Origin of the sequence: Streptomyces marispadix (assembly GCF_022524345.1) — a bacterium.
Taxonomy (GTDB): Bacteria; Actinomycetota; Actinomycetes; order Streptomycetales; family Streptomycetaceae; genus Streptomyces; species Streptomyces marispadix.
In genome coordinates, this window is sequence record NZ_JAKWJU010000002.1 from 4,742,351 (window position 1) to 4,800,021 (window position 57,671).

The following is a 57,671-nucleotide window of genomic DNA, read 5'->3' on the forward strand; positions in this document are numbered from 1 at the left end:
GGAACGCGGCGCACCGCCCGAACCGGCCTGCCCCGTAGAGGAGTTGCTGTCCCACACGGGGCCCGGGGGCAAGCTGGTGCTCACCCGCGAGCAGGAACAGCGCATGCGGGAATCCGCCGCGGCGCTCTCCCGTATCGCCCAGGAGCGACCGGTCTACGGACTCACCCGCGGCTTCGGTCCCCTCGTCGAGTACAGCGCCGACGAGGACCCCCGCGAACAGGGAATCGGCCTGCTCGACCACCTCACCACGGGGCAGGGCGCGCCACTGCCGAGGGACGTCGTACGCACCATGGTCTGGCTGCGGCTGCGCGGCATGACCCTGGGGCACTCGGGCGTCGACGCAGAGGTGTGGCAGGCGCTCGCCGAGCAGTGGAACCACGGCTTCACGCCCGTGGTCCCGCAGGAGGGCAGCCTCAGCGCGAGCGGCGACCTGGTGCCGCTCGCCCACGCGGCGCAGGCGGCAGCGGGCCGGGGGGAGGTGTGGCTGGAACGCGGCGGCGAACAGCGCCGGGTGCCCGCCGACGAGGCGCTGGCCGAGGCGGGTCTGCCCGCTGTGCGCTGGGACGCACGCTCGGCGCTCGCCTTCGCCAACGGCTCCGGCACCTCGCTCGCCCGCGCCCTGCACAACCACGTCCGGCTGGCGGCCCTCGCACGGGCCCTCGCCTCGGCAACGGGCCGAGCCGCGGCACTGCTGGGCTGCAACACCGAGGCGTACTCGGACGCGCTGTCGGCCGTCCGGGGGCATCAAGGGCAGCGCACGGCGGCGGAGTTGATACGGGACGAGCTGCTGCGCGGGACCGCTACGGGCACCGGTACCGGCCGTCCTGGCACGCCGCCCCGAAGGCTCCAGGAGCCCTACTCGCTGCGCTGCGCACCCCAGGTCGTAGGAGCCGTACTCGACCAACTCGCAGCCCAGGGGCGGATACTGGCGGCCGAGGCGGAAGGCTGCACCGACAACCCGGTGCTCGTCGGCGACGAGGTGCTGCACGGCGGCAACTTCCACGCCGCGCCCGTGGGGCTCGCCAGCGAACAGCACGCCTTGTGCGTACATCAGCTCGCCTTCCTCGCCGAGCGGCAGCTCGCGCTCGTACTCGACCCGCAGCACAACGGCGGGCGCCCACCGCTCCTCGCCGAACAGCCCGGCAGGGACAGCGGGTTCGCGGGCGTGCAGATCGCGGCGACCGCGCATCTGGGCGCCCTGCGGCAGCGCGGCTACCCGGCGTCCTTCACTCCCGTACCGACGAACCTCGGCAATCAAGACCATGTGCCGCTCGCCCTCAACAGCGCCAACGCGGTGGCGGAGATGACGGAACGGGCCTGGTGGATCGTCTCCTCCCTGTTCCTCGCCGTCACCAGGCTCGGCCACCTCGCGGGGAGCGGCCAGTACGGAAGCGGCCCGTACGCCGACGGCACGAAGACGTGCACCGGCACGGAAGACGCCCCGGGCGGCAGCGCTCTATGGGCCCGACTCGACCGCGACTGGCCCCCGTTGACACGCGACCGCCCCCTGGCGGGCGAGGTCGCCGCGTGGGCCCGGCGCATCGAGGCCCACTACTCCGGCGCCGCGGAGGCACACGGCGCGAACGACGACGATCAGGAGCACACCCGGTGCCCAGCGTGACACTCGCAACCCAGCGCACCGCCGCGCAGCAGCCGCAGTGGGAGGACGAGGAGGAACTGGTCCTCGCCGCCAAGGAGTTGGCGTCCCGGCCCGCGCCGGTGAGCGCCGACGCCTGCCATGCGCTGCGCCACCGGCTTGCGGCGGCGGCCCGCGGCGAGGCGTTCGTGGTCCAGGGCGGCGACTGCGCCGAGCGTTTCGGCGCCTCGTCCGCCGAGCCCGTACGGACCAAGATCCGGCAGCTTCGGCAGCTCGGCACGCTCGTGGAGGAGCTCTCCGGCCTGGACGCCGTCCTGATCGGCAGGATCGCCGGGCAGTACGCCAAGCCGAGGTCGAATCCCACGGAGACCGTGGGCGGGCTGACCCTGCCCGTCTACCGGGGCGACGCGGTCAACTCGCCCGAGCCGCACCCCGATTCGCGCCGCCCCGACCCGCGAAGGCTCGTACGCGCCTACGACCACGCCACCGAGGTGCTGACGGCACTCGCCGCTCACGGCGGCAGGCCCGGCGCCGCCGAGCCCGGCACCACGCGGGTCGCCCCCGTCTTCACCAGCCACGAGGCGCTGCTGCTGGACTACGAGCGGCCCCTGATACGCCCCGACGAGGTGGCCGGAGGCTCCTACGGCTCGTCCGGACACATGCTGTGGATCGGCGAGCGCACCCGCCAACTGGACGGCGCACACGTGCACTTCGCCGAACAGGTCAACAACCCGGTGGGCGTCAAACTCGGCCCCTCCGCCGAGCCGGCCGACGTGCGCGCACTGTGCAAGCGCTTCGACCGCTACGGCCCGCCCGGCCGCCTGACCCTCATCAGCCGCATGGGCCGCGGAGCCGTCACCGAGCGGCTGCCCCGGCTCGTCGAGGCCGCGGCGCCCTTCGCGGGCCGCGTGGTGTGGCTGTGCGACCCGATGCACGGCAACACGCTGCCCCATGTCTCCGGCCGCAAGAGCCGCGTACTGACCGACGTCCGCGAGGAGGTCCGCGGCTTCTTCGCCGTACTGCGCGACTACGGGGCACACCCCTGCGGCCTGCATCTGGAGACGACCCCCGAGCCGGTCACCGAGTGCGTGCCCGAACGCGACGACCTCGAATGCCCCGGCGCCCTCACCCGGTACACATCCGCCTGCGACCCGAGGCTCAACGCCGAACAGGCCGCGGAACTGGTGGCGTTCGCCGCCCGGCTCCTGTGACCGCCGACCGCACGCCCCGCACCGCACCGACGGCCCCGAGGCCCCCCGCACCACACCGCCCGGCAGACGACGGAGAGAGAAGCACGTGACAGCTCCGAGCGCACCGAAGGACAGGCCCCACATCGTGGTGATCACCCGCTGGCGTGAGCACTACGCACAGTACGAGCGCTATCTCGACCACGACGCACACACGGTCACCTATGTGGCCGCGGGCATAGCGGTGGACTCGGTGCCGCCGCAGGCCACGGAGGTCGTCCCCGTACGCCGTACCGACGACCTCGAAGAGGTACGCGCGGCCGTGCACGCCCTCGTCGGCAGGCACGGGCGGCCCGCCGGGATCGTCGCCCTGAAGGAGGACGATCTGCTGGTGGCCGCGCAGTTGCGCGCCGACTGGGACTGCCGTGGGCAGGTCCCCGAGGATCTGCTGCGCTTCCGCGACAAGTACCTGATGGCCTCGGCCATCGCCGAAGCAGGGCTGCCCGTACCGGAGTTCGCGCCCGCCCCCGACGCGGACGCCGTCGCCGCCTTCGCCGAGCGCCACGGCTGGCCGGTGGTGCTCAAGCCCCGCACGGGCAGTTCCAGCGCCGGGGTGACGATGCTCGACGGACCGGAAGAACTCGCCTCCACGGTCGCGTCCACGGCCTGGTCGGAGCCGTCGCTGGTGCAGAAGTGCAACCCGCATCCGATCTACCACGTCGACGGCGTATTCACCGGCGACGCCCTCGCCACCTGGCGGGCGTCCCGCTACGTCAACTCCTGCCTCGGCTTCCGCGACGGCCTCTTCCTCGGCTCGGTCGAGGAGGACGATCCCGGACTGCTCGATGTCATAGGCACGTACACACGCCGCTTCCTCGCGGCGCTCACCGACGGGCCCACGCCGTTCCATCTGGAGATGTTCGTGGACAGGGCCGGGATGCGCTGCGAGTTCCTTGAGGTGGGGGCGCGCGTCGGCGGCGCCGAAATCCCGTTCATCTGGCGCGAGTTGCACGGCTACGACCTGATGGAGGCGGCCTTTCGCATCCAGCTCGGCGAACCGGCGCCGCGGGCCGTCGCGGACGCAGCAAAGCGGGCGCAGGACCCGGGGCCCGCGCGGCAGCCGGAGCGCGGCGGCTGGCTGCTGATCCCCGCACCCGCCGAGAAGCCCTGCCGCATCACCGAGGTCACGCCCATGACCGGCCGGGAGCCCGGCCCCTACAGCGAGTCCCTGCTGAGCGTGGGGGAGATCCTCCCCGCGGCCGACGCCTACTACGAGCACGTAGGCGGCCGGTTCCGGTTCCGGGGCCGCGACAGCGGAGAGGTGGAGAAGGCGCTCGTCGCCACGGCCGAGGCGTTCCGGGTGACGGCGGAGCCGGTGGCCGACCATACGTACGACGGCAACACGCCGGTGGCGAGCGGCACTTGAGCGAGAGCCGCCACTGGCAAGCGAGCGTGAGCGTGAACGAGAGCGTGAACGAGAGGAGCGGATGAGATGTCACGAGTGGTGATCGTCAGCGGTGGAGGCACGGGCATCGGACGTGCCGTGGCCCGCAGGTTCGCGCAGGACGGCGACCGGGTGCTGCTCGTCGGCCGCCGGGACGGAGTGCTGAGCGAGGCCGCGAAGGCGCTCGCCGCCGAGGAAGGGGCGACGGGTGAGATCCGTACCCTGGCCGCGGACCTCTCCGACCCCGCGGAGGCGCAGCGGGTACGCGACGAGGTCGACGCCCGCTACGGACGCGTCGACGTCCTGGTCAACAACGCCGGCGGCAACGTGGAGATCGGCGCGCCCGACGACGTGCCCTCCGGTCTCGCCGGCGTCGCATGGCACTGGACGGGCAACTTCAACTGCAACGTGCTCACTTGCGTACTGCTCACCGAGGCGCTGAGGGACCTGCTTCAGCAGCCGGACCGCAGGGTGGTGCTGATCAGCTCCATCGCCGCCTACCGGGGCTCCGGCTCCGGTTCCTACGCCGCGTCCAAGGCCGCCCTGCACCCCTACGCATACGACCTGGCAGGGCAGTTGGGCGGACACGGGGCCACCGTGAACGTCGTGGCGCCCGGCTACATCGAGGACACCGAGTTCTTCGGCGGGCGGATGCCGGACGAGCGCCGCAAGATGCTCGTCGCCCAGACCGACAACGGCCGCGCGGGCACGCCCGCGGACATCGCCGACACCGTGCACTGGCTCTCCTCGCCCGGCGCGGGCCATGTCACGGGACAGGTCGTACAGGTCAACGGCGGTGCGCAGCACGGCGCTTGACGCCCGGCAAACCCACCACCCAACCCACAAGGCAACTCCGCACCGCCCGGCACGGGCCGTACGGAACGGGCCCGTACGGAACCCCCCCGTACCGCGAACCCGCCACAGCACAGCGGCGCCCGCCGCACCCAGACAGGAGAGAAGCGTCATGCCAGAGAACGGCTACGTGGCCATCGTCGACGCCTACAGCTTCACCAGACGGCTCGCTCCGGAGTTCGTCAAGGCCGGATACGGGTGCGTGCGCGTGCAGAGCACCCCCGAGGTGCCGGAGGTCTACGGCTCCTCCTTCAGCCTCGACGACTACGCCGGGAACATCGTCCACCAGGGCGACCTCGACGAGACGGTGAAGGCGCTGGCCGAGTACGGGCCGGTGGCGGTCGTGCCCGGCGGCGAGTTCGGCGTCGAGTTCGCCGACAAGCTCAGCGAGGCCATGGGACTGGCCACCAACGGCACCGAGTTGAGCGCCGCACGCCGCGACAAGTACACGATGATCGAGACGATCAAGGCAGCCGGCGTGCCGGGCGCGCAGCAGTTGCGCATCACCGACGAGGACGAACTGCGCCGCTGGCACGAGAAGTTGAACGGCCGCGTCGTCGTCAAGCCCGTCCGCAGCACGGCGGGCGACGGCATCCACTTCTGCGATACGCCGCAGCAGTCCGTCGACGCCTACCGCACGCTGAAGTCCTCGGCGAACGTCTTCTCACAGCACAACGAGGGCGTCATCGCCCAGGAGTATCTGGTGGGCGGCGAGTTCGTCGTCAACACCGTCAGCCGCGAGGGCCGCCACCACGTGTGCGACATGTGGAAGACGACGCGCCTCACGGCCAACGGCGTGCTCGATCTGTGCGACGCCGTCTACCTCATCGCGAGCGGCAGCGACGACGGACGCACCCTCGCCGAGTACGCGGGCCAGGTGCTGGACGCCCTCGGTATCCGCAACGGCCCGGCACATCTGGAGGTGAAGCTGACCCCCGACGGGCCCCGTCTGGTCGAGGTCGGCGCACGTATCGCAGGCGGCGACATCCCGCACTACGCCCGCATGGGCATCGGCGAGTCCCAGATCGACTGGACCGTGGACGCCTATGTGCACCCGGAGCGCTTCGACGCCCGGGTACACGAGGAGTACGGCATCCGGCACCACTTCGCCTCCGTGGCGATGATCTCCCCGGTGCGCGGCACACTGCGCGGCTACCCGCATCTGGAGACGCTGAAGAAGCTGGAGAGCCTCCACGAGATCCGTACCCTCGTCAGCCCCGGCGCCCCCATCGAACCGACCGTCGACGATCTCACCTACCCGATGATCGTCAACCTGCGGCACGAGGTCGAAGAGGTCGTGATGCGCGACTTCGGCACCGTCCGCTACCTCGACGGCGAGGGCTTCTACGAACTCGACTGAACAGGGCGGAAGTTCGGCCGGTGCGCCGCCGAACCAGCCCGCCGCCCCCGGTGTCGCGGGGGCGGCACCGTACGACGGACCCGGCCGCACACGCAGCCCGTACCGGACCGCACCCGAGCCTCCCCGGGACGACGCGGAACGAAGACAGCACAGCCGAACACCATCGGCGCCGATACGCAGGAGCAACGATGCGAACGCCTGAAAGCGCAGTGGCGGACTTCCTCGGCCGCAACGAGCCCGGCGGCATGGGCGACGCAGGGACGCCGCCCATGCCGGACGTGCTCGCCCTGCCCCTCGCCGAACGGGACGCCCTGCTGCGCAAGGGCGAACTCTCACCGGCGGACTTGTACGCGGCGGCTGCGCATTGGGAGCCGGCAGCAGACCATCGGTACCGTGCCTGCGCCGAACTGCGCGCCCGCAGCAGCAAGTTCGCATACGTACGGAACGACGGCGGGCAGGACGGGCGCTCTTCGGACGCCCGCGCACTGACCGGCGGCGCGCTGCGCGTCGGCGTCAAGGACACCGTCGACGTACAGGGCTTCCCCACCCGCCTCGGACTGCGCCACTACCGCCACCACCCCCGGGAGTCGGCGACCGTGGTGGCCTCGCTGCGCGGAGCCGAGGTGAACGCGAAGGTGGTCACCACGGAGCTGAACATCGGCGTCGGCTCGGGCTGCGTCAACCCCTACTTCCCACGGTTCGATCCCGCCGGTTCCAGCACCGGCTCGGCGGTGGCCGTCGCGGCGAACATCTGTGACGTGGGCCTGGGCACCGACGTGCTCGGTTCGGTGCGCTGGCCCGCCGGGCGCTGCGGCGTCGTCGGCCTCCGTACGACACACGACCCCGCGAGGCTCGCCGGTATCTTCCCGCTCAGCCCCGGCATGGACGCGCCCGGCTGGGTCGCCCGTACCGCCGACGATCTCGCCTTCGCCTGGCGGCACTTGGGGCTGGGCGACGAGCCCCGGGTGGCGTCGCCGTCGCTGCGGGTGGGCGTGCCGGAGGAGCTGTACAGGCCGGGTGTCGTCGACCCGGAGATCGCCCAGGCTCTGGACACGGCGAGCACGGCGCTCACCTCACACGGACACCACATCGCCGCGCGTGCCCTGGGGGAGCTGTGGAACTGCCGTGCCTCGGCATGGGAGTTGTGCTCCCGCGACGCCTGGGACGGCCACCAGGTGTGGCGGGACCGGCTGACGGACGAGCTGATGCCCTCGACATGGCGGGCACTGGAGACGGGTGCCAAGGTCACCGACGAACGGCGCACCGAGATCCGCGCCGACATGGCGCGGCTGCGTGCGGGAGTGACGGAACTGTTCGCCGAGGCGTCCGTGGACGTATGGCTGATGCCGCTGGACCCGGGCGTGCCGAAGCCCAAGGGCACGGTGGTCGCGTCCTCCACGATCCCCGACGCCGACGACCCGGCCTTCGAACGGGAGGTGGGCTTCACGCCCGTCGCCAGCTTCGCCGGGCTGCCCGCGGTCACCATGCCCGTGGGCCGCGACCCGGAACACGGGGCGCCGCTGGCCGTACAGCTCGTCGGCCGCCCGGGGGACGACGCTTCCCTGATCCACCTCGCCCAGCAGCTCACCACGGGCCTGGAACCCCTCGAACTGAGCCCCGCGTGAGCGCGGGCGGCAGGGAGGGGATGACAGCCAGGGGTGGCGGGGGACAGGAGCCGGGCGGCGAGAGAACAACGCTGCGGGGCGACAACTGCCGGGCGACGACTGCTGGGCGACGACTGACAGATGACGGATGGCGGCTAACGGCTGACGGACGACGGCTAGCGGCTGACGGACGACGACTGACGGATGACCGATGCCAGATAGCAGATGCCAGATAACAGATGACGGACGACGACTGACGGATGACCGATGACGGCTATCAGATGACAGATAACAGATAACGGAAATTGACAGCGCATCAGACAGACCCCGGATAAGACTGACGACCGGCACCGGCCGAACCGGAATCGATGGGACGAACATGACCACTGCGGCGCCACACGCCACGCCGGCGGGCTCCAGCAGCCCGCCCAGGCGCAGCTTCCTGCTGATCTACCTGGCGGTCTTCGGGGGATACACGGGTCAGCAGATCCTCACCCCCGTGCTTCCGCCGCTGGCACGTGAACTCTCCCTCAGCGAGTTCCAGTTCGGCATCGTGATGAGCGCGTCCGCCGCCATGGTCGCGCTCGTCAGTCCCTGGTGGGGGCGGCGCAGCGACACCCACGGGCGCAAACCGCTGCTCGTCGTCTCGCTGTTCGGCGCCGCCGCGGGCCTCTTCGCGTTCGCCGTGTCCGCACACCTCGGGCTGCTGGGCACCATCGGCGCGCTCGTCACCTTCGCCCTGCTGCTGGCGACACGCGGCATCGTCTTCGGCGGCGCGCTCGCGGCGCTGCCGGTCGCGGCACAGTCCTACGTGGCCGACGTCACGCCGGACGAGCAGACCCGCGTCAAGGGCATGGCCCGAGTGGGCGCGGCCATCGGCCTCGCGCTGGTCCTCGGTCCCGGACTGGGCGGCGTACTGGCCGACTTCGGCCTGGTCGCCTCGCTCTATCTCGCTCCTGGGCTGATCCTGCTGCCCGCGTTCGCCGTATGGGCGGGGCTGCCCAAGGACGCGCGCTCGAAGGGCCCCAAGTCCAAGGCGCCGAAGCTCAGTCCGCTCGACGAGCGCGTGTGGCCGTTCCTGCTGGCGGGAGTCGGCGTCTATCTCTCGGTGAGCATGCTTCAGATGAGCGTGGGCTTCCTGCTTCAGGACCGGCTGGGCCTGACGACGCGGGAGACCGCCGAGTGGTCCGGTTACGTACTGCTGGCCGGCGGTCTGCCCATGCTGCTGGTGCAGGGGGTCGTCATCCCGTTCCTGAAGTGGCGGCCGCTGCGGCTGCTGAGGGTCGGGGTGCCGCTGACGTGCGCCGCCTTCGTGGTGATGGTCTTCGCGGACAGCCTGCCGGTCTTCTTCGCCGCCACCGTGCTCTCCGGCATGGGCCACAGCCTGGCCATCCCGGGCTACAACTCCGTACTGAGCCTGCGCGTCGGCGCCGACGAACAAGGGGGCGTGGCGGGCCTGATCTCCGCCACCAACGGCTTCACCCTCGTCCTCGGCCCGCTGGCCGCGACGGCGCTGTACCAGACGGGCGTCTCGCTGCCGTTCGTCTGCGGTGCGGCGGTGCTCGGCCTGCTCGCCGCGTTCCTCGTGGCGTCCCCGAAGGTGCGGGACGTGCCGTCGCCGCAGGCCGCCGGGGAGCCGGATGGGGCCGCACTGTCCCCGGAGGAGACCCAGGGGAGCACCGGCGGCGGGTCCGGCGGCGGGTCCGCCGAGGGGACCGGCAGCGAGGCCGGCGCCCGCGGCGCCGGTACGGCAGTGGCCTCAGACAGCGCCGGGGAGGAGCACACCGACGCGGGATGACGGGGCGCCGGGACGACCGCCCCGGCCCTGAAAGCCCTGAGCGGCCCCGGCCCCGGCCCTGACCCCGGCCCTGACCGTCCGACCCGAACCGTAGCCCCGGCCCGGACCGTGCTCGGCCCGAACTCGACCCGTGCACCCTGCCCGTTCGCCGACAGAAAGCCCGGAAGCCCGAAGCCAGAAGCCGCGAACGGCCGCCCGCCGAGCCGCAGTTCACGGCGAACCACAGCTCCGGCTTCAGCCACCACCGGTGGCCCGGTCGCCACCCGGCGACGCGAGGCCGCCCGTTCGCTCTGCCATCACTCACAGGGGGAGACCCATGTCCGCACCGCCCTTGGACCACCGCCCGCCCGCCGGCGTCCCACGTCAGACGGGAGAGACCGGCCTCCGCAAGGAGCTCGGCTTCTGGAGCCTCACCGGAGTCGCCTTCGGCGGGATGATCGGTTCCGGCTGGCTGTTCGGCGCGTACTACGCGGCCCAAGGAGCGGGCCCCGCCGCGCTGTTCTCCTGGCCGCTGGCAGGCGGTGCGCTGATCCTCGTCGGCATGGTGCTGGTGCAGCTCGGTGCCACGCGGCCGCAGGCGGGCGGCATGGTGCGCTGGCCCATGCAGGCGGGCGGTCCCGTCGTGGGAGCGGTCATCAGCTGGGGCGTGCTGCTGGCCGTCACCAGCGCGCTCGCCGCGGAGTCGTCGGCGATCGTCCAGTACGCCGAGCGCTACATACCCGGCGTCTACGACCACGGCGCCCTGACGGCGAAGGGCACCCTCGTCGCCGTCGTGCTGCTGGGCGCCCTGGTGCTGCTCAACTGGTTCGGAGTGGCGCTGTTCGCGAAGGTCAACCTCCTGCTGACGGTGGTCAAGACGGCGGTGCCGCTGCTGACCATCACCGCGCTGCTGCTGTCCGGCTTCCACACCGGCAACATCGAGGCGGGCGGCGGCTGGGCGCCGTACGGCTGGCCCGCCATGCTCAGCGTCGTCGCGACCGCGGGCATCATCTACTCCATGAACGGGTTCGGCGCTGCCGTCGAACTCTCCGGCGAGGCCCGCGATCCGCGCCGCGACCTGCCCCGCGCGGTCATCATGTCGATCACGCTCGTCGTCGTGCTCTACATGCTGCTGCAACTGGTCTTCCTGCTCGCCGTGCCCGAAGGCCGCCTCGGCGACGGCTGGCAGGGCGTCAACCTCTCCTCCCCCTACGGGCAGCTCGCGCTCGCCCTGGACCTGGGCTGGCTGGCGACCGTCATCTACGCCGACGCCGTGATCTCACCGGCGGGCGCCGTCTCGGTGTTCGTCGCCTCCGGCGCCCGCGAGACCTACGCCACGGCGCGCAACGGCGTGCTGCCCCGCTCCGTCGCCGTCATCCACGGCCCGTCCGGCGTGCCGAGGCGCGCGATGCTCGGCAACTTCGTGATCAGCGTGCTCTTCCTGGTGCCGTTCCGCGGCTGGCAGGACCTCATCACCGTCGTCGGCGTGCTGTCGCTGCTGGGTTATTCGGCGTGCGCCGTGGCCGCCGGGACCTTCCGCGCCAGTGACGGCGTCGTCCATGCGACGTGGACGCTGCCGGGGCTGCGCTGGATCGCACCGGCGAGCTTCGTGGTCTCCACCGGACTGATCCACTGGGCGGGCTGGGACCACCTGCGCATCGCCCTCCCGATGGCCGCCTCGGGCGTGCTGATCTTCGCCGTAAGGCACCGCCTGCGGCCCGGCCTGGGACGTGAACTGGCCCTGGGCGCCTGGCTGCTGGGCTATCTGGCCGCGCTCTATCTGGTCTCCTGGGCGGGCAGCTTCGGCGGTTCCGGCTGGCTGGCGGCCCCCTGGGACTCCGTCGCGGCCGCCGCCATGGGGCTCGCCGTCTACTACTGGGGTGTCCGCTCCGGCGGCGCCTACCAGGCAAGCCAGGCCGGGAGCGTGAAGCGTTCCCACGAGGCGGAGACGGACGCCGCGGGCGGCGGCGCGGAAGGCACGTCGCCGAAGGGCACGTCGCCCGGGGGCGAGTCGCCGGAGGCGCCGGGCACGTCACCGGAAGCGGCCGGATGACGCCCCTGCGGGACACCGCACCCGCGACACTTCCGTAGGCACGACCGAGGACGGACGAGGGAGAGCCGCGATGTCCGAACAGCCCCAGCAGCCGCAGCAGTTCGACCCGCCGCGCGACTCCGTGCGTACGGATCGGCCCGTGCGTGAGGACCGGCCCGCAGGCACGGAAGGAGAACGTACGGAAGGCGATCGCACGGAGGGCGAACGCGTGGAGCCCGGCGCAGGCACCGGTCCGCATCGGGGCTATGTGGCGATCGTCGACACGTACCACCCGACGCGGCGGCTCATCCCCGAGTTCGCCAAGGCCGGTTACGAGTGCGTGCGCGTACAGAGCGGCCCCGAGGTCCCGGAGGCCTTCCGCAGGGCGCTGAATCTGGACGACTACGCGGACAACATCGTCCACGACGGCGACCTGGAGGAGACCGTCCGTGCGCTGGCCGCCTACCGGCCGGTGGCAGTCGTGCCCGGAGGCGAACACGGCGTGGAGTTCGCCGACCGGCTCAGTGAACGGATGGGCCTCGCCTCCAACGGCACCCGGCACAGCGCGGCACGCCGCGACAAGTACACGATGATCGAGACGGTCAAGGCGGCCGGGGTCGCCGGCGCGGCTCAACTCCTCGTCCCCGACGAGGAGTCACTGCGCCGCTGGCACGAGCGGCTCGGCCGCCGCGTCGTCGTCAAACCGCTCAGCAGCGGCGGCGGCGACGGGGTGTTCTTCTGCGACACCCCGGACCAGTCCGCCGAGGCGTACCGCACGCTGCTGGGCGCCGAGCACATCTACGGAGGGCACAACGAGGGCGTCGTGGCCCAGGAGTATCTGCGCGGCGCCGAGTACATCGTCGACACCGTCAGCCGGGACGGCAGGCACCGCGTCTGCGACATCTGGCGCACGACGCGGCTCTCGGCCAACGGCGTGCTCGATCTGTGCGACGCCATCCACTCCGTGCCGCGCTCGTCCCGGGCGGGCCGAGTGCTGGCCGAGTACGCCGAGTCGGTACTCGACGCCCTCGGCATCCGCCACGGCCCCGGCCATCTGGAGGTCAAACTGACGCCGGAGGGCCCGCGTCTGGTCGAGATGGGCGCACGCATCGCGGGCGGAGAGATCCCGCACTACGCGGAACTGGCGCTCGGCGAGTCCCAACTCGGCTGGACGGCCCTCGCCTACGCCGACCCGGACCGCTTCCACGCCGAATACGGCCGTGAGTACCGAGTGCGGCATCACTTCGCCTCGGTCGCGATGATCTCTCCCGTGGAGGGCACCCTGCGGCGATACCGCCACCTCGATAAGCTCCAGCAGCTCGAAAGCCTCCACGACATCCGCACCCTGGTGGCCCCCGGCTCCCCGATCCGCCCCACCGTCAACGACCTGACGTATCCGCTTATCGTCAATCTGCGCCACGAGGTCAAGGAGACCGTCCTCCGCGACGCGGGCACGGTCCGCTATCTCGACGGGGAGAGCTTCTACGAGCTGGAGGACTGACGGGGGCGGGGGCGGAGGCGGGCCCGTCGCGCGGGTCAGAAGTTGAGATATCTCTGGAGCGTCAGGGGCTCCTCGCGGTCCTCGACGTGGACCCGGGCCCGGAGGTTGAACATGCCCCAGGCCGAGGTCCGCAGCTCGAAGTTGGTCGCCCGGTCCGTGACGGTGCGTACCGGATCGTAGAAGGTCGGATGAAGGTGGTAGACGACCTTGGTGACCCGGTCCAGGTCCCTGTCGTCTCCTTCGAGGAAGACGTGGACGCGGTGGTACCGGTAGTTCTCCCGGTCCAGCGACTTGTCGCGGCGCGCCGTATGAGCCACATAGATCTGGGGGCCGGGCTCGTCGGAGTCCGCGGCGTCCGCGGAGTCCGCGGAGGCTGTTTCGGACCCTGCGGGCACCAGCTCCGTGTTCAGCAACGGCTGTGCACCGGGCCGCGGTTCGGGCCCTGAGGGGTGCTGCGGCGACGATGGGGGCAGCCGGATGATTCCCCCGGGACCTTCGTACTCGAAGGGATCGCCTTGCTCGACGCGGGTGTTGACGGATTCGACGAACCGCCGCAGCGGCCTCCGCAGCCTGTACGCCGCCGCCGCGATGAACACCGGCCATATCAGGCTCTGTAAGAGCGGTATCCAGTCCTTCATCAAGTCCCCCCGAAAGCCCGGTCGTTCCATGTGCGCCCCGTCATCCGCCGCGCAGCGGCCGACTCACTACGCAGGAGATGACGTCATCCGCCGGACCCGGAGGTCTTGGACGTCTGCTGCTTCTTCCGCTGCCGGTAGTCGGCGGCCTTGCGCTTGTTGCCGCACTCGGCCATACCGCACCATCTGCGGGCGCCGGAGCGGGACAGGTCGACGAAGAGGCGCGTGCAGTCGGAGCCGGCGCACTCCTTGGTGCGCCGGATGTGCCGGGAGCTGAGCAGGTCGATGGCGTCGCGCGCCACGGCGCCCAGCACCTCGTCGACGCCGCCGAGCCGGGTCAGAGCGCCCTGGGCGTTCATCTGCAGCTTCGGCAGCGGAAGCCGTGCGGCGTCGTTGACCCGGGCGAGGTCCTCCTCGGTGCCCGTGGCCGCCTCCTGGCCCGGCAGCCAGGCCCATACGAGCCCGTAGACCGATTCGCGAAGGCGCCGCACCCGGTCGAGATCGTGACCGTCCAAGTGCCCCGGGTCGTCGACGAGTTCGGCTTCCGCGATCCACTGCCTGAGCGCGTCGGGCGAGTCCAGCAGCTCGGTGTGGGCGCTGCGGCGCCACAGCTTCGTTCCGGCTAGGTCGAGGCAGGACCGGCCGCTCACGAAGACGAAATCACTCACGTGACCATACTGACAGGTGACGGGCGCTGCTGTCGATGGCGTGCGGATGGCCGCGCGGTCCTGTGCAGGGCCCCGAGCGGACGTCCCGGGGAGGCCCGTGTGCGGGGGCTCACCGGCATGGCTATGGGTCCAGTCGACGTCACCGGTCAGACCCGTGATGTGTTCCGGGGTCCGTCCTTCCGCGGGAGAGGCCGCGTACGCCCGGGTGCCGCTGTGTCGACCGGCGACTACGTGCGTACATACCGCAGTTGGACGGTGGGCGGCGTCGAACGCCAGTGACGGCGCGCCGGGCAGACGGTTGCCGCAGACGGCGAACGAAGCCCAAATCGTCACCCCCTTGACCGGTGACTGGTGCCTGGCTAATCTGCCGCTGGCATCCCGGCGAGAGGGCTCCCCGGCTTCCTCCGCCCGCTGTCTCCGCTTCGCCCTCAGGGCCGCCCGGCTCTGAGCAGTGCCCCTCAGGAAGCAGGCCATGGACCAGAACGAGTACCTCTACTTCTTGCGCCGCGCGTTCGACGGCATGATCAATGCGCTGGAGGAGCTCGGCGACGAACTCGCCAACGTCGAGCCGTCCCCGGGCAGGACCAACAGCGCCTACGCGATCGCTTATCACTGCACGGCCGTGGCCGATTACTGGATCGGCCACATCGTCGCCGGCAGGCCCGTCGACCGGGACCGCGACTCGGAGTTCGCCGCCCGGGGGACCGTTGCGGAGCTGAAGCGCGGCCTCGATCCCCTCTTCGACCGGTTGCGCGACGATCTGCGCCGCGCCGGAGGGCGGACGCTGCCGCGCAATGCGCCGCCTCCTTCGTACGAGGGGCCGGACCGCAGGCTCACTTCCGTAGGTGTGCAACTGCATGTCCTGGAGGAACTGGCCCAGCATCACGGCCAGATAGAGATCACCAGGGACACCCTCCTGGACGGAGCGGGGCGATGAAACGCACGGCGCGTCCCGAGGGCGGCCCCGCCGCCGGTCATGGCGGCGTCCCTCTCCGCGTCCCGGGATTCGACGACCTCGACCGGAGCTGGCTGCGCAGCCGTCCCGGCGTCAAGTGGCGCCGCGTGGAAGGCGGCGACCTGCCCGCATGGGTCGCCGACATGGACTTCCCGATCCCCCCGGCGGTGGCCGGAGCACTCCAAGAGGCCGTCGCACACGGCGACTTGGGGTATCCCGACTGGACCGGCGGCAGCCCGCTGCGCGAGGCGTTCGCCCGCCGCATGGCGTCACGCTACGGCTGGGAGGCGTCCTCTTCCCGCGTACGCGAGCAGACGGATCTCATCCAGTGCCTCCAGCTCATCCTGCATCTGGCCACCTCGCCGGGGGACGCCGTGGCCGTGCAGACCCCCAACTACCCGCCGTTCCTGGCCACCCTCAGAACGATGCAGCGGCCCGCCGTGCCGGTGCCGATGACGGACGTGCCGATGACGGACGTGCCGACGGCAGGCGACGGCCGGGGAAGCCGCATCGACATGGCGGCGCTCGCCGACGGAGTCGCCCGTCACGGCTGCAAGGTCCTGCTGCTGGTCAACCCCCACAATCCGACGGGCACGGTGCTGACGAGGGACGAACTCCACGAGATCGCCGCCGTGGCACGCCGCCGTGATCTGCTGGTCGTCAGCGACGAGATCCACTCAGAACTCACCCATGAGCCGCACCGGTTCGTCCCCTTCGCATCGCTCTCTCCGGACGCCGCCGCCCGCACGGTCACGATCACCTCCGCGACCAAGGCGTTCAACCTCGCCGGACTGCGCTGCACCGTCACCCACTACGGACCTGACCGACTGCTGGCGGTACGGGACGCGCAGCCGCCGGATCTCTACGGCACCGTCTCCAATCTCGGCGTCACAGGCACCCGGGCGGCCTGGCTCCACGGAGACGCCTGGCAGAAGCAGCTCCTCACCGTCCTCGACCGGAACCGCCGCCGCGTACACGACGTGCTGCGCGAACGACTGCCCGCGCTGCGCCATCGACTCCCCGAAGCCACCTACTTCACCTGGATCGACGCCCGCGCACTGCGGCTCGCGGAGGACCCCGTGGGATTCGTGCGGCGCCACGGCGGCGTCCTCCTCGACGGCGGCGCGCCCTTCGGCACCGGGTCCGAGCAGTATCTGCGGCTCAACTTCGCTACGTCCGCGGACGTACTGGAAGGAATCCTCGACGGCGTGGTCAACGCCCTGGCCACGCCACCCGCGGGCTGAGCGTCCGCTCCCGGCGGCTGCCGCGTCTCAGTCTGTGGCTTCCGTGCGGTGAGCGGCCGTCGAGCCATCGCGGCAATGGGCCGCCGGGTCCTCGCGGCAGCCGCTCACCAGCACCGTCCACCCCGCTCTTCAGCCTCATCGACGACCGCGAAGCGGTCCCCGTCAGCGTCGCCGCATTCGCCATCGCTGCCGGCACCTGACTGACAGGTGACGGCCAGACCGCGGCCGCCCTCATCGCCATCACCACCTCGTCCGGTGATGCCCCCTGCCCGAGTGCGCCCCCTTCCGGGCCCCGAGCCCGCCACACCCCCTGAGGAATCCCATGTCGCACACCACACCCAGCTCCTCTCCCTCTCCCTCACCGAAGGACGGAGGGCCCAACTCACCAGCCTCGGAACCCTCGTTGACAGTGGCGCACACCGAACTTCTCGCCGCCCGCCTCGAACGCCTCCCCTGGACGAGCCACCAGCGCAAGCTGCTGCTCGTAGTCGCGACGGCCTGGCTGTTCGACTCGATCGACCTGGCGACTTTGACCTTCGTACTGTCGCCGATCAGTACCGAATTCCGCCTCGACCACGCTCAGACGGGCCTCATGGGAAGCATCGGCTTCCTCGGCATGCTCGTCGGAGCCGTCGTCGCCGGGACGATGGCGGACCGGCTCGGCCGCCGGCTGGTCTTCCAGTGCAGCATCGTCGTCTGGGGCGTGGCCAGCGTCGCCCTCGCCCTCTCCTGGGACTTCTCCAGCCTGCTGACGTTCCGCTTCCTGCTGGGACTCGGCATGGGCGCCGAATTCCCCGTCGCCGCCGCGCTGATGGCCGAGTTCCTGCCCGCCGACCGGCGCGGGCGCGGTGCGGCACTTCTGGAGGGCGCCTGGCCCGTCGGCTTCGTACTGGCAGGCGCGCTCGCATACGTCGTCACCGAGCCGCTCGGCTGGCGCGGCATGTTCGTCATCGAGGGCTGTCTCGCCGTGTGGGCCCTGGTGATCCGGCGCGTACTGCCCGAGTCGCCCCGCTGGCTCGCGACCCGCGGCCGCCGTGCGGAAGCCGAGAAGGTCCTGACCGGCTTCGAGCGCGCCGTCCAGCGCGCCGGCGGCAAGCCGCTGCCGGAGCCCGCCCCCGTCGCCGCCGCTGCCTCCGGCGCCGCGAGCGGCGGATTCCGGGACCTCTTCTCGTCGTCCTACCGCCGGCGCACGGTTGCCCTCTGGGCGGTCTGGTTCTGCACCCTGCTCGGCTACTACGGGCTGACCACGTGGCTGGGACAGCTGCTGACGGAACGCGGCCTCGAAGTCGTGGAGAGCATCGAGTACATCCTGCTCATGGCGCTGTGGGGGATACCGGGCTTCCTCTCCGCTGCGTACCTTGTCGAGCGGATCGGCCGGAAGCCCTGCCTGGCCGGATACACCGTGGCCTCGGCCGGTGCGGCCTTCGCCTACGGTCAGGCCGGCGACCAGCTCCAACTGATCGTGACCGGCTCGGTCCTGCAGTTCTTCCTCTTCGGCATGTGGTCGTCGATCTACGCCTACACCCCCGAACTCTTCCCCACCCGCAGCCGGGGCGTCGGGGTGGGCACGGCCACCGCCGCGGGCAGGCTCGGCGCGGTGCTCGGCCCCCTGCTGGTCCCGGTGGTCCTCAGCGCCGCGGGCGCCACGGCGGTGTTCGCTCTCGGTGCGGGCCTGTTCCTGACCGCCGCGTGCCTGGTCCTGACCCTCCTCCCTGAGACGAAGCACGCCGTACTGGAGGACATCTCCGGCTGAGGCCCTCGCCGGTTCACTCGACTGGGCGGCGTTGAAGTGCGCGAAGCCGGTGCGGAGCGCAAATTCGGGGTGGGACACGGTAATTGACTTCGGTGTGCCGGTCAGCGGCACCGCGAATACGGGTGTCCGCAGATTGCTTATTCAACGCCTCAGCCCCCTCTCGCACCGGAGGCTCCCATGCCCGGAAACTGCCGAATCAATTGCATCATTCCGCCGCACCTTCTCGACAAGCTCCTGGAAAGCGACGACAGCGACGCACGCCAGATCGCCTTGGACACCATGCTGACCACTGCCCGGCTGCGGGGCGAGCGCGAGGTCCGCCCGTCCCTCGTCGGCGCGGCTCCCGGCAAGGGCCGACGGACCGTCTTCGACTGCCGTCACAGCAGAAACCTCCCCCTCGCTGTCCTGGTCCGCTCCGAGGAGGGACCGGAATCCGCGGACGAAACCGTCAACCGGGCGTTCAAGGGGCTCGGCATGACCCGCAAATTCTTCAAGGAGGTACTCCAGCGCAATTCCCTCGACGACCAGGGACTGCGCCTGGACGGATACGTCCACTACGGCACCAGATTCAACAACGCGTTCTGGGACGGACGCGAGATGGCCTTCGGAGACGGTGACGGAAGGATTTTCAGCGACTTCACAGGATCTCTCTCCGTGATCGCCCACGAGTTGGCACACGGACTCACCGACTTCACCGCGGGCCTCGAATACCGCAACCAGTCCGGAGCCTTGAACGAGTCGATGTCGGATGTCTTCGGGGCACTGGTCACTCAGTGGTCGCTCGGACAGTCGGCCGAGACGGCGGACTGGCTGATCGGCGCTGAGGTCTTCACGCCCGGGATCGAAGCCGACGCCCTGCGGTCGATGAAGGCACCGGGTACGGCATTCGACAACGCCCTGTTCGGCAGGGACCCCCAGCCCGCCCACATGAACGACTTCGTCAGCCTGCCGGACACCGAACGGGACGACCACGGCGGCGTCCACATCAACTCCGGCATCCCCAACAAGGCGTTCTTCCTCACGGCGACGAACATCGGCGGCAACGCCTGGGAGGCCCCCGGCCTCATCTGGTACGAGTCCCTCAAGGCTTCCACCGTCCAGACCCAGTTCCAGGACTTCGCCGACACCACCTACCAGAAGGCCGGCGAACTGTTCGGCGCCGGCAGCGACGAGCAACTTGCCGTGCTTGCCGCGTGGCAGGAGGTCGGCATCCGTATCAGCGGCATCCCGTCCGGAGTCGCCCGGGGCCGTGCCATGGCGGGCCGCCGCGACGGCGCCGGCGGCGACGGCGAATGGGCCAGGACCCTTGCGTCCTCGCGCCCTTGGGCAAGGGCGTCGGGGAGCTGACGACCCCGGCGGCGGTTGTGACGGCCGCAAGGAACCCGGGAGGCTCCGCACGATGAAGGTGACCCTGGAGACCCACGGCGGGCAGGCGGCGGCCGTCAACCTCCGCCTCCCGCCGAAGGCGGTGGAAACCGGCGCCCTGCCCGAGCACGCCGCGACGGAGCTGTCCGAACTGGTGGCGGCGGCCCTTCCGACGGCGAAGGAGGAACGGCCCACCCAGGCCAGGGACGCGATGAGCTACACGATCACGGTGGAGGAAGGCGGCGGCTCGACCGCCCTCACACAGTCGGACACCACCATGTCCCCGGAGTTCGCGGCCTTGCTCGACTGGCTGGAGAGGCACTTCGCGCGGCAGTGACGGGCGTTGCCGGGCGGCGTGGGCCGGCCTGCATCGTCAATCGGACAGCAGTGGTACCGCGGCGCACTCGGTACGCACGGTCGAGGAGCACCGGTCTGGCGGTCCCTGCGTGCTGGCGAAACTCTTCTGCGTGTACGCAGAAGTGCAAGAGTCCGGCTCCGCTTTACCTTCCCGGTACCTGCTGCTTCGCAGCCAGCAGTGCGGGTAACTGAATCAGACTCATCCATGGAGCAATGGCTACGGGGCAGGCCTGCGCATCAGGGACTGCCCTTGTGTCACCGGGTGGTTGCTCCCCATCGACCTTCGAGGACACCGTGATGGCCGGCACTCTTCACCTACGCGCAGTCGACCGGTTCCCGCTCCAGCCCGGCACCCACCTGCCCACCAGAGCCCACGTCGCGACGCCCTACGGCAAGGACGACCGCGTTCCGCGCGACCGACATGACGACAACGCGCATGGTTGAGCCTGGAATTCGCGCCGTGGCTTCTTTCCCGGATGCTCCACGATCGGCACAGCGCCGCGACGCGGCCGCTGTGACCCTTCAGGACACGTTTCGGCTGCCGGCGCTCCACGCCTTCGTCTCCGAGGCACGGCGGTGCGTCGTGGCGCGGCTGCGCGAGTGGGGTGCTCATGAAGACGTCTGCGGGGACGCGGAGTTAGTGATCTCCGAACTCTTCACCAACGCCGTGCTCCACACCGACAGCGTCGAGATCGGCTACGGACTGCGCGTGACGGGGATGCACCTGCGTGTCGAAGTCGCAGACGAAGGTTGCCGGTCGAAGGAACAGCGCCTGCGGTCTGCCGAGTGCGAAGAGGAGAACGGGCGCGGGCTGCTGCTCGTCAAAGCCTTCTCGGAAACATGGGGAGTCCGGGCCCGTGAGAACGGTCAAGGCAGCGTGACCTGGGCCGACCTCCCGTACCGGCCTGCGCCCGGACGGACCCCACAGCCTCAGCCGGACCATCACACCAGATGAGGAAGCCAACTCCCTGACAAAGGGGCCACTTTCGCGTTACTGAGCCTCGCCCCGCGATGTCGACGACAGTGATGAAGCCTGCTTCGTGCGATTCGGCGGACACGACGGGAACGCAGCACTACGCTGCCGCTGTGATTTTTGCCACGGCCCCTGCCAACCGGAGCACTGTGGCGAACACCCCTTCCATCACCAGGTCAACGGCAGTGAGGGAGCGATGAAGGGTGTTAGAGAGGACCAGCGGGAGCTACGTAGTCACCTCGTCGTCGATCAGGGATGTGGCGCCGCGTGAGCGCGCCGACTTCTGGACCGATCACGTCTCGTCCGTTCACTGTCGGATGGACCTGAGATTCCCGCACGGCGACTCCTTCCAGGCCGGGACGATCCGCCAGCAAACGGACACCTATCAGCTCGCGAAGTGCTGGTCGGACAGGCTCGGATACCTCCGGACCCCGCAGCAGGTACGTCAGCACCCGGATGAGGACTACCGGTTCGTGGTCATGCTCTCCGGAAGAGCCGTGCACCGTCAGGACGGCGAGGAAGCAGAGATGGCGCCCGGGACCGCGGGCCTGCTCCCGGTGAACGGGTCGTACCAGACTCTCTACGATCGCTACGAGGGACTCAGCATGACCATCCCTGCCCACGAGGTGGACAGCCGGCTGAACCGCAAATCCCCGGTGACCGCGGGGCTGGACCTGGCATCGGGCCTGGGCCGCGTGGTGGGGAGCATGGTGACCAGCCTGCACGAGGCACGGGACACCCTCACCACCACCCAGTTCGATGCGGTGTCCGACCGGATCGTCGAGCTGCTGTGCATGCTCGTGGTGGGCGACGACCGCCCGGATGCGCCGGACCATCTGGCCGAGGTGGAGGCGATGGTGCGCCGGCACGTGCGCGAGCACGCGGCCGACCCGGGGCTGAACGGCGAGGCGATAGCACGCGCGTTGGGCTGGTCACTGCGGCAGATCCAGCTGGCACTCCAGTGCGCCGGGACCACGCCCCGCGAGCTGATCCGCGAGGAACGCCTGAGGCTGATACGGGAACGCCTCCAGAACCCCGCCTATCAGCACGTGACCATCACGGACCTGGCGTACGCGTCGGGCTTCTCCTCCCCGAGCGCACTCAGTACCGCGTTCCGTAAGCGCTTCGGGGTGAGCCCACGCGAGATGCGGCATGAGGCGGACGCCGGCACCGCAGACACCGCTCAGAAACCGCGCGGATAGCGCCAGTCGGTCCTCCTGGCGGGGAAACGGGCACGGATTCGCGGTGCGCACGGAGTCACGAGGCTCCGTGCGCACCGGGAGCAACGACTCGATCAGTGACCACAGTTCGTCCGAGACGATCCACGGACGAGCAACTCTCTTCCCGCGGCCGGACCGACGAGCATCCAACAGGCTGTCACACCGTCAACGACTTCCGTCAGGACCTCTCGGGCCACTCGTCCGGTCTGTAAGCCTGGAGCCCCGCGCTCAACGTCCGCCTCATCGCCGCCGCAAGGCATCTGGTCTCCCAACGCTTCCCAAACCACCCATCCAGGCAAGAAAGCCCGCTGAACTGGAGACTGGCTCTCCGCCAACGGCCTCTACCGTGTTGTTCGAACTGACCCAGGGTCTCGTGCCAACGGGGCCGCAGCCGGTTGCACAACGGTCTGTCGGCGTCCGCCATCAACTCCTCGTCCCCAGTACGTCGATCGCTGCAACTTGGCGTGCGAGAGAGAAAGCACAACGGCGAATCGCGCAACCCCCGTGACGCTAGTGCAGTGTGGTTGACCTGCCCGGAGGCGGCACTGCTCGCAGAAGGTCCCACAGTGGTCGTCCGCTCGCAGCCCACTCCCCAAGCAGGTGGCGGTCGACCAGGTGCAGCCGCTGCGACTTGGCCAGTGGGGGACAGCCGGAGGTGAAGCGGCCGTTCGTGACCAGGACTACGACGTCCGCGCCGTGAAGTTGGCGGGCAGTGCCATTCAGTACATGCAGATCCGGGGTGCCGATTGGGGATCCGGCCAAGCCCTTGCGTCGGTGCTTGGCTTGGATCACCCACCGGCGCCCGAGGGGATCGGTGGCCTTCACGTCTGCACCGTTATCTCCCGCACCACCGACCTGCACCGCGTCAGAGCAGCCGTCCCGCTTCATCAAGTCCCGTATCGCATGCTCGAACTCCCGGTGATGCAGCGAGTCCAGCTGACTCATGGTGTACCTGATGCCGCGGGCCCGGACCTGCTCCCACTGCGCCTTCTGCCGACGCTGGTGATGCCAGCCGCCAAGCACGGCCGCGCCGACGACGATGGCCACCAGGAGCGTCCAAGGGTGCTCACGGATCCAGTTGACCACCGCGACAAACAGCGTGACGGCCGCGGCAGCCGCCAGGCCATAGGCGATCGCCTGTGCCTCGGCCTTCTGCTGTCGCCTGCTCCTACGCCGTGTGCGGCGCCGCTGCGGTGGCCGGCGGCGGCTCATCGTCCACGTCCGTTGCTGTTGAAGTGAATCGGGTACGCCACGGTTCCTCGGGGGGCGGGTTTCCGCTCCACCTTCGGGAAGCGGATCGGGTAGGTCGCAGGCTTCTGATGCTGAGGCCTTACGGCCCGACCGCTGTCGCTGAACGTGATCGGATAGGTCGCAGTCTTCTGGGTCCGCGGCGGCTGATGGCTCCCAGACGCAGTGTTGGGGGTGCCGTTGCCTATGCCGACGATCATCATGGCCGCCATGGCCAATAAAGCCATCTCGTGGCGAGCTCCCGCTGCCCATCGATAGTGCCCGCGTACGTAGGTCCCGTCCGCCCTCACATAGCCCTCGACGTATGGCATAGCTGCCTCTCCTCCATGGTCGGTCACCGGGCTACCCATGAAAGCAGCGGGCACTGACAACCAGTCATGGAGCGATCACGTCGAGTGAGACAGGTGAGGTTGATGCGAAAGAAGGGCCGGAAGGAAACGGGAAAAACAATGGCGGGGCATCGCCACCCCTTACGAGAAGCAAACCGACCTCTACCTCGCCGCCATCACCCTCCCCTGGCTCGACCAGTGATCGGCAAGACGCCACCTTGGCCATCGTCCGTCGCTGTGGTCCGACATCGTGGGGTGACGGATCGCCAGCACCCATCGGGCACCAAGCGCTCCACGATCAGGGACGCGGCGCGCGGTGGTTCACGAGGCGTTGAGCGCGGGCTCAAGCAGAATCGTCACCCTGCTGTGTCATGCGTCTCCTCACTTCCACTGCCGCAGCCGGGGAGCAGACCGATGGCGGTAGTGGCGAGGCCCATCGTGGTCAGCGCCAGTACGAGCATCGGCTTGCGGCCGCGTTTGTCGCCGAGCTGCCCGGCGATGACGCCGCCGACGGGCCGGGCGAGGAAACCGACCGCGAACGTCGCGAAGGCGGAGAGGACTTCGGCGACGGGACTGCTGGAAGGGAAGAACTCGCCGCCGAGTACGAGCGCGGCAGCGATGCCGAAGATGAAGTAGTCGTACCACTCCACCGCCGAGGCCGCCGCAGCGGCAGCGGCCACCCTGCGCCGATCGTCCTTCCGCGGGATCGCGGAGCCGGCTGAGGTCTTATCCATGGCTGTCCATTGCTGCACGCTCCGGGGGTTGTGACGCGGAAGAGGTGACGGAGAGCGCCGCGTCGCGATTCCGGGGCGAAACGTCCCTCGGGTACGGCTGACGATCCGGCGGCTCCCGGTCGCCCGCATCCGAGCATCCGGACGGACTGTTGTCCCAGGCGTATCGCCGAAGCCGTTGCAACGGCCAAACAGGAACGTGGCTCCCTTGTGCACGGTGCACAACGGAAGCGGTGCGCTGGCGCCCGTCCCTACCGTTCACCGACGCGCCGTGCCACGCTGCCCGTCATGGAGCCGGCCGCAGCGTCACCGAACGCGCTCCCCGGCGATGTGCCGGGAATCATCGAGGCGATCCGGGACGAATTGACCGGCCGCTTCGCATCGGCTGCCGACGACCTGGCGGCTACGACACTGCGCGACGACCCGGCCTACGCCTCGCTGATCACCAGGACCGAGCTGTCCCAGCGCATCCACCGCAACCTGTGCCAGGCGCTCACCGCCGTGACCCAGCATTCGCAGGGTCTGCCCATCGACCTGGACGACGCACTGAGCACCGGCCACCGCAGGGTGCAGCAGGGCCTGCCGCTGGCGTCGCTGCTGCACGCCTACCGGCGCGGCGGACGCCTGCTGTGGGAGGTCGTCACCGAAGTCGTCGCGGAACGCGAGCCGGAGGCCCTGCCCACGCTGCTGCCCGTCGTGTCCGTCATCTGGGACGTGGTGGAACAGATCACGGACGCGGTCGCCGAGTCCTACCGGCAGGCCGACGCCGCACGAGCCGCACGCGACCAGGTGCGACGGCACGCCCTACTGGACGCGCTCCTCGAAGGCTCCGGAGCGGCGGCGGGGCTCGCTTCGGAAGCCGCGGCGCTGCTGGGACTCCCGGAACGTGCCCGGTACGCCGTCGTCGTCCTGCGTGCCGACCCCGCTGGGCGACCGCCCTCCTCCGACCCCGGCTTTCCGGGCGAGGCATCCGGCGTGCGCATCCTGTGGCGCATCCGCGCCGACGGCGAGACGGGCCTGGTGCACCTCGGGGACCGTCCCGTGGAGACACTGCGGGAGTTGCTCGCCCCTCACGCCGTACGGGCGGGAGTGAGCCCGGCCGTGGGTGCCCTCTCCGAGGCGGGACGGGCCCGCTGGCTGGCGGAGTTGGCACTGCGCACCTGCGGACGTACGAGCCCGAAGACCGCGCTGCTCGATGAGCGTCTGCCGATGGCGCTCGTCGCCGCGCAGACCGAACTGGCCGGACGACTGCGCACGGTGGTCTTCGGCCCCGTCCTCTCCCTGCCGCCCGACGACTGCGCCACGCTGCTGAGCACGCTGGAGGTCTGGCTGACGTCCTCAGGCTCCATGTCCGCCGCCGCACAGCGCCTGTACTGCCACCGCAACACCGTCGCCAACCGGCTGCGACGGCTGGAACAGCTCACCGGGCGCTCGCTGACCGATCCCGCGCACATCGTCGAGACTTCTCTCGCGCTGACAGCGGTTCAGCAGCTCACGCCCACGGCCGGCGTCCGGTCGCGCGCCAGATAGGCCCCCGGTCGGCGCTCGGCTTCGTGGCCTCCTCGGTCTGCGCCTGGCGGCAGTCGCCCCAACCGGGCAGCCGGACCCGTACGGCCGGACCCCGTACGGCCGGACCCCGTACGCCCGGACCCCGTACGCCCGGACCCCGTACGACCGGACCCCACGCGCCGTGGTGTTGTGCGCGCTGCACAGCCGTGGCGGACTCGGGTTGGTCGCCTGCCCCGACCTGTCCCGAGCTGTCTGTGTCCGGCCGTGGTCCGGTGCTTTGGTGAGCCGCGAGACGTACCCCCCATCGTCATGAGGAGGCCACGATGACGTGGCGACGACGTATCGCCGGACCGCTCATCGCAGTGCTGTCGGCGCTGACACTGCTCACCTTGCCGGCGCTGCCCACAGCCGCGGCCGCCCCGGAGGAGCCCGCACCGGCGACGGAGAGCGCGGCAGCCCCCTGGGAGGAGCCGGGGCCCTACGGCGTCAAGGTCAAGATCGGCGCGACGCACACCTTCTACTATCCGGACGGCATGGGCGACGGCGGGCGCAAGCACCCGGTGATCCTCTGGGGCAACGGCACCGGCGTGATCCCCGGCGTCTACAGTGCCCTGCTGCGGCACTGGGCCGGCCAGGGATTCATCGTCGTCGCCGCCAACACCCCGAACGGCAACTTCGGCATCTCGATGCTCCACGGCATCGACAAGCTGACCGAATGGAACGCCGACCCGAGAAGCGAGTTCCACGACCGGGTGGACCTCGCCAACATCGGTGCAAGCGGGCATTCCCAAGGCGGTTCGGGCGCAATCAACGCCGGAGCCGACGGTCGGGTGAAGACCACCGCGCCCATCCAGCCGGGGCCGCTCAACTCGCCCTCGGCGCTGCGCGGGCCCGCGCTCTTCCTGGCCGGTGAACGCGACCTGATCGTGCCGCCCGCCCTGGTGCGGTCCCTGTATGACCAAGCCGACCAAGTACCGGCCGTCTACGCCGAGTTGAAGGGCGCCCGTCATGTGACCACAGTGGGCGACGCGGGCGGCTTCCGCGGAGCCACCACCGCCTGGTTCCGCCATCAGTTGATGGGCGACGCCGCGGCGGGAGCGCTGTTCTACGGACCGGACTGCGGACTGTGCGACGATCCGGCTTGGTCGGACTTCCGCCGCAACTCCCGCGCGGAGCCGTCGACAACGGCCACGAACACGGCCACAACAGCGAACGCGGCCGCCACGGCCACGTGGGACGCGGCCACGGCGAACGCCGGCAGCCCAGCCGCCAAGGCGACCGCCGCCACCGAGACGACCACTGCCGCCAAGGCCAGCACCCCCGCGCAGCAGTCCGAGAAGATCCGGTACGTAGCGCTCGGGGACTCGGCCGCCACCGGTCCGTTGATCCTCCCGCCGGACCTGCGGCAGCCCGGCTGCCTGCGGACCACCCGCAACTACCCCGCCCGCACCGCCCGGGCGCTCGGCACCGCGGAGTTCACAGACGTGACGTGCTCCAGCGCCAAGACCACCGACCTGACCGGATCACAGCGGACCCCGATGGGCGCGGTGCCACCGCAGCTCGACGCCCTGGACGCGGACACCACCCTCGTCACCCTCCACATCGGCGCCAACGACATCTCCCTGAGCAGCCTGGTGGGCGATTGCCTCAACCCGCTGCGGCTGCCGCTGAAGAGCCGCTGCGCCGACACCTACCAGGACAACGGGCGCGACGAGTGGAAGGAACGGATCGCCGGTCTCGCGCCCCGCATCGACGATGCCATCGGCGCCATACAGCGCCCGTGCCCCCGGGGCCGAGGTGCACGTCGTCGGCTATGGCAGCTACCTGCCGCCCGGCGGCTGCCACCCCAGGGTGCCGATCCTGCCGCGCGACGCCACCTACGTCCAAAACACCATCGGGCACCTCAACACGATGCTGGAACAGCGCGCCGCCGCGAAGGGCGTCCACTACATCGACCTGGCGGCCGGGAGCACGGGACACGACGTCTGCCGTCCGCCGGGCACCCGCTGGATCGAGCCCTACGTGCCTGCGTCCCCCGCCGCCCCGTTCCACCCCAACGCCCTTGGCATGAAAGGGTTCGCCGACATCGTCACGGCGGCCGTCACCGACGACTGACCCCCGGGATCGACCGAAGCCTGTCGGGCGCACGGCTCCCTGAGCCTCGTGGCCATGCGCCCACAGCAGAGGCACGTCTCGCCGCCCCGGCGAAGACACCGTCAATCCGCCCTGGTGACGCACACCCCGCGGGCGCACGGTTCGTGCCTGCGACGGGCGTGCACACACGCTCCGACCTCACGCCGTCCATCGCCGCTTTCCGGGGGAGTCGCGATGGACCGGCTCCCCCGGAACAGCGCTGAGTTCAGCATCCTCCCGAACCTTCCTGAGCGTGAACGTCTCAAGAGAGCACAGGTGGATCAGAGATGACCCGACAGCGTCTGACAGCGCGTATGCGGAACAACGCCGACAGGGCCGCGGCCCTCGCTCTCTGCGCGTTCGCGGGGGCGATCGTGGTCTTTCTCATCGACCTCGGCGCCCCCGCCCGATGAGCGATGCCTCGGTGATCGGCCGGGCCGGTGCGGTGGGCGAGCACGGTGCGGTGCAGGTGCTGAGCAGACGCGAACACCCGGCCCATCGCCATCGCGCTGGGAATGCGGCGACGTCCACGTCGGGCTCTTCCCCGGCACCCGGGAGGAGCGCGGCGCCTGCTGCACGAACGGGTCGCCGGGCGAACTCGGCCACCGCGCCGCCGAGTTCGATGCTGCTTCCCTGTACGCCCCGACCGGGGGCGGGCATGCGGTGGCGGCCGGTGATTCGACGTCCGGTTCCCAGAAGGAGTCCTCGCCGCTCACACCCCCTCCCCAGCGATGCTACTGAGGGGTATGGTCGGGTCCCCCCACCTCCCGCACCCGACCCCGACCCCCGATGGCGCAGGGACTCAGATGACGATGGAGAGGGAAACCGGGTCGTGTGAAGGCTCGGCCGACGGCTCCGATGCACGCTGGCAGCGCATCTGGAGCGAACGTGAGCAGTTGCTCAAGGTGGCTCGTCGCCGCTCCGTATGCGTGGAGGACGCGGAGGACGCCGTGCACGAGGCCATGGTGCGGGCCTGGGAGAGGCCGGACCTCGACGAGAGCCGGGTCGGCGCGTGGCTGACGACGGTCACCATGCGGCTGTGCGTGGACCGGCGCCGGCAGGTGAGCCGCGAGACAGACGTGCAGGGCCTCGTCCCCGCCGCGTCCTCGCAGTCGTCGGTGGAGGAAGCGGTCTGCGACCGCCTGGAGGCGAACTGGCTGGCGCAGCGCAGCAGCGAACTGCCCCCGCGGCAGGCACACGCGCTGTGGCTGAAGTCCTCGAACCTGGACGTCGCTCAGGTGGCCGAGGAGATGGGACTGAGCTACCGCACGGTCGAGTCGCTGCTCGCCCGCGGCCGACGGACGCTGCGCCGACTGCTCGCCGGTGCGCTCTCGTTGGGAGCTTGGAACTGGGTGACCGGCCGGGCCCGTACGGGCGGCGGCGCGATGGCCACAGGCGTGGCGTCGACCGCCGCGACGCTGACGATGCTGGGGCTGCTCCCGCCCGGCGACACCCCGAGGGAGGCCGACGGGTCACGGCCCGCGACCACACGTCCCGTGACGCCCCCGGTGGAACACCCGGACGGATCGGGAAGGTCCGCCGGCGCCAGGGAGCCGGGACCGCTCGGGAGCGGGGCTGCCGGCGCCGGGTGGGCGCAGCCGGGCACGGGACTGCCGGTGGCCGGGGTGTTCGCGCTTCCCGGTCCCGGACCGGTATCGGTCGGCGTGCTGGGAGCGGACACATCACCGTCCTCGCTCATAGCGGGCGTCCGAGTCCCGCCCGAGGTCCCCCACGCCTCGGTGGCGGGGCGGGACGCCTCCGTCCCGTCGACGGCGGCGCAGGGGACGGACGCACCGGAGGCGAAGGTTCCCGCCGAACCACGGGCGTCCACGCCGGCGACCCCCCGTACCGCCCCGGCCGTACCGAAGCGGACGGCTCCCGGAACGTCGTCGGTGCGCACGCCGGCGGAGCCCTCAGCCCCGGCCGTATCCCGGCTGGAGTCGTCGACGGGCGACCTCCCGTAGCCACCGGACTCGCGCCCACGCGCCCCTGACCGGCGGCTGAGCGCCCGGCGCGCACCGGGCAGTCGAAATCCCCGGACGCCGAGAAAAAAAATTCTCCGCCGGTCGCGACGGACGTCTCACCCCCCGCCGTAGAACTCGTGGCAGGACGGTTGGTCTACGGGCTGAAAGGTGGGCTGGATGGGGGTGGAGATCAGTGTGTCGGGGTTGACCAAGTCCTTCGGCAGACAGGTCATCTGGCAGGACGTCTCGCTGACGCTGCCCGCCGGGGAGATATCGGTCATGCTCGGACCGTCGGGTACGGGCAAGTCGGTCTTCCTCAAGACGCTCGTGGGGCTGCTCCGGCCGGACCGGGGCTCGATCCACGTCGCGGGCCAGGACGTCACGAGGCTGAGCCGGCACGAACTGTACGAGGTGCGAAAGCTCTTCGGCGTCCTCTTCCAGGACGGTGCGCTCTTCGGTTCGATGAACCTCTACGACAACATCGCCTTCCCGCTGCGGGAGCACACACGTAAGCCGGAGAGCGAGATCAAGAGGATCGTGTCCGAGAAGATGGACATGGTCGGCCTCATCGGGGACGAGGACAAGCTTCCGGGCGAGATATCCGGCGGCATGCGCAAACGGGCCGGGTTGGCACGGGCGTTGGTGCTCGATCCGGAGATCATCCTTTTCGACGAGCCGGACTCGGGCCTCGACCCCGTGCGCGTGGCGTACCTCAACCAGCTGATCGTGGACCTCAATGCGCAGATCGACGCCACGTTCCTGATCGTCACCCACGACATCGCCTCGGCCCGCCAGGTGCCGGACAACATCGGCCTGCTCTTCCGCCGCGAGCTGGTGATGTTCGGCCCACGTGCCCTGCTGCTGCACAGCGACGAACCCGTGGTCGACCAGTTCCTGGGCGGCCGGATGCGGGGCCCGATCGGAATGGCCGAGGAGAAGGACGCCGCGCAAGTCGAGCAGGAACTGGCCGAGTTGAAGGCCGGAGACGGAGGCGGCCCGCTCCGGGACCAGAGAGCCGCGCTTGCCGCGGCGTACGTCCCCCGGCTGCTGCCGAGTGCGGGCATCGAACGGTCGCGGCGGTGGCAGACGATCGCGGAACTCGAGAGAGCCCGTGCGGCCACGGTGGGCCCCGGGGCAGGCAAGCGCCGTAAGAGCGAAGAAGGCCGGCTGCCCGGCACGAACCGCAGGACCGGCACAGTGCCGCAGTTGGAGGCCGCCGTCGAGCGGGCCCCGGAGACCGGAACTGAGCCGGCCGGTCGGCCGGAAGCAGAGGGAGACCGTAGACCGGGCCCGTTCGCGCGCTGGAGAGCCGCCCGAAAGGCCGCCAAGGGGGCTGCCCGGGAGGCGGACCGGAAGGCGGACGGGACCACATGAAGATCTCCCCCACCATGGCGGTCAGGCACTCGGGCGACCTGTTCGCCCTCGCCCTGGACACCCTGCGCGCCCTGCCCCGACGCCCGTTCCAGCTGCGGGAGTTCATCCAGCAGGCATGGTTCATCGCCAGCGTCACGATCCTGCCGACCGCCCTGGTCTCCATCCCGTTCGGTGCCGTGATCGCGCTACAGATCGGAAGTCTGACGCGGCAGTTGGGCGCCGAGTCGTTCGCGGGCGCCGCGTCCGTGCTGGCGGTGCTCAGGGAGGCGTCCCCGATCGTCACCGCCCTGCTCATCGCCGGGGCCGGAGGCACCGCCATCTGCGCGGACTTCGGGGCCCGCAAGATCCGGGACGAGATCGACGCCATGGAGGTGCTGGGAATCGATCCGGTGCACCGGCTGGTCGTTCCGCGGGCGCTGGCGGCGATGGTGGTCGCAGCCCTGCTCAACGGACTGGTCTCGGTGGTCGGCGTGGCCGGAGGCTACTTCTTCAACGTCATCCTCCAGGACGGCACTCCGGGCGTGTACCTCGCCTCCTTCACCACGCTCGCGCAGCTCCCCGACCTGTGGGCGGGCGAGATCAAGGCGCTGGTGTTCGGAGCGATCGCCGCGATCGTCGCCTCGTACAAGGGGCTCAACGCCAAGGGCGGTCCCAAGGGCGTCGGTGACGCCGTCAACCAGTCGGTGGTGATCACTTTCATGCTGCTGTTCGTCACGAACTTCGTGATGACCGCCGTCTACTTCCAGATCGTTCCGCAGAGGGGGTAGGGGATGGCGCCGTCGGACAAGAGCCTTCTCGCCCGGCCGCTTCGCTCCCTGGAGGAGCTGGGCACCCAACTGGTCTTCTACGGGCGTTCCCTGGCCTGGAGCCACCGGACCTTGCGCCGGTACCGGAAGGAAGTGCTGCGCCTGCTGGCCGAGGTGAGCTTCGGCCGAGGAGCGCTGGCGGTCGTCGGCGGAACGGTCGGCGTGATCGCGTTCCTGACGTTCTTCACGGGCACCGAGGTGGGCCTACAGGGGTACACCGCGCTCAATCAGCTCGGCACCTCCAACTTCGTGGCCTTCCTCTCCGCTTACTTCAACACCCGCGAGATCGCGCCCCTGGTATCCGGCCTCGCGCTGTCCGCGACAGTGGGCGCCGGATTCACAGCGCAGCTCGGTGCGATGCGGATCAACGAGGAGGTCGACGCCCTCGAGGTGATGGCCGTCCCGTCGCTGCCGTTCCTGGCGACGACCCGGATGATCGCCGGGTTCCTGGCGGTGATCCCGCTGTACGTGCTCGGGCTGCTCTCCTCGTACTTCGCCTCGAGGACCATCACCACGCTCTACTACGGGCAGTCCGCCGGCACCTACGACCACTACTTCCAGCAGTACCTGTCACCCGTCGACGTGCTCTGGTCCTTCGGGAAAGTGATCGTCTTCGCCGTCGTGATCATCCTGGTGCACTGCTACTACGGCTACCACGCCAAGGGCGGCCCGGCCGGAGTGGGCGTCGCCGTCGGCCGCGGGGTGCGCACCTCCATCGTCGCCGTCAACGTCATCGACTTCTTCCTCAGCCTGGCGATCTGGGGCGCCAGCACGACCGTACGGATTGCGGGGTAACCGTCGATGAAGGTGCCGATGCCGATGCCCGCCGCGATACGCGGACCACTGTCGACCGCCGCCCGGCTGAGGCTGTACGGGGTCGTCTTCCTCACCGTCATCGCCCTGCTGCTGTCGCTGACCGTCGCCGTCTACCAGCAGGCGTTCACGTCGGTCGTGCGGATCACGCTGGAGGCCGACTCCCTCGGCAACCAACTGCAACGGCGCTCGGACGTCAAACTGCGCGGCCTGATCGTCGGCGAGGTCCGCGACGTGCGGGCCGACGGGCGGAAGGCGACGCTGGACATCGCCCTGGAGCCCGGACAGACCAGGCACATCCCGTCGGACGTGCACGCCCGGCTGCTGCCCAAGACGCTCTTCGGCGAGAAGTACGTCGACCTGATCACCACGGGCAGCTCCTCGAACCGGCACATCGAGGACGGCGACGTCATCACCCAGGACCGCACCAGGGCGGGCATCGAGCTCCAGAAGCTGATGGACGACCTGCTGCCGCTCCTGCGGGCCGTGCGTCCCGGGGACCTCAACGCCACACTCTCCGCCTTCTCCACGGCACTTGAGGGGCGGGGAGAGAAGATCGGCTCCAACTTCGCCAGGCTGGAGGCCTACTTGCGCAAGGTCAACCCGCACATGCCTGCGCTCCAGCAGGACATATCCCGCCTCGCCGACACGACGGAGATCTATGCGGACGCCGCGCCCGACTTGCTGCGGGTGCTGCGCAACACCGCCACCACCAGCCGGACGGTGGTGGAGAAGAAGCAGACCCTGCGGGCGTTCCTGACCGGGACCACCGCCACGGCCGACACCCTCGACGGCTTCCTCGACGAGAACGAGGACCGTCTCATCACTCTGGGGCGGGTGTCCCGGCCCACGCTGGCCCTCCTGGACGAGTACTCCCCCCAGTACCCGTGCCTGCTGAACGGCCTGGTGGACCAGAGCAGGCGCTCGGACGAGGCTTTCCGGGGCGGCAAGATGCGGATCACGCTCGAGTTCGTACGACCGCGTCCCGGATACAAACCCGGTGAGGAGCCGCGCAACGACGCCCGTACCGGTCCCTACTGCGCCGGGCTGCCGAACCCGCCGGTGCCGGCGCCCGACTATCCGTTCGCGGACGGGACTTCGAAGAAGAGGTCGAGCTCCGTCGCGCCGGGCGGCCCCGGACCGGTGTCGGGGACCGTATCCGAACAGCGGCTCATCGGCCCGCTCGTGGCACCGGTCATGGGCGAGTCCGCAGACGACGTGCCGCCCGTGGCCACCCTGCTCTTCGGGCCGATGGCGCGTGGGACCAAGGTGAGCGTCGCATGAGCGCACGCACCATCAGCGGCCCCCTGACCAAGTTCGGCCTCTTCACCGTGGTGACGGTGGCGGCGACGGCACTGCTGGCGGCCACCATCGTCAACTTCGACTTCGAGCCTGAGAAGACCTACACCGCCACCTTCCGCGACGTCACGAGCCTGGAGGTGGGCGACGACATCCGCGTGGCCGGAGTACGGGTCGGCGAGGTCGAGGACATCCGGATCACGCACCGCAAGCTGGCCGAGGTCGAGTTCACCGTCACCGACAAGCGTCCGCTGCTGCGGAGCACGGGTGCCACCATCCGCTACCGGAGCCTGGTCGGCCAGCGGTACATCGCCCTCACCGAAGGCGCCGGGAACGGATCGCGGCTGCCGGACGGCGGGCACATCCCGCTCTCCAGGACGCAGCCCGCGCTCGACCTCAACGTGCTCCTCAACGGCTTCAAACCGCTCTTCGCCGCGCTGAGTCCGCACGACGTCAACCGGCTGGCAACGGAGATCATCAGGACGTTGCAGGGCGAGGGCGGCACCGTGGGCAGCCTGCTCGCGCACACCGCCTCGCTGACGACGACACTCGCCGAACGCGACAAGATGATCGGCTCCGTCATCACGAACCTCAACACCGTGCTGGCCACGCTGGACAAGCGCAGCGCACGCTTCTCCTCGCTGATCACCCAGCTCAGGCGGCTCGTCTCGGGGCTTTCCGCCGACCGCAAGCCGATCGGCGACTCACTGTCCGACATCAACGATCTGACCGGCGCCACCGCCGCCCTCCTGGAGGACGGCCGGCCGGCGCTGAAGACGGACATCGGGGAGCTGTCGAAACTCTCCAACACGCTGAACGGGCACGAGAAGACCGTCGAAGGCGTGATCCAGCGGCTGCCCGGCAAGCTCAACAAGCTGACCGGCACCGCCACCTTACGGCTCCTGGTTCAACTTCTACCTGTGCGACTTCGACGGCAGGGTCGTACTGCCGAAGACCGCCAAGGTGGTCACTCCCGAGTACCACGTCGACCAGGGGAGGTGCGCCGGATGACCCCCTTCCGTGACCGCAGCCCCGTGAAGATCGGAATCGCGGGCCTCACCGCCCTCGCACTGCTCACCGCGGCCGCGTTCAACATCGACGACCTGCCGCTGATCGGAAGCGGCGACCGCTACAACGCCTCCTTCTCCGAAGCGGGCGGTCTCAAGTCCGGCGACGAGGTCCGCATCGCCGGGGTGAAGGCCGGCGAGGTCGACGAGGTGGCCCTCGACGGCGACCACGTCCGGGTGTCCTTCCGCCTCAAGGGCGACCCGGCGCTGGGCAGCCGCACCGGCGCCGCCATCCGCGTCAAGACGATCCTCGGCGCGAAGTACCTCGCGCTCGAGCCCGACGGCCCGGGGCAGTTGGAGGAGGGCAGCACGATCCCGCGTTCCCGCACCACCCCCGCCTACGACGTGGTGGAGGCGTTCAGCGATCTGACGACCACCACGGAGAAGGTCGACAAGAAGCGGCTGGCCAAGTCCATGGACACCCTCTCCGCCACCTTCAAGGACTCGCCGGAGGAGGTCCGGGCCTCCATCAAGGGCCTGGCGAAGCTGTCGCGAACGGTCTCCTCACGCGACGAGAAGCTGCGTGAACTGCTCCGGCACTCCAAGGGCGTCAGCGGCGTTCTGGCCAAGCGGTCCGGGGACTTCACCGAACTGGTCGACGACGGCGACAAGTTGTTCAAGGAGATCAACGCACGGCGGAAGGTCATCCACTCGCTGCTGAAGAACGCGGTGCGTATGAGCGTGCAGCTCTCCGGCCTGGTGAAGGACAACCGCCGGCAGATAGGGCCCGCCCTTACCCGCCTGCACACCGTGGTGCGGATGCTCGAACGCAACCAGAAGAGCCTCGACCGCAGCGCCGAACTGCTCGGCCCGTACTCACGCGTCTTCGCCAACACCCTTGGGAACGGGCCCTGGTTCGACTCGTACGTGCAGAACCTGGTGGCCGTGCCCGGGAAACCCCGCGGCGGCCCCGACGTGAAGCCGGGAGGATCACGATGAAGCCTCTGCCTGCCGCGCTCGGCTCGCTGCGCCGCCTGCGCGGCAATCCACGCTCCGCGCTCGCGATCGCCGTCGCGCTGGCGGTGGTCGCCGCGGTGGTGATCGTGGCCTGGCCCGGGAACGACACCAAGAAGGTCACCGCCTACTTCGCCCGCACCGTCGGCATCTACCCCGGCTCCGACGTGCGCGTACTGGGAGTGAAGGTGGGCGAGGTCAAGGACGTAACCCCGCAGGGCAAGCGGGTCCGCGTACTCCTCGAATTCCCCGCCGACCGCAAGATCCCCGCCGGCGCCGAGGCCGCGATCATCAACTCCTCGGTCGTCAGCGACCGTTACGTGCAGCTCCTGCCCGTCTACCGGAAGGGCCCGGTGATGCCCGACGGCGCGGTCATCCCCCAGAAGCGCACCGCCGAGCCGGTGGAGCTGGACCGCGTCTACGACAGCCTCCACATGACGTCCGAGGCGCTGGGCCCCAAGGGAGCCAACAAGGACGGCTCGCTCTCCCGGCTCCTCGGCGTCAGCGCCGACAACCTCGACGGCCAGGGCAAGCAGGTCAACCGCACGGTCCACGATCTGTCGAAGGCCCTGACGACGCTCTCCGACGGGCGAGGCGACATGTTCGGCTCGATCCGGAACCTACAGGTCTTCACAGCCGCTCTCGCCGCCGACGACGGCAGCGTACGGTCCTTCAACGACAGCCTGGCCAAGGCGTCGAAGACGCTCGCCGGGGAGCGGAAGGACCTGGTCGCCGCGGTGCGGTACCTCGCGATCGCCCTGCGGGACGTGTCCGGCTTCATCCGGGAGAACAAGAAGTCCCTCAGCTCCGACGTGCGGGGCCTCAGCAAGGTGACCCGCGTACTGGTCAAGCAGCGCAGCGCCCTTGAGGAGCTGATGGACGCCTCTCCCACCGCACTGTCCAACCTGAAGGAGGCGTACAACCCGTCCTCGGGCACGCTCGACACCCGGAACAACGCCGAACAGGCGCAGGACCCGGACGCCGTGCTCTGCTCCCTGCTGAAGACGTCCGACCCGAAGACCGACTGCGGGGCTCTGAAGGATCTCTTCGACTCGCTCCCCGAGCTGCCTGCGGCCGGTGCCCCGAAGGTGGGGAAGCCCAGCATGGACCGGTCCCTCGGCGGAATCCTGGAGGGCCGCGCATGAACGCCGTGATCAGCACAGCGCACAGTGCGCCGCGGCACGCGGGGCAGCGAGCCGCGAAGCGGGCCGCGGTCTGGGGCCTCACCGGATCACTGCTGTCCGGCTGCACGTTCAGCGGGCTGTACGACGTGCCGCTGCCCGGCGGCGCCGGCGCCGGTGACGGCGCCTATCGCGTCACCGTCGAGTTCCGGGACGTGCTCGATCTCGTGCCGCAGTCCACCGTGAAGGTCGACAACGTCACGGTCGGCACCGTCGAGCAGATCCGGCTGGACGGCTGGCACGCGCGGGCCAGGCTGCGGGTGGCCGACCACGTGAAGCTGCCGCGCAACGCCGTCGCCTCGGTGCGCCAGACGAGCATCCTCGGCGAGAAGTACGTGGCGCTGTCCAGGCCCGGGGGAGTGAAGCGCCCGCAGGGCAGGCTCCGGGACGGAGCGGTGATCCCGCTATCCAGAAGCGGCTCCAACGCCGAGATCGAAGAGGTGCTCTCCGCCCTCTCGGCGCTGCTGAACGGCGGCGGCGTGGCCCAACTCAAGATCATCACCACGGAGTTGAACCACGCCCTCGGCGGCCGGGAGGACCGCGTCAAGTCCCTCCTCAAGCAGCTCGACAAGTTCGTGGGCGGCCTCGACAAGCAGCGCGACGAGATCGTGCGTGCACTGAAGGGGATCGACAGGCTCTCCGCACGGATGAAGCGGGAGCGCAAGACGGTCGGCACCGCGGTGGACACCCTGCCGCCGGCCCTGAAGGTACTGGCCGACGAGCGGCGCAAGCTCACGAAGATGCTGACCTCCATGTCGAAACTGGGGAAGACCGGGACCCGGGTCGTCAACGCGTCCCGCGACGACACCGTCGCCAACCTGCGGCATCTGGCGCCCATACTCAGGCAGTTGAACAAGGCGGGCAGCGACCTGCCCGACTCCCTGGAGCTGCTGACCACTTACCCCTTCCCGCGCAACGCCACGGACGCGGTCAAGGGCGACTACGTCAACATGAAGATGACGGCCGACCTCGACTTCGACAGCGTCTACGGCAATCTCGCCGACGGGAAGAAGAAGCCGAAGAAACCCGGCGACGAAGGCCCGAAGCTGCCGGATCTCCCTGGCACCCCCGACGTACCCGACGTGCCCGACGTACCCGACGTACCCGACGTCCCGAACCTTCCCGGAGACGGCGGAGAGGGAGGAACCGGAGGAAGCGGCGGCCGGGACGGAGCCCTGTGCCCGCCGCTGTGCACCGGCGACCCCGTCTCCTACCGGGAGCACGACGGGCGGCCCCAGTACGGAAACGGGGTGTCCGCCTCTCTCGTGCGGCTCATGACAGGGGGGATGTACCCGTGATGCTCACCCGCACCGTCAAGGCGCAGCTCATCGCGTTCGCCACCGTCACCGTCGTCGGCGTCTCCTACGTCGGTGCCGAGTACGCCGGGCTGGCCGACCGCTTCACGGACCGGGGCTACACAGTGCGGGCACGGTTCGCCGATTCGGGCGGGATCTTCGAGGGCGCCGAGGTCACCTACCGCGGGGTCCCCGTGGGCCGCGTGGGAGCACTGAGACTGTCCGGACCGGACGGTGTCTCGGTCGAGATGCGGCTCGACGACGGCCCGCGCATCCCGTCCGACTCCCTCGCCGTCGTGGCCAACCGGTCGGCGGTCGGCGAGCAGCACGTCGACCTCCAGCCCCGCACCCGGAACGGCCCCTATCTGAAGGACGGCAGCACCATCGCCCGGCGGGACACCCGGGTGCCGCTCCCCACGACGGAGCTGATCCGCAGCCTGGACCGGCTCACCGGCTCCGTCGGCAAGAAGGACCTCCGCGTCACGGTCGCCGAGTTGGGCAGGGCCTTCGCCGGAACGGGACCGAACCTGGGCCGTACGGTCGATTCGGGCGACAAGCTGGTCGAGTCCGCGACCGCGTCACTGCCGCAGACGATCTCGCTGATCGAGAAATCCCAGACCGTGCTGAAGACGCAGGTGGACAAGGGGTCGGCGATCAAATCCTTCTCCCGCGACCTGGCTCTCCTCAGCGGCGACGTCAAGTCCGGAGACAGGGACTTCCGCAACCTGCTGGAGAACGGAGAGAAGGCCGCACCGCAGATCGACTCCCTGATCAGGGCCAACGAGACGGCCCTGCCCGTGCTGATCGGCAACCTCATCAGCGGCGGGCAGATCACCTCGGCCCGGCTGCCAGGGATGGAGCAGATGCTCGTCGCGTTCCCGCTCACCGTCGCCGGCAGCAAGACCGTCGTCCCCGGTGACGGCACAACGCACTTCGGGCTGGTCGTCAACGCCGACGACCCGCCCGCGTGCCGGCAGGGCTACGAGAGCACGAAGCGCCGCGACCCCTCCGACACCAGCGAGCGGCCCGCCAACACCGACGCCCGCTGCACGGCGCCACGCGGCAGCGGCACCAACGTCCGCGGGGCCCAGAACTCTCCGAGGCCCTCCGGGCCGGGCGGCGCCGACGCCGGTACGGGCGATCAGACCGCGGCACACGTCAGCCCCTACGACCCGGAGAGCGGAGCGGTCCGCGGGCCGGACGGACGCACCGTTCGCATCGGCTCATCAGGCGGGGAACAGAGCACGTTCGGAAAGGACTCCTGGCAATGGCTGCTCGTTGGACCCATGGCATGACCCGCACGGCCACCCGGCTGGCTACCCGCCTGGACGGCACCGGGCGGACGATCACCGCAACGATCGCCGCCGCGGCGGTGGCACTGCTCGCGCTGTCCGGCTACTTCGCTTACCAGCTCTACGGACAGCACCAGGAGGAGCAGCGCCGGCAGGACGTCCTCTCCGCCGCACGGCAGACAGCGGTGAACTTCACGTCGCTGCACTACAAGACCTACAAGTCGGACAGCAGGAACGTCCTCAAGGGCGCCACGGGCCGGTTCAAGAAGCAATTCTCCGCGCAGACCGAGGAGTTGACGAAGCTCGTCACCCGGAACAAGTCGGTCTCCAAGGGGCAGGTCCTGGAGGCGGGGGTCGTCAGGGCCGACGAGAAGACGGCGCGGGTGCTGGTCGTCGCCGACAGCACGGTGAAGAACGTCTCCACCCCCGAAGGGCAGACGCGCAACTACCGCCTGCAACTCGATCTCGCGCATGAGCACGGACGTTGGCTCACCTCGGACGTCGAGTTCGTGGCCTGACGGGCGGAAAGGAGAGGAGGACCCATGGTGAAGTCACCCGTCGGTACTCGTACCGGATCCGGCGCGAGCCGCAACCGTGCTGTCGCGGCCGCCGCCCGAGCGGCCACCAAGCGGGCCGAACGTGCGCGGGCCGAGGAGAGCGACGAGCCGCCCACGGTGACCGCCGAGGCGAAGGCACCGCGCGTGGAACGGTCGACGAAGGTGCGGCAGGCCGAGGGGACCGGAGAGCGCGAGGCGGGGCGGGAGCGGCGCGGGCACGGCGCACGGGTAGCCCTGCTCACGGCACTCGTCGTCGTGGGCGTGGTCTCGGCGGCGGTGTTCGGCTGGCTGCGACAGTCCGGCGAGGGAACGCGGGTAGCACGGGCGCAGGCCCTGGCCGCCGCCCGCAAGGCCGCCCCGGACATCCTCAGTTACCGCTACCAGCACCTGGACCGGGACTTCGCGAAGGCCCGCACCCACCTCACGGGCGGCTTCCGCGAGGAGTACGCGAAGACGACCGAGAAGGTGGTCGGCCCGACCGCGAAGAAGTACAAGGGCGAGGTCACCGCCACCGTTGCCAGACCCCGCTCCGGCGGCACCCCGGCCGCCTCGGTGGTCTCGGCCTCGGTGGTCTCGGCCTCCCGGGACCGGGTCGTCGTCCTGCTCTTCATGAACCAGATCACCAAGAACACCCAGGCCAAGAGCCCGCGAGTGGACCTCAACCGGGTCCGGATGACGATGGTGCCCACGGCAGGGGGCTGGAAGGTGAGCGCCGTGGACGCCCTCTGAGCCGGCCGGCATGCCGAGCGGTCACCGGAGGGCACGCGCGTGCCCGCGGTACTGCTCGCGGTCCTCTGCGGTACTGGACGGCAACTCCTGGAGGGGGAGCAGGAGTTGGCCCCGGCACGGGCACGAAGCCGCGCCCGTCCGGTCGGCGGCCGTCGTACCCGTCCCGGTCCGGTGGGTCACAGCCGTGACCGGCCCCAGCGGGCCGGGGGCCGGTCGGGTGTGAGGAGGGCGGCTCCTCACACCCGCCTCGGATCAGAACAGGCTGTGGAGGAGCTTGTTCGGCGAACCCGCCCTCGGGTCCCGGACCTTGTCGCTCGTGGCGTTGTTCACGAGAGCGTCACGGACCTGGGCGGGGGAGGCGTTCGGGTGGTCGGCCAGGTAGAGGGCGGCGACGCCGGCCGTGTGCGGCGTGGCCATGGACGTGCCGCTGATGGTGTTCGTGGCGGTGTCGCTGTCACTCCAGGCGGACGTGACGTCCACGCCGGGGGCGAACAGGTCCACGCAGCTTCCGTAGTTGGAGAAGGACGCGCGTGTGTCCGAGCTGTCCGTGGCGCCGACGGTCATCGCCTCGGGCACCCGCGCGGGGCTGACGGTGCACGCGTTCTCGGGCAGGCCGAGGATGTTGCCGTTACCGGCCGCGATGGCGTAACTGACGCCGGAGGAGATGGACTTCTTCACGGCGTCGTCGAGTGAGGGACTGGCGCTGCCACCGAGGCTCATGTTCGCGACGGCGGGCTTGGCCGCGTTGGCGGTGACCCAGTCGACGCCCGCGATGACACCGGAAGTGCTGCCGGAGCCGAGGCAGTTGAGAACGCGTACGCCGACGACGGAGGCGCCCTTTGCCACGCCGTAGGTGGCCCCCGCGGTCGTGCCTGCGACGTGAGTGCCGTGGCCGTTGCAGTCGTTGCCGTTCTGGCCGTCGCCGACGGTGTCCGTACCTATGGACGCCCTGCCGGCGAACTCGCGGTGCGAGGTGCGCACTCCCGTATCGATGACGTAGATCTTCACGCCGGACGCCGTCGTGTTGTAGGTGTATGTGCCGTTCAGGGGCAGATCCCGCTGGTCGATCCGGTCGAGGCCCCAGGTCGCGCCGGGCTGGGTGTCGCTGACCGAGACCTTGGAGTCCTGTTCCACGAGGGCGACCCGGGAGTCCGCGGCCAGCTTGTGCGCCTCGGCCTTGGTCATCCTTACGGAGAAGCCGTTCAGCGCGTCTCCGTAGAGGTGCGAGAGACGGCCGTTGTTGCGCCGTGTCAATTCATTCGCGACGGAACTCTTCGAGCGGGTGCCGTCCTTGAGGGTGACGATCCAGCTGCCGGGGATGGCTTTCCCGGCGGCGGCGGGCCGGACTTCCGCGGAGGGCTGCGCAGCGCTGTGAGCCGGGGAGCCGGCCAGCTGCGTGCCGGCCAATAGCAGGACGGCTGGAACGAGAGCGCCCAGACGGCGGGTTACGGATCGCATGAAGTGCACCAGACCTTTCCTCGACCGGATCTCGGACGCGTGCGGACCGCACTGCTGTGTGTCCCCCCGGGCGGGCGCGGCGCCTCACGCGGGTTGCGACTGGTCAGGTGGTACACGGGGCAACAACTCAAGCTGTTTTCCGTCGAGTTGGCCCGGCGCAGATTCGAACTGGGCGCAATGCTCCTCGTCGAGCGAGTTCGAGGACTACAGCTTGAGGCGCCAGTTTGACGTGCACTGCAAAGGTCAACAGGAGTTTCGGACGTTGTCACCCTGCTGACAAGCAGTGTCGCGGCCGGCCTCCGAGGGGTCAAGGACTCTATGGAGCAAGGGAATTGAGCAGGAATATTGACTTTCCAGTGAAGAGCGCCCGGTATGGCGCGGCCGGACCCTGGTGCAGTCGCCCGTCGGAGGCCGTCGCCGTCACAGTCCTTTCGTCGGTGCTGGCGGCCAAGCCGTACGACCTGCGGCACGCCTGCGTCTCCCAGTGGCTCAACTCCGGTGTCCCTTTCCGGAGGTCGCCCGACGAGCAGGCCACTCGGTAGAGGTCCTGCTCAAGATCTACGCCAAGTGCATCGACGGCCAAGAGGCCGAGATGAACGACCGGATCATGCAAGGTCTGGGAGAGGAAGGAGCCGACGGCTAGGCGTTTTGGCCCGCCCGAGGCGTGGGCAGAACCTCACGGCCGTGGCTGGTGAAACCACACCCAAGGAGGGGAACGTGCCGAATCGGGAGGGCAGGAACGCCGTTGCAGCTCGACGAGCAGCCGAGTGGGCCGAAGAGCGTACAGGGGTGGCGGCCCTGAGCACTCGTCTCATTTGGCGAGTCTGCGGTAGCAGATGAGGATGCAGGCGATGCTGGTGAAGGCGAGGAAGTGGTCAGCTTTGCGTTCGTAGCGGCAGTGGAGGCGGCGGCAGCCGGCGAGCCAGGCCATGGCGCGATCGACGACCCAGCGGTGGCGGCGCAGCCGTTGGGACGCCTCGACACCTTGCGGGCGATGCGGTGGGTGATGCCCGCGTCCACGTAACCGGCTCCGCAGGTGGTCGTAGTCGTAGCCCTTGTCGGGCGCGCTTGACTTGTTGTCGAACTTCGGAACAACCAAATACGACATAGACCAGCAGATTCGCCCGATAGCAGTCGAGACCCATGGAGCATTGAATGCCACGCCATGACACGTCAAACGCGCCGGTCTTCAGTCTGTACTACATCGCTATCGATACCGAGGCCGGCGTGACGCCGGAGCAATTTGAATCCTTTGTTCGCCATAAGGGCGTGCACATCCCCTGCTACCCCGGATGGCGCTGGACGCTGCTGCGCGGCCTGCGTGGCGAACGAGCCGGCCAATACCTGATGCTGTTTGAAATCGATGACGTCGGGCAGCGCGACCGCTACCTGGCGGCTGACGGCAATCAAACAGAATTGGCACGCAAGTTCTGGAGCGATCGTCCCGAGGCCCGGGAGCTTGTCCATGAATGGAGGAAATACGGCACATTCAGCGAATTGCCCACGATCTATACCGACTACCGCTTGCTGGCGGAAAACAAGAAAAGCACCGTCGCCGATGGGCCGCGTTATCAGGAGCGCGGCCCAGGAGAAGAACCTCTCGCCCGGGTGATCGGCATCCACAATCTCGCGCTGCGCCCCGATGTCCGGGCAGATACCTTCGAAAGCTTCATCGCTGAAAATCATCATCGCATCGAGGACTACCCCGACTGGAAATTTCGCCTGCTGAAAGGCGAGCGCGGAAACCGGCTGGATCAGTATGTAGTGCTGATGGAGATTGCCAGCCTCGCGGCACTCCATGCGTTCTATCCTGATGCGGACATCGCGACTGCTGAGGCTGCTGCATTCGCCAAGGCTTATCGGGACACGAAGCAGATGTACGAGGAATGGAAGCAGCTGGCTTCGTTCTCCGGCTCACCGCAGATCTACACCGATTACCTGTCGGTGGCGGAAAGCCTGAGCTGACGCAAGTGAGGTGATCTCACCAACCGTGCTGGCGCAGAGCGCCATTGCTCAGCCCTGCTGGACCTCGCTGACGCTGTCCGTGAGTCGGGTCGGGGAGTAATGGGGCCTCGAAGAGCCCTTCATAAGCGGCACATAGATCCGCGTAGCCCCGGAGAGATCCGGGGCTTTCGTCGGGTGCTCGAACCACTTCGCAGAAGCCTCGTGAACCGGCGCTGACCTGCCCCGAAGCCGTGCAAGATCATGACGCTATGCAACGTGATCACTGTCATGAGACTGCTCCGAGCCGCATCCGGCTGCACACGCAACAACGCCCCGCAACCAGCATTCAGCCTGGTCACAGGGCCTTCGCGACACTTACACGGAAGTACCCCCGGCAGGATTCGAACCTGCGCACACGGCTCCGGAGGCCGGGGAAGCTGGCGGACTCGTAGGTCGTTGACCTGCGATTTCTGACCAGTGAGCGTGGCTGACGCCAAGATCATTACGCCATTACTACGTGGGCGGTCTGTCACCCGCTTCTTGAGGCAAGTAGCGTCGACTGCATGGTCTCAGGCGAAGGGGAGTCCCAGAACGGGGCGGGGGAGTTCACTGCGGAGAGCGCGGAGGCCGTGCTCCGCGAAGCCTGTGCGACGGCTGGGTTCGATCCCTCGAACGCGGAGCTGCTGCGCCTCGGCTCCAACGCCGTGTATCGCCTCGCTCATGCGCCCGTAGTCATCCGTATCGCCCGTAACCCATCGAGCATGGAGAGCATGACGCACGCCGTGCGGGTCGCGCGCTGGCTCGAAGGGGAGGGCTTCCCGGCGACACGAGTCGTCTCGGGGGTCGAGCAGCCGGCGCTCATCGGCGGCCGTGTTGTGACCTACTGGGAGAACGCTCAGGACACGCTGGAGTACGCGAGCCTCGACGAACTCGGGGACCTGCTCCGCTGGTTGCACTGGCTGGAGGAGCCGGAGGATCTGCGTCTGCCGTACTTCGATCCCTTCGCCAAGGTCTGGCACAGCCTGGGCCTGTTGGACGGCGTAAGCGAAGATGACCGGAGCTTCTTGGAGGAGCGGGTCGAGAAGCTGCGCAAGGATTACGACGAGCTGGACTTCGTGCTCCCCTTCGGGATGATCCACGGAGACGCCAACGTAGGTAACGCGTTGCGGGACCAGGAGGGGCGCGCACTCCTCATCGACTTGGACGGTGCCTGCCTCGCGCAACGTGAATGGGACCTGATCCTCACGGCGCTCTACTACGACCGCTTCGGCTGGCACACGCGGAGCGAGTACGAATCCTTCGTGCATCACTACGGCTTCGACATCATGAACTGGCCCGGCTACCCGGTTCTGGCCGATCTCCGCGAACTCATGATGACGCTCTGGCTCGGCCAGCAGGTCAGCACAAGTGAACGTTCAGCCGAGGAGTTCCCGCGTCGCGTGCACGACCTCCGTACGGGCGGAAGCCGACGAGGCTGGCAGCCGTTCTGAGACCTAGTACGGGAGCTTCACTTCGCGAGCCTCCTGCCACAGACGGTGCTCCGCGGCCTGCTCGTGGAAGTCCCGGACTGGCGCGGCATTGCCCAACTGCCTCAAGTTGGTGCGGAATTCGGCAAGGTATCCGGCGCAACGCTTGGACTTGAGCTGAGTCCCCATGTCGAGGGCGTCCAACGCGATGGTGCACGCCTCTTCGGCGTTGCCGGCCGCCAGGTGAGCATCCGCTAGAACCATCGTGGCGAAGAAGTCGCTTCGTACGTGGCTACCGCTCATGGCGTTCTCGGCTTGGCTGACCGCCTTCTGTGCCTTTCCGATGTCTCGGAAACAGTGGGCCGCTTCTGCCGCGAGTTCGGCTTGGTCGAAGTAGGTGATCCACTCCGGTTCGTCGTCGTTGTTCACGCTTTCCAGCAGCCTCGCTGCTTCGGCCAGAGCCGTTTCACACCCACGGGCATCGCCAGAGCGCGCGAGGGCGCGGGCTTCCATGGCGTGGAACTGGGCCATCAGCGTCGGTGTTGCCACGCCCGAGATACCCATGCGGGCTGCACGCGCGAGCGTCGCGGCTTCAGTGAAGTTGCCGATGAACGTGGCCTGGTGACTCATCGCCGAAAGAATGCTTCCGGCAAGGCGACGGTCGTCCCCGTCCTGAGCGAGCCTGAGCGCTTGGAGGAAGTACCGCTGCGCCAATCCGTGGTGGCAGGTGTCGTACGACATCCAGGCGGCCAGCAGGGTCGACTCTGCGACGGTGGAGAACAACGCGCGGCCAACCGCTTCCGTGTACTGCCCCGTGAGCAAAGGGGCCACATCGCGGCTGAGGTACTGGATGACTGCCTGACGCCCGTGATCTCCGCCGAAGCGGTCGTCCATCTCCGCGAACATGTCGCTGGTGGACTTGATCGCGTCCACGTCTGTGAGACCGACCCGCAGATGCCCTTTCGGGGGCGAAGCCGGAAAGGAAGGCTCGGGTGCGACAAGCCAACGAAGCGATGCCTCGCTCCAAGCCGGTTGCGACGCTTCCGAGAGAAGCAGTGGCTCGTACCCGTGTAGATCAGCACGCCACAGCTGGTCGACCGACCGGAACGCGTCCTCTGGGCTCGGGGGATAGCGCACGTCCAACAACTGGGCATCTTGGGTGAGTAGATGTCCAAGCCCCAACTCGACTGGTGACTTCCCCAACGCCTCGCATACCAGGGGCCCGTAGAAGTCATCCGGGACGCTATGTCCGTTCTCCCAGCTCGCGATTCGTCGCTTCACGCTCGCGTCACCGGGTAGCTGGTCGCCTTTGCGCGAGGCGGCTCGCCGCATCTCCGCGATCAGGCGCCCCTGTCCCCAGCCCAATTGCTTTCGGGCGCTGCGTAGTTCGTTCACGGCAGAGCGGGCGGCCTGGTCCTGACTCGTCATGACCGCCTACCCCCGGTTCCGGCTGCAATGGCTCTTCCATCTGACGGTAAGGACGTCACGCTTCGGTGTCTTCCCCTTGCTAATAACCGGCCACTCAGCCTGGAAGTGACGTGAGAGGACGTGCTGTTGCCGGGCGCGTCACCCCACGTCACCTCTCGTCATCTCCCCAGCTCATGGGCGCACACCGGAAGGTGGTCGTACGGCGACCAACCGGTGGTCGCCGGTCGCCAACTGAGGTGAGACGACGTGCAGATGATGAGCAAGCGCGGCATCCAATGGCTGTCCGCCTCCGCGGACGACCCGGAGGCGTGCCGTGAACACTGGGCCGCCGACCCGCGTGCACCGTACCCGCTCTCGGCTGGCCGCTACTTCGACGTGGTCTCGGTCGCCCAGCGAGTCGGACTGGAGACCTTCGAGCAGTTGACGCGCCACAACATGCCTATGGGGCCCGTCATGATGGACCGCTCAGCGCGGCGAACCGGCTTCTTTCTGCCCTCCGGTCAGCGCGAACGCTTCGCCCGCATGGTGTTGAACGAGACGACCGATGCCCTCTCCTACCGCTATCTGGACGAAGGCTCAGTGATCGTCGCCCCTGGCCCGATGCCGCTCAGCGCCGACCGATACGCCTGGCTCCGTGCTCCAACGAGGCGTCCAGAGGCCACGCCTGCGCGAGTCGCGGCGCTTGCGGTAATGCTCGTAGCCACATCCGCTCTGGTCGACCGTGCCGATCAGTACGAGCGGGAGCGCGTGGACCTGGAGGCAACGCTCGGGAAGCCGCAAGGCCAACTGAGCGCGATGTCGCCGGAGGTAGCTCGTGAACGCTGAGCAGGACTTCCCGGACGACGCGAACTGGTCGCCTCTGGAAAGCAGTGAGTGGTACGCCGCGCGTCATGCGATGGCGGCACTGCGCGACGTCCTCATTGCAGCCGGCATGGAGCGGGACTTCCCTTACCTGCGCGCCGACTTGAACGCCTTCGGACACGGAATGATCGAGCTTGGCCGCATCGCACCCCAGATCGCGGAACGTCTTGCGGAGCTGCTTCGGCTGGCCCTGGAGTGCCCGAGCGACGTTCACACCACTGACGGGCCATAGGAACGATGCGAGCGGTGAACGAGGTGAACGGAATGACAGGCCGACGAGACGTGTGCGCCCCGAGCGCCGAGGATTTGCAATCGGATGTGCCCTACGTACGCGGCTGGATGGAAGGCCGTCGCGGAGCAGACGCGTTGGCTGAGGCCCTTCGAGCCCTGGGCCTGGAAACCGACCTGCCGGGCCTACGAGCAGACGTCAATGTGCGCGGCGACGGAATCGTCTGCCTCGGCGAAGTTCGCCCGGCAGCGACGGAGTTGCTGGCCCGCGCTCTGACGGCTGGCCTGTCCGTCGAGATGGCCCGTCACGACACGCCACCTCCGAGGAGTTCGCCGCCCGAAACTCCCGCAGGGTGACATCAGACCGAAAACCGCCCTGTGCACGGCTCGGCCCGTCCTTGCCAAGGAGTCGATGTCCGGGACTTCTTCATGCCACCGCTTGCTGCGCCTGGATGGTCACTCGCGGCAGGCCCGGTTATGAGTGAGGCGAGGTTGTTTCCGGCAAGCGAGCAGAGTTTCACGGGGGTATGAGTCAGTGCTTTACGCGATGAGTTGAGGGTATGCCGTCCGTCGAGACCGGCGCCTCGGCGCCGCAGCTCGAACGAGACGGCATACCTGCGTGCGGCTAGCAGTGAGCTAGCAAACCAATCTCCTAGACAATACGGCGAGCGTGCTGTGCCACGTTCAAGACTGTTCTGTCGGGCAATACTCCGCGTCGCCGGATGGTCTCTTCTGCCACCCAGGTCACGTCCGGGAGATCTGTATTAGCGAGTTGCCGGAGTTCAGCCTCCTGAGCTGGAGTCGGCAATAGTTCATATACATCCGCAATCAAGATCTCAAGCGATTCAGCGTGCTCGCTGTATCTGATTGGATCAACCTCTCGCTTAACGTAATCCTGAAAGACGTAGGGAAACACTTCTTGTGACAGTATCCCCGTACCGATTAGCTCCTCGTAAAACTCGCGCCATGGTGAATCCTCACGCCCCGAACGCTCGTTAAACCATTTATAGAATTTAGGAATCTGCGAGCCTTTGATGTATATTCTAAGGTCGTTACCACTTTGACTGTCGAAAGGGATTAACGAGTCATCTTGTGCATTGATACTAGTAAGGAAAACTGTCCCAGATGAAGAGACCTTGTAAACGCCACCCACGGGCTGGATTTGCGCGAAGCGACGACCTTTGACTAGTAAGTACTTGTCATCAATCTTGATCCTAAAGAGGTATGCAGCGGATATTCTCACATCCTTTCCTGCATAGCGAACCGAATACCAGAGATGACGCATGGTGATGCGGTTAGCTATAAGTCCATCAAGTACCGGAATCGAGAGACTGATGACAGCGCCGCTGGCTAGATTACCCACAGTGGAACCGTGAGCCGCAAACGCCAGAGTCAATGAGGCAAGAAAGAGAATTTGGTAAATAATGAACCTTGTCACTGGCCCGTACTCCTAACTCTAGAACTTAGGGAAAGGGATTTCGGGTTGACGATGCAAGTATTTGGCGGTCCATTTAAGCATCGTAGAAGAGTTCTGAAGGCTTTTGAGCAATCCAGTGGGCATGTAGTCGGCCTCATACATCGCCACTAGGAGAGCGCGGCGTACGTCAATGTGGGACTCTCCTTCGTACTCCATCTTGAGGAGTTGGCCATCGTTGGGAGTTCCAAGCCTTCCTATGTATCTGGCTGCAAATTCACGAGGGTAGCTACTTCTGTTGCGGTCGCGGAGCACCATCCAAGCGTTCGCTCGTATTGTCTCGGAAAGGAGTCCGCACCGAGTCGCAGTTTCGAATAGGTTGCGCTCTAGAAATGGGTAGTCGATTGTAGGTACCCGCTCGAGTATTCCTTCCAATGTCACTTGTAGATCCTTCCGTTTTCCAGGAAGGCTCTCCAAGTATCGCAGTAGGCGGGGAGACAGATGATGCCAACTCTTAAGATTGTCGATAGCCCACGGGAAAGCGAAATCATCATTCTTTCTCCCCAGGGGAGGTAGTGAGAACTTGATATCCCTTTCATTTGCGGGTGTTTCATTCACCGCTGAATGGAAAAGGTGGCGCAGGTCTTCCAGCGCCGAGCGCTTCCCTAGTCCTAGGTCGTACATGATCAAATCCTTTTGCATGTCGTCTAGGTATCGCTCCGCGGCGTTGCGTGTAAATATGGTGGTCTTGGCGGCCGACATATTGAGTCGTCGCGTCCTAAAGGCTCGGTTGACCTGTAGGAGTATTGAACGCAGTCTCTCTTCATTCGAGTCGAATATGTATATGTCGTCCGAGTAACGCAAGAATTGAGTATCAAACTGCTGGATGAAATTGTCGACCGGCAGGAGATAGGCATTGGCCAATATCCCCGAAGCGGCCGAACCCTGGGGAAGGCCCCAGGTGTGGCATTGTCGCTCGAAGCCTTCAAGGAAACTCTGGAGTTGGCCTACTACTTCGTCACTGACACCGGCAGCTGTCAAATCCATCGCCAGTACACCTGTGTCGATATGCTCGTAAAACGACACAATATCAGTTCTTGCCATCAGCAGATTTTTGTCACGAGTGAGGAAGTCGCGCGCCTTCTTGCGCATCCGCTTCCAGTCCTCGACTGAATGCACTGATTGGCGTCGAGATCGGTGATTAAATACTGATTTCGACAACATGGAGTTGATGGCATCCGCGGCTTCGAATGCCAATGTCTCATATATAAGACGATCTTGAACGGAAAGTCTAGCCAGTGGGCGTGTAGCTATATAGCCCTTGGGGTGCTCGACAAGTTCAATGTGGTCTGGCAGGTAGTGGGAGTCCGCAAGATATCTCTGTATCTCGGGCCGGTAATCTGCCCAAAAGGGTTTTAAGTCACTAAAATTAATTACGTCAGGAAGATCAAGGCGACCTTCGACTACCCATAGACGGCCAGCGGCCCGATCGAGGAAACGACTGCGCTGTGTGCTCTGCCCCACAGCCTCATACCGTACGCCCAGCACAGAGGTCGGCGAAGCGGGTTTGGCGGGTCGCCTGCCCGGTTCGAGCACGATCAGAGGGGCGTGCTCTGATCGGCTACTCGGGCAGGCTTTGCACTTGCCCGTTAAGTGCACGAGTGGCCCGTTGCTCTTGCTCGACGCGGGGCCCGGGTCTCGGAGCCGTCCGGCCACACCAGATCAGCACGGCTCGAGGCGTCCTCGCGGATGGCTCCGAATCCGTCGTATCCGCGGGGGCCAGCAGCAGTATCCCCGGCCGCAGCGAGGGCAGTAGACGGCGCGCCTGGGGCAGTGCCTTCTCGCGCATGAGCCCGTCGGCTGCCGCGATCAACGCTCTGGTGCCGCACTCGACCAGGGTGGCCAGCCGCGCCTGCGGATGCTCGGCAGGGCGGCTGCTGCCGTGTGCGTGCTGGCCGAAGTGCTCCACATTCCCGGTACTGCCGGACGCCTCCAGACTTGTGCCGTCCCGGGCCACCAGCCGCAGGCCACGCCAGAACACCCGCGGCATCGACTCACAGCCCGCCGGCCTGCGCAACGGCTCGAAGAGCAAAGCCAAAGGGCGACTCCCAGCCGGCGCCGGGCCAGCCGCAGGAGGCTGCTGACGGATCCGGTGCTAACCCGCCGGGCAGCACGGCAGTCAACGCTGCTCATACACCGCGATAGGGGCAGTCGCCGAAGAGCGTCAGGGCGCCCACGCGAAGATCCGCACCGTCGGTGGACAGGTTCCGATGCCTGCCGCTGAACGGGACGATCACGGTACGTCCTGCGCCATGATTGCCCTTGTCGGCAAAGCACTTGGCGCCGATCTCGGCAAGGCGTCGATGATCCGGTAGGCAACGTGAGGTCTGAAACAGCTCACTGGACAGACAACGGAGCCCCTTGGACTGCGACTTCGGCACTCACAGTCCGGCAGGGGTTCCGTTGCCGCGTCAAACGCTCCCACCAGGCCCTCGACAGGCCACGCCACCCGCAAACTCCCCGGACTTGACATGAGTGGTGCTGATCGACTCGTTACGGTCGACTGGACGGCACCCCCCGGGGGGCATGGATGCGAGGGGCGATGCTCAGGCGTCAGCCCGAGAGCTAGCACGTCGAGCACAGGAGACAAGGTTCACGGCGCCAGCAGCACGCGGCGAAGGTCGTTTGGACCTGCGGTGACGGACAGTTAGGGCGAAGTGGGCCATGGGAAGCGGGAGATGCGGTTCACGGCGCCCTGGCTTGGGACCTGCTCCGTGTACGTTTCGACGGACACAACATCTTCGATCGTGCAACATCGACACAGGCGACCTTGGTGCGCCACCGAGGTAGGCGTGCCCAGGCAGAGCAACAGGGTGAATCGGAGGGTCTGTGCAAAGTCGGAATGTCAATAAGGGCGCTTCTGAAAAGGACGCCGCTGCACTGGCAGAGACGGCCGATCGACTGCTTTCAATTATACGGTCACGCCAACGAGTCTCTCCGATTCCGCGTTCCCTTATAGCACAATGGGAATCTGCTGACGATGAATCCATCAAAACGGCAATTAGAAAACACAAGGTGCAAGGTCGAGAGCAGGTTCAGCTACAATTCTTTCACGCTGATCGCCTGGCGAACGATGCTGTAAGGCTTCGTGACCCACATCGGTTGATTGAATCCGTGACTAAACTTTGCTTTGCTTGCTTCTTCCTTGCCCGGAGCGGCACATATGCCACACCAGAGGTTAGGCGCGCTGCTTTAGAGTTGGCCGAAAAATGCAGCGCAGGCGTCAGAATACCTCGTTTCATCCGTGTTGGGCTAAGGACAAGGCTGGAAGAAACCAAGACAGACTCGGCCGATTGGCTGAGCTTCCTTGGCCCCGGCTTCGACGCCGCCAAGGTGGAAGACATCCTTAAAGATGCCAAGATCATGGGATCTAGAAAGGATCTATTCATACTGCCAGATCACGATCGGCTAGAGGATATCGAGTCGGCCGCAGATCTCCTGGCCATTGCAGCCAGCGCGCAGCAGGAGCAAGCCAATCGCCTAAGTCTCAGTGTCGCCTACGACCGCTCAGACAGTGAAGCACGGATCAAATTAGTTGAGCTTTTTGGTATCAGAGGCGCCCCTGGGTCCCTAAAAATACCCTTCTTGTTGAAGAAGGAGCCCGTTTCTTCTTTGATTTTCGGCGAGAATGGCACTGGTAAATCCACTATTGTGGATGCGGTTGAGTTTGCCCTGCAAGGCAGAATTGGCCGTTCGACACTTTATGATTCACCCGTCTCGCCTGCGTTGCGCTCGTTCTCCAGAGACTCTGGTAATTGGTCTATGGTGGAACTCTCGGATGGCACTCAGGTTCGACGAGAAGTTGTCACCAATGCTGGCGGCGCTATTGCGGCTGACCCATTGACGGTGAGGCCAGGATTTCGTCTCGCCCCTATCACAATTCGAAGGGCCGATCTTCTCCGCTTCCTCGACACAGGCGCTCTGAGTCGAGGCACGATTCTACTGGACTACTTCCCCGCGAGCGCCGAGACATTGGCGATCCGTCCAGACGAAGCCGCACATCGCTTGGAAGCGACGCTGACGGAACTTCGTATTAGGCGAACTGCCTATGCCGAACGCCTTGCCCCCCTCCTAGGCGTCCACCCTGCTGATGTGGATGGTCGAGAAGGATTCGGCAAAGTAGTTCAGAAGAGGGTTTACAAGGAGCAGACCCCGCACAGTTTTCAGCAGAACGGGGGCTGGGAAAGGATGGATCCAGAGCTTGCTCGCGTGATCAGGAACCTATTTCAAGTTCACTCGGAGATGCGGAGCATTAAGAAGCAGATCGCGGCAAAAGACAATCTCCTGAACCCTGTCCTCCATCGAGATCAAGTTGATTTGCTGAAGGTTGCGTTGCAAGGGGTAGGGGACGAGGTAACTCAGGCTTTCACGGAGATTTGCCGGGAGCATCCTGTTGAACGAATTGATATCTTGTTTGGCAGGTCTGGTCCGCTGTCACTCGATATCCGCGTAGGGCTAATCGATGGGCGAAGTTGCTTCCCGCAACAAATCTTTTCGGAGGCCTACAGAGACCTGTTGGCCCTGCTTTTTTTCACGTCTGTCGCGAAAAAGGCAGCAGAGCACGGGCAGGCAAGGATCCTCATTCTGGATGATGTTCTACAAAGCGTGGACGCAGGTGTGCGACAGGACTTCGTCAACCATCTATTGCGCAACTTCCAAGATTGGCAGCTGATTTTTACCGTCCATGACCGGCTGTGGATGGAACGGTTGCGATCTCTATTCAATGTGCATGAGCACAGGTTCGTTGAGCATCAGATTAGGTCGTGGCATTCCTTTGAGGGCCCAATACTTCAGCCGCCAGGCGTGGATGTGCTTTCGAAAGATCTCCTACTTATGCTAAACCACGGTGAGCCGGACGGAATCGTGGGTCGCGCCGGTCCATTGCTAGAAAATTTGTGCAGAGAGCTTTGTGCCCGATTCGGCCTCATGGTCCCATACCGGAGAGACGGCCGACACATGCTTGCGGACCTTTGGTCTGCCACAGAGTCTTCGCTGCGAAACACTCGCCTTGAGCCACAAATTAGGAATCTAGCAGCCGATCGATCTTTGCGAAATTTGGCCGCCCATTCTGATCCTAAGGTGCTTCAGTTGAGCATGAATGAGGCCCTGCATTTCGGCAGGGCGGTATTGGACCTATATTCAGAAATTCGCTGTCCGAACTGTCGAAGGTGGGTCAACGAAGGGAAAGGGTGTGGATCGCAAAGCTGTATCTCTAATATCAAGTTGTAGTTGCTTCTTGCGAGAAATGTCTGATTCGGTATCGTCCCTAACATCCCGTTGGGTAACCGACTCCTCTAAAGCGCACCCCAGCTCCCCTCCCGTCCGCCGTCGACCCACACGGATGTGGAGCGGGCGTGGTCCCTGGCGTCCAGGTGGAGCGCGCAACTGTACGAACGACCTGGACGCCAGGGGGCGCGTCTGCTCGGCTTCGCCTGGGTCGACGGCGGACGGGACAGGAGCTCCCCGCGCATGCCACACGGGCCCACAGTCGGCGACGGCGCCCTCTCCATCCTGGTGCTGGCCGGCCCCCCGCCGGAGGCATTGTTCTGACCGGGCTGTGCTCTGCGGTGATCGACTCGTGGCCATCGGCTCTACACCACATGTGGGTGCGCGTCGGCGAGCAAGGGCAAAGCGGGCCGTAGGCAGGACCGACGCTCCGCTTCGCCGGGAAGCACGCCCGGCGAAGCGGAGCGCAGCCGGGTGTCTTGAAGACGTGGAGAAGGTTTGAGCCAGGTTAGGGCGTGAGGTCGTAGATCAGGTCCAAGTCGCTGCCCGGCAGGTGAAGCTCTTCGAGTGCCAGCGGGCGGCTGTCGTTGCCGGTTGCGACTCGGAGGAGCTGGAACACCGGCATTCCTTCTCCGAGGTGGAGTGCCTTGGCCTGGTCCGGTAGGGGCATGCGCGCTCGTACGTGCTCGGTGAAGGTGAGTTCGTGTCCCATCTCGGCCAAGGTGGCGTAGAGCGCCGGGGCTGGCGGCGGCGCTGTCTCCTCGTACTTGGTTCCGGCCAGTACCGAGAACGGCACGTACGTGCGGTGGAGTTGGCGCAGGCGGCCGGCGTCGGCGGTCTGCAAGACGTCGTACGTGAACATCGGCTCACCCGGCGGGATGCGCAGTAGTTCGGCGAGTGCGAGCGGGGCGTCTGTACGGGTCGCGGTCGGCGGCTCGGCGTCTGTCCAACTGATGCCGTCGGCGTCGACGTACTTCCCCTCGGAGGTGCGGCGCACTCCGCGCGGCCGTGTGAGGCTCGGCCGGCTGTGCAGCGACCTGACGAACGCGCCTCGTCCCGCCATCACTTCGACCAACCCTGACGCCCGGAGCTCCGCGATGCCTTGCCGCACGGTCGGCCGCGTGACCTTGAACAGTTCCGCGAGCTTGTCCTCCGAGGGGACAGGGCGGCCTTCCGGGAACGTGCCGTTGAGGATGCCCTCGCGCAAGTAGTCAGCAATCGCACGGTACTTGGGCTGTTGCTCCTGCTCGCTGCGCTTCTTGGTCGGCATCCCGGCTCCGTGAGGTGGCTGGTTCGTCAGCGGGTACAGCGTCTCTCACTTCATGTCGGTTGACAACCCGTACTACGGGTGGGCACTCTGTTCGTGCTGCGCCCGTACTACGGGTTGTAAAGCACTCTGAAGGAACGGCCTTCGGAGGCAACTGACATGGAGGTCAAGTAGTGGCAGTCCTGCCGATCGATACGGCGAAGTACACAGGGATCATCTGCGCCGTGCCGCCCGCCCCGCGCATCGCGGACCGCGAGACGGGGCGCGTGCGGGTGGACCGCGACACGGGCAAGACCGTCTACCAGGTCGGTCTGTGTCTGATGTCGGCCACGTCCGCTGACGTGGTCAACGTGAGTGTCCCCGGTGAGCCGGCCGGGGTTCAGAACGGCGTCCCGGTTCAGGTCCGGGATCTGGTCGCGGTGCCGTGGGAGAACGAGGGGCGGCACGGCATCGCTTACCGCGCCACCGAGATCAAGCCCCTTGCGGCTACCCCCAGCGGTAAGGGGACGAGCCA

Annotated in this window: 43 protein-coding genes and 5 pseudogenes (2 of these 48 running past the window's edge); 38 read left to right on the forward strand and 10 right to left on the reverse strand. The window is 67.7% G+C overall.

Going from position 1 to position 57,671, the window contains the following annotated elements; all coding sequences use genetic code 11:
• The 9 genes from MMA15_RS19950 to MMA15_RS19990 all read left to right on the forward strand — a co-directional run.
• Window positions 1-1,621: the 3' portion of an aromatic amino acid ammonia-lyase gene (locus MMA15_RS19950; protein WP_241061505.1), read on the forward strand. The gene continues 20 nt to the left of window position 1, outside the view; 1,621 of the gene's 1,641 nt are visible here — the last part of the coding sequence; its start codon lies off the left edge, out of view; its stop codon occupies window positions 1,619-1,621.
• Window positions 1,609-2,808, forward strand: coding sequence for a 3-deoxy-7-phosphoheptulonate synthase (locus tag MMA15_RS28290; RefSeq protein ID WP_241061506.1), 1,200 nt, complete (start codon window positions 1,609-1,611; stop codon window positions 2,806-2,808). The genes MMA15_RS19950 and MMA15_RS28290 overlap by 13 nt, the downstream gene beginning before the upstream one ends.
• Window positions 2,809-2,893: 85 nt before the next feature.
• The gene (locus tag MMA15_RS19960) at window positions 2,894-4,210 is read left to right on the forward strand and encodes an ATP-grasp domain-containing protein (protein WP_241061507.1); all 1,317 of its coding nucleotides are present in this window, start codon (window positions 2,894-2,896) and stop codon (window positions 4,208-4,210) included.
• A gap of 66 nt (window positions 4,211-4,276) precedes the next feature.
• Window positions 4,277-5,044 carry an SDR family NAD(P)-dependent oxidoreductase gene (locus MMA15_RS19965; RefSeq protein ID WP_241061508.1) on the forward strand — a complete coding sequence of 256 codons (768 nt, stop codon included), beginning with the start codon at window positions 4,277-4,279 and terminating at the stop codon, window positions 5,042-5,044.
• 148 nt (window positions 5,045-5,192) lie between these two features.
• On the forward strand, window positions 5,193-6,440 hold the full coding sequence (locus MMA15_RS19970; protein ID WP_241061509.1) for an ATP-grasp domain-containing protein: 1,248 nt from the start codon (window positions 5,193-5,195) through the stop codon (window positions 6,438-6,440).
• Between the two features lie 188 nt (window positions 6,441-6,628).
• Complete coding sequence (locus tag MMA15_RS19975; RefSeq protein ID WP_241061510.1) at window positions 6,629-8,065, forward strand: amidase; 1,437 nt, start codon at window positions 6,629-6,631, stop codon at window positions 8,063-8,065.
• A gap of 358 nt (window positions 8,066-8,423) precedes the next feature.
• Complete coding sequence (locus tag MMA15_RS19980) at window positions 8,424-9,842, forward strand: MFS transporter (protein ID WP_241061511.1); 1,419 nt, start codon at window positions 8,424-8,426, stop codon at window positions 9,840-9,842.
• 316 nt (window positions 9,843-10,158) lie between these two features.
• Window positions 10,159-11,874 (forward strand): APC family permease, encoded by a 1,716-nt coding sequence (locus tag MMA15_RS19985; protein WP_241061512.1) that lies wholly within the window; start codon window positions 10,159-10,161, stop codon window positions 11,872-11,874.
• A 70-nt stretch (window positions 11,875-11,944) separates the two neighbouring features.
• On the forward strand, window positions 11,945-13,354 hold the full coding sequence (locus tag MMA15_RS19990; protein ID WP_241061513.1) for an ATP-grasp domain-containing protein: 1,410 nt from the start codon (window positions 11,945-11,947) through the stop codon (window positions 13,352-13,354).
• A 35-nt stretch (window positions 13,355-13,389) separates the two neighbouring features.
• Here the strand turns inward: MMA15_RS19990 and MMA15_RS19995 are convergent, their stop codons facing one another.
• Together MMA15_RS19995 and MMA15_RS28295 are read right to left on the reverse strand one after the other, a co-directional pair.
• Window positions 13,390-13,992 carry a pYEATS domain-containing protein gene (locus MMA15_RS19995; RefSeq protein WP_241061514.1) on the reverse strand — a complete coding sequence of 201 codons (603 nt, stop codon included), beginning with the start codon at window positions 13,990-13,992 and terminating at the stop codon, window positions 13,390-13,392.
• Between the two features lie 83 nt (window positions 13,993-14,075).
• Window positions 14,076-14,657 (reverse strand): CGNR zinc finger domain-containing protein, encoded by a 582-nt coding sequence (locus tag MMA15_RS28295; RefSeq protein WP_241061515.1) that lies wholly within the window; start codon window positions 14,655-14,657, stop codon window positions 14,076-14,078.
• 472 nt (window positions 14,658-15,129) lie between these two features.
• On the opposite strand from MMA15_RS28295, the gene MMA15_RS20005 reads away from it, so the two are divergent.
• From MMA15_RS20005 to MMA15_RS20035, 7 genes are all read left to right on the forward strand, one after another.
• The gene (locus MMA15_RS20005) at window positions 15,130-15,594 is read left to right on the forward strand and encodes a DinB family protein (protein WP_241061516.1); all 465 of its coding nucleotides are present in this window, start codon (window positions 15,130-15,132) and stop codon (window positions 15,592-15,594) included.
• The gene (locus MMA15_RS20010) at window positions 15,591-16,856 is read left to right on the forward strand and encodes a MalY/PatB family protein (RefSeq protein WP_241061517.1); all 1,266 of its coding nucleotides are present in this window, start codon (window positions 15,591-15,593) and stop codon (window positions 16,854-16,856) included. The genes MMA15_RS20005 and MMA15_RS20010 overlap by 4 nt, the downstream gene beginning before the upstream one ends.
• 409 nt (window positions 16,857-17,265) lie before the next feature.
• Window positions 17,266-18,609 carry an MFS transporter gene (locus MMA15_RS20015; protein ID WP_241061518.1) on the forward strand — a complete coding sequence of 448 codons (1,344 nt, stop codon included), beginning with the start codon at window positions 17,266-17,268 and terminating at the stop codon, window positions 18,607-18,609.
• 177 nt (window positions 18,610-18,786) lie between these two features.
• Window positions 18,787-19,956, forward strand: coding sequence for a M4 family metallopeptidase (locus MMA15_RS20020; RefSeq protein ID WP_241061519.1), 1,170 nt, complete (start codon window positions 18,787-18,789; stop codon window positions 19,954-19,956).
• Between the two features lie 52 nt (window positions 19,957-20,008).
• A complete protein-coding gene (locus MMA15_RS20025; RefSeq protein ID WP_241061520.1) occupies window positions 20,009-20,311 on the forward strand; it encodes a protealysin inhibitor emfourin in 303 nt (100 codons plus the stop codon).
• A gap of 534 nt (window positions 20,312-20,845) precedes the next feature.
• On the forward strand, window positions 20,846-21,286 hold the full coding sequence (locus MMA15_RS20030; RefSeq protein WP_241061521.1) for an ATP-binding protein: 441 nt from the start codon (window positions 20,846-20,848) through the stop codon (window positions 21,284-21,286).
• 275 nt (window positions 21,287-21,561) lie between these two features.
• Window positions 21,562-22,506 (forward strand): helix-turn-helix domain-containing protein, encoded by a 945-nt coding sequence (locus tag MMA15_RS20035; RefSeq protein ID WP_308290621.1) that lies wholly within the window; start codon window positions 21,562-21,564, stop codon window positions 22,504-22,506.
• 528 nt (window positions 22,507-23,034) lie between these two features.
• Here the strand turns inward: MMA15_RS20035 and MMA15_RS20040 are convergent.
• Window positions 23,035-23,736, reverse strand: coding sequence for a restriction endonuclease (locus MMA15_RS20040; RefSeq protein ID WP_241061523.1), 702 nt, complete (start codon window positions 23,734-23,736; stop codon window positions 23,035-23,037).
• A gap of 766 nt (window positions 23,737-24,502) precedes the next feature.
• Window positions 24,503-24,835, reverse strand: a pseudogene (locus MMA15_RS20045) (MFS transporter); the annotation flags it as partial.
• Between the two features lie 285 nt (window positions 24,836-25,120).
• Here MMA15_RS20045 and MMA15_RS20050 point away from each other — a divergent pair.
• From MMA15_RS20050 to MMA15_RS20115, 15 genes and pseudogenes are all read left to right on the forward strand, one after another.
• Window positions 25,121-26,362, forward strand: coding sequence for a PucR family transcriptional regulator (locus MMA15_RS20050; protein ID WP_241061524.1), 1,242 nt, complete (start codon window positions 25,121-25,123; stop codon window positions 26,360-26,362).
• 302 nt (window positions 26,363-26,664) lie between these two features.
• A complete protein-coding gene (locus MMA15_RS28660; protein WP_241061525.1) occupies window positions 26,665-28,698 on the forward strand; it encodes a poly(ethylene terephthalate) hydrolase family protein in 2,034 nt (677 codons plus the stop codon).
• Window positions 28,699-28,761: 63 nt separating this feature from the next.
• The gene (locus MMA15_RS28005; protein WP_277400425.1) at window positions 28,762-28,887 is read left to right on the forward strand and encodes a hypothetical protein; all 126 of its coding nucleotides are present in this window, start codon (window positions 28,762-28,764) and stop codon (window positions 28,885-28,887) included.
• A gap of 399 nt (window positions 28,888-29,286) precedes the next feature.
• Complete coding sequence (locus tag MMA15_RS20060; protein ID WP_241061526.1) at window positions 29,287-30,438, forward strand: RNA polymerase sigma factor; 1,152 nt, start codon at window positions 29,287-29,289, stop codon at window positions 30,436-30,438.
• Window positions 30,439-30,615: 177 nt separating this feature from the next.
• On the forward strand, window positions 30,616-31,812 hold the full coding sequence (locus tag MMA15_RS20065) for an ABC transporter ATP-binding protein (RefSeq protein ID WP_277400426.1): 1,197 nt from the start codon (window positions 30,616-30,618) through the stop codon (window positions 31,810-31,812).
• Window positions 31,809-32,579 carry an MlaE family ABC transporter permease gene (locus MMA15_RS20070; protein ID WP_241061527.1) on the forward strand — a complete coding sequence of 257 codons (771 nt, stop codon included), beginning with the start codon at window positions 31,809-31,811 and terminating at the stop codon, window positions 32,577-32,579. The genes MMA15_RS20065 and MMA15_RS20070 overlap by 4 nt, the downstream gene beginning before the upstream one ends.
• Window positions 32,580-32,582: 3 nt before the next feature.
• A complete protein-coding gene (locus tag MMA15_RS20075) occupies window positions 32,583-33,413 on the forward strand; it encodes an MlaE family ABC transporter permease (protein WP_241061528.1) in 831 nt (276 codons plus the stop codon).
• 24 nt (window positions 33,414-33,437) lie between these two features.
• A complete protein-coding gene (locus MMA15_RS20080; protein ID WP_241061529.1) occupies window positions 33,438-34,715 on the forward strand; it encodes an MCE family protein in 1,278 nt (425 codons plus the stop codon).
• A pseudogene (locus MMA15_RS20085) lies at window positions 34,712-35,741 on the forward strand (MCE family protein). The gene MMA15_RS20080 and the pseudogene MMA15_RS20085 overlap by 4 nt, the downstream one beginning before the upstream one ends.
• Window positions 35,742-35,830: 89 nt before the next feature.
• Window positions 35,831-36,736: pseudogene (locus MMA15_RS20090) on the forward strand (MCE family protein); the annotation flags it as partial.
• Window positions 36,733-37,896: an MCE family protein gene (locus tag MMA15_RS20095; RefSeq protein WP_241061531.1), complete on the forward strand. Its 1,164-nt coding sequence runs from the start codon at window positions 36,733-36,735 to the stop codon at window positions 37,894-37,896. The pseudogene MMA15_RS20090 and the gene MMA15_RS20095, both read left to right, overlap by 4 nt.
• A complete protein-coding gene (locus MMA15_RS20100) occupies window positions 37,893-39,230 on the forward strand; it encodes an MCE family protein (RefSeq protein ID WP_241061532.1) in 1,338 nt (445 codons plus the stop codon). The genes MMA15_RS20095 and MMA15_RS20100 overlap by 4 nt, the downstream gene beginning before the upstream one ends.
• Window positions 39,230-40,522, forward strand: a complete 1,293-nt coding sequence (locus MMA15_RS20105) for an MCE family protein (RefSeq protein ID WP_241061533.1) — start codon at window positions 39,230-39,232, stop codon at window positions 40,520-40,522. Before MMA15_RS20100 ends, MMA15_RS20105 begins: the two co-directional genes overlap by 1 nt.
• Window positions 40,495-41,037: an Rv1363c family protein gene (locus tag MMA15_RS20110; RefSeq protein ID WP_241061534.1), complete on the forward strand. Its 543-nt coding sequence runs from the start codon at window positions 40,495-40,497 to the stop codon at window positions 41,035-41,037. The genes MMA15_RS20105 and MMA15_RS20110 overlap by 28 nt, the downstream gene beginning before the upstream one ends.
• Before the next feature lie 24 nt (window positions 41,038-41,061).
• Entirely contained in the window at window positions 41,062-41,805 is a 744-nt protein-coding gene (locus tag MMA15_RS20115) for a hypothetical protein (protein WP_241061535.1), read from the forward strand.
• A 252-nt stretch (window positions 41,806-42,057) separates the two neighbouring features.
• Here the strand turns inward: MMA15_RS20115 and MMA15_RS20120 are convergent, their stop codons facing one another.
• Window positions 42,058-43,263 carry a S8 family peptidase gene (locus MMA15_RS20120; protein WP_241061536.1) on the reverse strand — a complete coding sequence of 402 codons (1,206 nt, stop codon included), beginning with the start codon at window positions 43,261-43,263 and terminating at the stop codon, window positions 42,058-42,060.
• A gap of 428 nt (window positions 43,264-43,691) precedes the next feature.
• On the opposite strand from MMA15_RS20120, the pseudogene MMA15_RS20125 reads away from it, so the two are divergent.
• A pseudogene (locus MMA15_RS20125) lies at window positions 43,692-43,906 on the forward strand (tyrosine-type recombinase/integrase); the annotation flags it as partial.
• A 168-nt stretch (window positions 43,907-44,074) separates the two neighbouring features.
• Here the strand turns inward: MMA15_RS20125 and MMA15_RS20130 are convergent.
• Window positions 44,075-44,323, reverse strand: a pseudogene (locus MMA15_RS20130) (IS5/IS1182 family transposase); the annotation flags it as partial.
• A gap of 95 nt (window positions 44,324-44,418) precedes the next feature.
• On the opposite strand from MMA15_RS20130, the gene MMA15_RS20135 reads away from it, so the two are divergent.
• Together MMA15_RS20135 and MMA15_RS20140 are read left to right on the forward strand one after the other, a co-directional pair.
• Window positions 44,419-45,228 (forward strand): hypothetical protein, encoded by an 810-nt coding sequence (locus tag MMA15_RS20135; RefSeq protein ID WP_241061537.1) that lies wholly within the window; start codon window positions 44,419-44,421, stop codon window positions 45,226-45,228.
• A gap of 542 nt (window positions 45,229-45,770) precedes the next feature.
• Window positions 45,771-46,697, forward strand: a complete 927-nt coding sequence (locus tag MMA15_RS20140; RefSeq protein ID WP_241061538.1) for an aminoglycoside phosphotransferase family protein — start codon at window positions 45,771-45,773, stop codon at window positions 46,695-46,697.
• Between the two features lie 3 nt (window positions 46,698-46,700).
• On the opposite strand, the gene MMA15_RS20145 is transcribed toward MMA15_RS20140, so the two are convergent.
• Window positions 46,701-48,101, reverse strand: coding sequence for an NsdA family TPR-like regulatory protein (locus MMA15_RS20145; protein WP_505016613.1), 1,401 nt, complete (start codon window positions 48,099-48,101; stop codon window positions 46,701-46,703).
• 252 nt (window positions 48,102-48,353) lie between these two features.
• Between MMA15_RS20145 and MMA15_RS20150 the strand changes: the two genes are divergently transcribed.
• Window positions 48,354-48,926: a bifunctional DNA primase/polymerase gene (locus MMA15_RS20150; protein WP_241063317.1), complete on the forward strand. Its 573-nt coding sequence runs from the start codon at window positions 48,354-48,356 to the stop codon at window positions 48,924-48,926.
• Window positions 48,916-49,194, forward strand: coding sequence for a hypothetical protein (locus MMA15_RS20155; protein WP_241061539.1), 279 nt, complete (start codon window positions 48,916-48,918; stop codon window positions 49,192-49,194). Before MMA15_RS20150 ends, MMA15_RS20155 begins: the two co-directional genes overlap by 11 nt.
• 648 nt (window positions 49,195-49,842) lie before the next feature.
• Here MMA15_RS20155 and MMA15_RS20160 read toward each other — a convergent pair.
• Together MMA15_RS20160 and MMA15_RS20165 are read right to left on the reverse strand one after the other, a co-directional pair.
• A complete protein-coding gene (locus MMA15_RS20160) occupies window positions 49,843-50,628 on the reverse strand; it encodes an SMODS-associated NUDIX domain-containing protein (protein ID WP_241061540.1) in 786 nt (261 codons plus the stop codon).
• An 18-nt stretch (window positions 50,629-50,646) separates the two neighbouring features.
• Entirely contained in the window at window positions 50,647-52,128 is a 1,482-nt protein-coding gene (locus MMA15_RS20165) for an RNA-directed DNA polymerase (RefSeq protein ID WP_241061541.1), read from the reverse strand.
• Between the two features lie 1,551 nt (window positions 52,129-53,679).
• Here MMA15_RS20165 and MMA15_RS20175 point away from each other — a divergent pair.
• Window positions 53,680-55,893 (forward strand): AAA family ATPase, encoded by a 2,214-nt coding sequence (locus tag MMA15_RS20175; RefSeq protein ID WP_241061542.1) that lies wholly within the window; start codon window positions 53,680-53,682, stop codon window positions 55,891-55,893.
• Window positions 55,894-56,398: 505 nt separating this feature from the next.
• On the opposite strand, the gene MMA15_RS20180 is transcribed toward MMA15_RS20175, so the two are convergent.
• Window positions 56,399-57,160 (reverse strand): GntR family transcriptional regulator, encoded by a 762-nt coding sequence (locus MMA15_RS20180; protein WP_241061543.1) that lies wholly within the window; start codon window positions 57,158-57,160, stop codon window positions 56,399-56,401.
• 170 nt (window positions 57,161-57,330) lie between these two features.
• Here MMA15_RS20180 and MMA15_RS20185 point away from each other — a divergent pair, with 170 nt between their 5' ends.
• Window positions 57,331-57,671 carry the 5' portion of an SCO3933 family regulatory protein gene (locus MMA15_RS20185; protein ID WP_241061544.1) on the forward strand. The gene runs 4 nt beyond the window's last position, so 341 of the gene's 345 nt are visible here — the first part of the coding sequence; the start codon lies at window positions 57,331-57,333; its stop codon lies off the right edge, out of view.

What these genes read in the sequence shown, in the direction of transcription:
- MMA15_RS19965 (WP_241061508.1), top strand. Translation starts at nt 4,277, where the DNA reads ATGTCACGAGTGGTGATCGTCAGCGGTGGAGGCACGGGCATCGGACGT.
- MMA15_RS20145 (WP_505016613.1), bottom strand. Translation starts at nt 48,101, where the DNA reads ATGACGAGTCAGGACCAGGCCGCCCGCTCTGCCGTGAACGAACTACGC.
- MMA15_RS20025 (WP_241061520.1), top strand. Translation starts at nt 20,009, where the DNA reads ATGAAGGTGACCCTGGAGACCCACGGCGGGCAGGCGGCGGCCGTCAAC.
- MMA15_RS20105 (WP_241061533.1), top strand. Translation starts at nt 39,230, where the DNA reads ATGCTCACCCGCACCGTCAAGGCGCAGCTCATCGCGTTCGCCACCGTC.
- MMA15_RS20020 (WP_241061519.1), top strand. Translation starts at nt 18,787, where the DNA reads ATGCCCGGAAACTGCCGAATCAATTGCATCATTCCGCCGCACCTTCTC.
- MMA15_RS19990 (WP_241061513.1), top strand. Translation starts at nt 11,945, where the DNA reads ATGTCCGAACAGCCCCAGCAGCCGCAGCAGTTCGACCCGCCGCGCGAC.
- MMA15_RS20040 (WP_241061523.1), bottom strand. Translation starts at nt 23,736, where the DNA reads ATGAGCCGCCGCCGGCCACCGCAGCGGCGCCGCACACGGCGTAGGAGC.
- MMA15_RS28005 (WP_277400425.1), top strand. Translation starts at nt 28,762, where the DNA reads ATGACCCGACAGCGTCTGACAGCGCGTATGCGGAACAACGCCGACAGG.
- MMA15_RS19985 (WP_241061512.1), top strand. Translation starts at nt 10,159, where the DNA reads ATGTCCGCACCGCCCTTGGACCACCGCCCGCCCGCCGGCGTCCCACGT.
- MMA15_RS20065 (WP_277400426.1), top strand. Translation starts at nt 30,616, where the DNA reads ATGGGGGTGGAGATCAGTGTGTCGGGGTTGACCAAGTCCTTCGGCAGA.
- MMA15_RS20150 (WP_241063317.1), top strand. Translation starts at nt 48,354, where the DNA reads ATGATGAGCAAGCGCGGCATCCAATGGCTGTCCGCCTCCGCGGACGAC.
- MMA15_RS19975 (WP_241061510.1), top strand. Translation starts at nt 6,629, where the DNA reads ATGCGAACGCCTGAAAGCGCAGTGGCGGACTTCCTCGGCCGCAACGAG.
- MMA15_RS20115 (WP_241061535.1), top strand. Translation starts at nt 41,062, where the DNA reads ATGGTGAAGTCACCCGTCGGTACTCGTACCGGATCCGGCGCGAGCCGC.
- MMA15_RS20110 (WP_241061534.1), top strand. Translation starts at nt 40,495, where the DNA reads ATGGCTGCTCGTTGGACCCATGGCATGACCCGCACGGCCACCCGGCTG.
- MMA15_RS20095 (WP_241061531.1), top strand. Translation starts at nt 36,733, where the DNA reads ATGAAGCCTCTGCCTGCCGCGCTCGGCTCGCTGCGCCGCCTGCGCGGC.
- MMA15_RS20070 (WP_241061527.1), top strand. Translation starts at nt 31,809, where the DNA reads ATGAAGATCTCCCCCACCATGGCGGTCAGGCACTCGGGCGACCTGTTC.
- MMA15_RS20135 (WP_241061537.1), top strand. Translation starts at nt 44,419, where the DNA reads ATGCCACGCCATGACACGTCAAACGCGCCGGTCTTCAGTCTGTACTAC.
- MMA15_RS28660 (WP_241061525.1), top strand. Translation starts at nt 26,665, where the DNA reads ATGACGTGGCGACGACGTATCGCCGGACCGCTCATCGCAGTGCTGTCG.
- MMA15_RS20140 (WP_241061538.1), top strand. Translation starts at nt 45,771, where the DNA reads ATGGTCTCAGGCGAAGGGGAGTCCCAGAACGGGGCGGGGGAGTTCACT.
- MMA15_RS20060 (WP_241061526.1), top strand. Translation starts at nt 29,287, where the DNA reads ATGGAGAGGGAAACCGGGTCGTGTGAAGGCTCGGCCGACGGCTCCGAT.
- MMA15_RS20080 (WP_241061529.1), top strand. Translation starts at nt 33,438, where the DNA reads ATGCCCGCCGCGATACGCGGACCACTGTCGACCGCCGCCCGGCTGAGG.
- MMA15_RS20120 (WP_241061536.1), bottom strand. Translation starts at nt 43,263, where the DNA reads ATGCGATCCGTAACCCGCCGTCTGGGCGCTCTCGTTCCAGCCGTCCTG.
- MMA15_RS20100 (WP_241061532.1), top strand. Translation starts at nt 37,893, where the DNA reads ATGAACGCCGTGATCAGCACAGCGCACAGTGCGCCGCGGCACGCGGGG.
- MMA15_RS20005 (WP_241061516.1), top strand. Translation starts at nt 15,130, where the DNA reads ATGGACCAGAACGAGTACCTCTACTTCTTGCGCCGCGCGTTCGACGGC.
- MMA15_RS19970 (WP_241061509.1), top strand. Translation starts at nt 5,193, where the DNA reads ATGCCAGAGAACGGCTACGTGGCCATCGTCGACGCCTACAGCTTCACC.
- MMA15_RS20075 (WP_241061528.1), top strand. Translation starts at nt 32,583, where the DNA reads ATGGCGCCGTCGGACAAGAGCCTTCTCGCCCGGCCGCTTCGCTCCCTG.
- MMA15_RS20180 (WP_241061543.1), bottom strand. Translation starts at nt 57,160, where the DNA reads ATGCCGACCAAGAAGCGCAGCGAGCAGGAGCAACAGCCCAAGTACCGT.
- MMA15_RS19995 (WP_241061514.1), bottom strand. Translation starts at nt 13,992, where the DNA reads ATGAAGGACTGGATACCGCTCTTACAGAGCCTGATATGGCCGGTGTTC.
- MMA15_RS20010 (WP_241061517.1), top strand. Translation starts at nt 15,591, where the DNA reads ATGAAACGCACGGCGCGTCCCGAGGGCGGCCCCGCCGCCGGTCATGGC.
- MMA15_RS19980 (WP_241061511.1), top strand. Translation starts at nt 8,424, where the DNA reads ATGACCACTGCGGCGCCACACGCCACGCCGGCGGGCTCCAGCAGCCCG.
- MMA15_RS20050 (WP_241061524.1), top strand. Translation starts at nt 25,121, where the DNA reads ATGGAGCCGGCCGCAGCGTCACCGAACGCGCTCCCCGGCGATGTGCCG.